Origin of the sequence: Cronobacter universalis NCTC 9529, from assembly GCF_001277175.1 — a bacterium.
Lineage (GTDB): Bacteria > Pseudomonadota > Gammaproteobacteria > Enterobacterales > Enterobacteriaceae > Cronobacter > Cronobacter universalis.
Window position 1 is genome coordinate 173,014 of record NZ_CP012257.1, and the last position, 57,671, is coordinate 230,684.

The 57,671-nt window shown below is 58.2% G+C and carries 48 protein-coding genes, 8 tRNA genes, 3 rRNA genes and 1 riboswitch (2 of these 60 only partly in view); of the genes, 40 read left to right on the forward strand and 19 right to left on the reverse strand.

From position 1 onward, the window contains the following. A protein-coding gene (gene sthA, locus AFK65_RS00765) for a Si-specific NAD(P)(+) transhydrogenase (protein ID WP_038858383.1) crosses the window boundary here: on the reverse strand, positions 1-595 show its beginning. 806 nt of this gene lie to the left of the window's left edge; the window shows 595 of its 1,401 coding nt (coding positions 1-595); its start codon is at positions 593-595; its stop codon lies beyond the left edge, outside the window. A gap of 193 nt (positions 596-788) precedes the next feature. On the opposite strand from sthA, the gene fabR reads away from it, so the two are divergent. After that, positions 789-1,427: an HTH-type transcriptional repressor FabR gene (gene fabR / locus AFK65_RS00770; RefSeq protein ID WP_007779290.1), complete on the forward strand. Its 639-nt coding sequence runs from the start codon at positions 789-791 to the stop codon at positions 1,425-1,427. A gap of 10 nt (positions 1,428-1,437) precedes the next feature. Next, entirely contained in the window at positions 1,438-1,797 is a 360-nt protein-coding gene (locus AFK65_RS00775; protein ID WP_007704281.1) for a YijD family membrane protein, read from the forward strand. A 29-nt stretch (positions 1,798-1,826) separates the two neighbouring features. On the opposite strand, the gene trmA is transcribed toward AFK65_RS00775, so the two are convergent. Beyond that, positions 1,827-2,927: a tRNA (uridine(54)-C5)-methyltransferase TrmA gene (gene trmA, locus AFK65_RS00780; RefSeq protein WP_007704282.1), complete on the reverse strand. Its 1,101-nt coding sequence runs from the start codon at positions 2,925-2,927 to the stop codon at positions 1,827-1,829. A 118-nt stretch (positions 2,928-3,045) separates the two neighbouring features. After that, a riboswitch (cobalamin riboswitch) is annotated at positions 3,046-3,230 on the forward strand. A 70-nt stretch (positions 3,231-3,300) separates the two neighbouring features. Between trmA and btuB the strand changes: the two genes are divergently transcribed. The 9 genes from btuB to AFK65_RS00825 all read left to right on the forward strand — a co-directional run bounded on the left by btuB (position 3,301) and on the right by AFK65_RS00825 (position 11,607). Next, positions 3,301-5,154: a TonB-dependent vitamin B12 receptor BtuB gene (btuB, locus tag AFK65_RS00785; protein WP_032805791.1), complete on the forward strand. Its 1,854-nt coding sequence runs from the start codon at positions 3,301-3,303 to the stop codon at positions 5,152-5,154. After that, positions 5,099-5,950 carry a glutamate racemase gene (gene murI, locus AFK65_RS00790; protein WP_032805105.1) on the forward strand — a complete coding sequence of 284 codons (852 nt, stop codon included), beginning with the start codon at positions 5,099-5,101 and terminating at the stop codon, positions 5,948-5,950. Before btuB ends, murI begins: the two co-directional genes overlap by 56 nt. Before the next feature lie 366 nt (positions 5,951-6,316). Continuing rightward, a 16S ribosomal RNA gene (locus AFK65_RS00795) occupies positions 6,317-7,859 on the forward strand. A gap of 69 nt (positions 7,860-7,928) precedes the next feature. After that, a tRNA-Ile gene (locus AFK65_RS00800) sits at positions 7,929-8,005 on the forward strand. Positions 8,006-8,038: 33 nt separating this feature from the next. Further along, positions 8,039-8,114, forward strand: a tRNA-Ala gene (locus AFK65_RS00805). A gap of 168 nt (positions 8,115-8,282) precedes the next feature. Next, positions 8,283-11,184 (forward strand): 23S ribosomal RNA (locus AFK65_RS00810). Positions 11,185-11,276: 92 nt separating this feature from the next. Continuing rightward, positions 11,277-11,392 (forward strand): 5S ribosomal RNA (gene rrf, locus AFK65_RS00815). The 16S, 23S and 5S rRNA genes sit together here with 4 tRNA genes alongside, the layout of an rRNA operon. A gap of 54 nt (positions 11,393-11,446) precedes the next feature. Then, a tRNA-Asp gene (locus AFK65_RS00820) sits at positions 11,447-11,523 on the forward strand. 8 nt (positions 11,524-11,531) lie between these two features. Beyond that, positions 11,532-11,607, forward strand: a tRNA-Trp gene (locus AFK65_RS00825). A 105-nt stretch (positions 11,608-11,712) separates the two neighbouring features. Here the strand turns inward: AFK65_RS00825 and hdfR are convergent. After that, a complete protein-coding gene (gene hdfR / locus AFK65_RS00830; RefSeq protein WP_201765216.1) occupies positions 11,713-12,546 on the reverse strand; it encodes an HTH-type transcriptional regulator HdfR in 834 nt (277 codons plus the stop codon). A 107-nt stretch (positions 12,547-12,653) separates the two neighbouring features. On the opposite strand from hdfR, the gene AFK65_RS00835 reads away from it, so the two are divergent. Continuing rightward, entirely contained in the window at positions 12,654-12,992 is a 339-nt protein-coding gene (locus AFK65_RS00835; RefSeq protein ID WP_007704291.1) for a DUF413 domain-containing protein, read from the forward strand. 78 nt (positions 12,993-13,070) lie between these two features. On the opposite strand, the gene AFK65_RS00840 is transcribed toward AFK65_RS00835, so the two are convergent. After that, a complete protein-coding gene (locus AFK65_RS00840; RefSeq protein ID WP_007704293.1) occupies positions 13,071-14,591 on the reverse strand; it encodes a YifB family Mg chelatase-like AAA ATPase in 1,521 nt (506 codons plus the stop codon). A 350-nt stretch (positions 14,592-14,941) separates the two neighbouring features. Here AFK65_RS00840 and ilvL point away from each other — a divergent pair, with 350 nt between their 5' ends. The 6 genes from ilvL to ilvA all read left to right on the forward strand — a co-directional run bounded on the left by ilvL (position 14,942) and on the right by ilvA (position 21,488). Beyond that, on the forward strand, positions 14,942-15,040 hold the full coding sequence (gene ilvL / locus AFK65_RS20510; protein WP_071601137.1) for an ilv operon leader peptide: 99 nt from the start codon (positions 14,942-14,944) through the stop codon (positions 15,038-15,040). Positions 15,041-15,178: 138 nt separating this feature from the next. Continuing rightward, complete coding sequence (ilvG, locus tag AFK65_RS00845) at positions 15,179-16,825, forward strand: acetolactate synthase 2 catalytic subunit (protein WP_038858371.1); 1,647 nt, start codon at positions 15,179-15,181, stop codon at positions 16,823-16,825. Further along, entirely contained in the window at positions 16,822-17,079 is a 258-nt protein-coding gene (ilvM, locus tag AFK65_RS00850) for an acetolactate synthase 2 small subunit (protein ID WP_007704300.1), read from the forward strand. The genes ilvG and ilvM overlap by 4 nt, the downstream gene beginning before the upstream one ends. Before the next feature lie 20 nt (positions 17,080-17,099). Further along, positions 17,100-18,029: a branched-chain amino acid transaminase gene (locus AFK65_RS00855; RefSeq protein WP_004387276.1), complete on the forward strand. Its 930-nt coding sequence runs from the start codon at positions 17,100-17,102 to the stop codon at positions 18,027-18,029. Positions 18,030-18,093: 64 nt separating this feature from the next. After that, positions 18,094-19,944, forward strand: a complete 1,851-nt coding sequence (gene ilvD / locus AFK65_RS00860) for a dihydroxy-acid dehydratase (protein WP_038858368.1) — start codon at positions 18,094-18,096, stop codon at positions 19,942-19,944. A 2-nt stretch (positions 19,945-19,946) separates the two neighbouring features. Continuing rightward, the gene (ilvA, locus tag AFK65_RS00865) at positions 19,947-21,488 is read left to right on the forward strand and encodes a threonine ammonia-lyase, biosynthetic (RefSeq protein ID WP_007704308.1); all 1,542 of its coding nucleotides are present in this window, start codon (positions 19,947-19,949) and stop codon (positions 21,486-21,488) included. On the opposite strand, the gene ilvY is transcribed toward ilvA, so the two are convergent. Continuing rightward, positions 21,485-22,357 (reverse strand): HTH-type transcriptional activator IlvY, encoded by an 873-nt coding sequence (gene ilvY / locus AFK65_RS00870; RefSeq protein WP_236612741.1) that lies wholly within the window; start codon positions 22,355-22,357, stop codon positions 21,485-21,487. The genes ilvA and ilvY overlap by 4 nt on opposite strands. A 283-nt stretch (positions 22,358-22,640) precedes the next feature. Here ilvY and ilvC point away from each other — a divergent pair, with 283 nt between their 5' ends. Beyond that, positions 22,641-24,116 carry a ketol-acid reductoisomerase gene (ilvC, locus tag AFK65_RS00875; RefSeq protein ID WP_007704312.1) on the forward strand — a complete coding sequence of 492 codons (1,476 nt, stop codon included), beginning with the start codon at positions 22,641-22,643 and terminating at the stop codon, positions 24,114-24,116. Positions 24,117-24,410: 294 nt separating this feature from the next. On the opposite strand, the gene ppiC is transcribed toward ilvC, so the two are convergent. Further along, complete coding sequence (gene ppiC, locus AFK65_RS00880; RefSeq protein ID WP_001140255.1) at positions 24,411-24,692, reverse strand: peptidylprolyl isomerase PpiC; 282 nt, start codon at positions 24,690-24,692, stop codon at positions 24,411-24,413. A gap of 117 nt (positions 24,693-24,809) precedes the next feature. Between ppiC and rep the strand changes: the two genes are divergently transcribed. Next, complete coding sequence (gene rep, locus AFK65_RS00885) at positions 24,810-26,831, forward strand: DNA helicase Rep (RefSeq protein WP_038858365.1); 2,022 nt, start codon at positions 24,810-24,812, stop codon at positions 26,829-26,831. Between the two features lie 63 nt (positions 26,832-26,894). Here rep and gppA read toward each other — a convergent pair whose 3' ends face one another. Then, entirely contained in the window at positions 26,895-28,379 is a 1,485-nt protein-coding gene (gene gppA / locus AFK65_RS00890; protein ID WP_038858363.1) for a guanosine-5'-triphosphate,3'-diphosphate diphosphatase, read from the reverse strand. A 5-nt stretch (positions 28,380-28,384) separates the two neighbouring features. Beyond that, the gene (gene rhlB / locus AFK65_RS00895; protein WP_032805111.1) at positions 28,385-29,650 is read right to left on the reverse strand and encodes an ATP-dependent RNA helicase RhlB; all 1,266 of its coding nucleotides are present in this window, start codon (positions 29,648-29,650) and stop codon (positions 28,385-28,387) included. 117 nt (positions 29,651-29,767) lie between these two features. On the opposite strand from rhlB, the gene trxA reads away from it, so the two are divergent. From trxA to AFK65_RS00995, 20 genes are all read left to right on the forward strand, one after another. Continuing rightward, a complete protein-coding gene (trxA, locus tag AFK65_RS00900; protein WP_004386384.1) occupies positions 29,768-30,097 on the forward strand; it encodes a thioredoxin TrxA in 330 nt (109 codons plus the stop codon). A gap of 355 nt (positions 30,098-30,452) precedes the next feature. Continuing rightward, on the forward strand, positions 30,453-31,712 hold the full coding sequence (gene rho, locus AFK65_RS00905) for a transcription termination factor Rho (protein WP_004386383.1): 1,260 nt from the start codon (positions 30,453-30,455) through the stop codon (positions 31,710-31,712). A 250-nt stretch (positions 31,713-31,962) separates the two neighbouring features. Continuing rightward, positions 31,963-33,063 (forward strand): UDP-N-acetylglucosamine--undecaprenyl-phosphate N-acetylglucosaminephosphotransferase, encoded by a 1,101-nt coding sequence (wecA, locus tag AFK65_RS00910; RefSeq protein WP_007704326.1) that lies wholly within the window; start codon positions 31,963-31,965, stop codon positions 33,061-33,063. Between the two features lie 17 nt (positions 33,064-33,080). Beyond that, positions 33,081-34,130: an ECA polysaccharide chain length modulation protein gene (gene wzzE / locus AFK65_RS00915; RefSeq protein ID WP_032805113.1), complete on the forward strand. Its 1,050-nt coding sequence runs from the start codon at positions 33,081-33,083 to the stop codon at positions 34,128-34,130. A gap of 57 nt (positions 34,131-34,187) precedes the next feature. Continuing rightward, the gene (wecB, locus tag AFK65_RS00920; RefSeq protein WP_032805114.1) at positions 34,188-35,318 is read left to right on the forward strand and encodes a non-hydrolyzing UDP-N-acetylglucosamine 2-epimerase; all 1,131 of its coding nucleotides are present in this window, start codon (positions 34,188-34,190) and stop codon (positions 35,316-35,318) included. Continuing rightward, positions 35,315-36,577, forward strand: coding sequence for a UDP-N-acetyl-D-mannosamine dehydrogenase (gene wecC, locus AFK65_RS00925; protein ID WP_038858357.1), 1,263 nt, complete (start codon positions 35,315-35,317; stop codon positions 36,575-36,577). Before wecB ends, wecC begins: the two co-directional genes overlap by 4 nt. Further along, entirely contained in the window at positions 36,574-37,641 is a 1,068-nt protein-coding gene (rffG, locus tag AFK65_RS00930) for a dTDP-glucose 4,6-dehydratase (RefSeq protein WP_038858356.1), read from the forward strand. Before wecC ends, rffG begins: the two co-directional genes overlap by 4 nt. 18 nt (positions 37,642-37,659) lie before the next feature. Further along, positions 37,660-38,541 carry a glucose-1-phosphate thymidylyltransferase RfbA gene (gene rfbA / locus AFK65_RS00935; protein ID WP_007704332.1) on the forward strand — a complete coding sequence of 294 codons (882 nt, stop codon included), beginning with the start codon at positions 37,660-37,662 and terminating at the stop codon, positions 38,539-38,541. Then, positions 38,519-39,202, forward strand: coding sequence for a dTDP-4-amino-4,6-dideoxy-D-galactose acyltransferase (rffC, locus tag AFK65_RS00940; protein ID WP_007704333.1), 684 nt, complete (start codon positions 38,519-38,521; stop codon positions 39,200-39,202). The genes rfbA and rffC overlap by 23 nt, the downstream gene beginning before the upstream one ends. A gap of 5 nt (positions 39,203-39,207) precedes the next feature. Further along, entirely contained in the window at positions 39,208-40,338 is a 1,131-nt protein-coding gene (gene rffA / locus AFK65_RS00945; protein WP_038858354.1) for a dTDP-4-amino-4,6-dideoxygalactose transaminase, read from the forward strand. Between the two features lies 1 nt (position 40,339). Next, the gene (gene wzxE / locus AFK65_RS00950) at positions 40,340-41,590 is read left to right on the forward strand and encodes a lipid III flippase WzxE (protein ID WP_007704335.1); all 1,251 of its coding nucleotides are present in this window, start codon (positions 40,340-40,342) and stop codon (positions 41,588-41,590) included. After that, positions 41,587-42,663 (forward strand): TDP-N-acetylfucosamine:lipid II N-acetylfucosaminyltransferase, encoded by a 1,077-nt coding sequence (locus tag AFK65_RS00955; protein ID WP_038858351.1) that lies wholly within the window; start codon positions 41,587-41,589, stop codon positions 42,661-42,663. Before wzxE ends, AFK65_RS00955 begins: the two co-directional genes overlap by 4 nt. Continuing rightward, positions 42,660-44,021: an ECA oligosaccharide polymerase gene (gene wzyE / locus AFK65_RS00960; protein ID WP_007704340.1), complete on the forward strand. Its 1,362-nt coding sequence runs from the start codon at positions 42,660-42,662 to the stop codon at positions 44,019-44,021. Before AFK65_RS00955 ends, wzyE begins: the two co-directional genes overlap by 4 nt. 15 nt (positions 44,022-44,036) lie before the next feature. After that, positions 44,037-44,777 carry a lipopolysaccharide N-acetylmannosaminouronosyltransferase gene (gene wecG, locus AFK65_RS00965; protein WP_007704342.1) on the forward strand — a complete coding sequence of 247 codons (741 nt, stop codon included), beginning with the start codon at positions 44,037-44,039 and terminating at the stop codon, positions 44,775-44,777. A gap of 227 nt (positions 44,778-45,004) precedes the next feature. Next, a complete protein-coding gene (thrP, locus tag AFK65_RS00970) occupies positions 45,005-46,390 on the forward strand; it encodes a bifunctional threonine/serine APC transporter ThrP (protein ID WP_007704344.1) in 1,386 nt (461 codons plus the stop codon). A 103-nt stretch (positions 46,391-46,493) separates the two neighbouring features. Beyond that, positions 46,494-46,570: transfer RNA gene (locus AFK65_RS00975), tRNA-Arg, on the forward strand. A gap of 54 nt (positions 46,571-46,624) precedes the next feature. Beyond that, positions 46,625-46,700, forward strand: a tRNA-His gene (locus AFK65_RS00980). Between the two features lie 22 nt (positions 46,701-46,722). Next, positions 46,723-46,808, forward strand: a tRNA-Leu gene (locus AFK65_RS00985). Positions 46,809-46,844: 36 nt separating this feature from the next. Further along, positions 46,845-46,921, forward strand: a tRNA-Pro gene (locus tag AFK65_RS00990). Positions 46,922-47,106: 185 nt separating this feature from the next. Next, positions 47,107-47,382 carry a hypothetical protein gene (locus AFK65_RS00995; protein WP_007704351.1) on the forward strand — a complete coding sequence of 92 codons (276 nt, stop codon included), beginning with the start codon at positions 47,107-47,109 and terminating at the stop codon, positions 47,380-47,382. A gap of 1,109 nt (positions 47,383-48,491) precedes the next feature. On the opposite strand, the gene AFK65_RS01000 is transcribed toward AFK65_RS00995, so the two are convergent. The 11 genes in view from AFK65_RS01000 to trbB are tightly spaced (at most 18 nt apart) and all read right to left on the reverse strand, a layout consistent with a single transcriptional unit that may run on beyond the window. Continuing rightward, on the reverse strand, positions 48,492-48,737 hold the full coding sequence (locus tag AFK65_RS01000) for a DUF2274 domain-containing protein (RefSeq protein ID WP_007704353.1): 246 nt from the start codon (positions 48,735-48,737) through the stop codon (positions 48,492-48,494). Continuing rightward, positions 48,734-50,017, reverse strand: coding sequence for a TrbI/VirB10 family protein (locus AFK65_RS01005; protein ID WP_038858348.1), 1,284 nt, complete (start codon positions 50,015-50,017; stop codon positions 48,734-48,736). The genes AFK65_RS01000 and AFK65_RS01005 overlap by 4 nt, the downstream gene beginning before the upstream one ends. A gap of 2 nt (positions 50,018-50,019) precedes the next feature. Beyond that, positions 50,020-51,012, reverse strand: a complete 993-nt coding sequence (trbG, locus tag AFK65_RS01010) for a P-type conjugative transfer protein TrbG (protein WP_038858346.1) — start codon at positions 51,010-51,012, stop codon at positions 50,020-50,022. Beyond that, on the reverse strand, positions 51,009-51,713 hold the full coding sequence (trbF, locus tag AFK65_RS01015) for a conjugal transfer protein TrbF (RefSeq protein WP_007704357.1): 705 nt from the start codon (positions 51,711-51,713) through the stop codon (positions 51,009-51,011). The genes trbG and trbF overlap by 4 nt, the downstream gene beginning before the upstream one ends. A gap of 18 nt (positions 51,714-51,731) precedes the next feature. Then, on the reverse strand, positions 51,732-53,099 hold the full coding sequence (trbL, locus tag AFK65_RS01020) for a P-type conjugative transfer protein TrbL (protein WP_038858344.1): 1,368 nt from the start codon (positions 53,097-53,099) through the stop codon (positions 51,732-51,734). Next, on the reverse strand, positions 53,096-53,422 hold the full coding sequence (locus AFK65_RS01025) for a hypothetical protein (protein ID WP_038858343.1): 327 nt from the start codon (positions 53,420-53,422) through the stop codon (positions 53,096-53,098). Before AFK65_RS01025 ends, trbL begins: the two co-directional genes overlap by 4 nt. Positions 53,423-53,434: 12 nt before the next feature. After that, positions 53,435-54,178, reverse strand: a complete 744-nt coding sequence (gene trbJ, locus AFK65_RS01030; RefSeq protein WP_007704359.1) for a P-type conjugative transfer protein TrbJ — start codon at positions 54,176-54,178, stop codon at positions 53,435-53,437. After that, positions 54,175-56,625: a conjugal transfer protein TrbE gene (gene trbE / locus AFK65_RS01035; protein WP_038858340.1), complete on the reverse strand. Its 2,451-nt coding sequence runs from the start codon at positions 56,623-56,625 to the stop codon at positions 54,175-54,177. Before trbE ends, trbJ begins: the two co-directional genes overlap by 4 nt. Positions 56,626-56,637: 12 nt before the next feature. Beyond that, positions 56,638-56,907, reverse strand: a complete 270-nt coding sequence (locus AFK65_RS01040; RefSeq protein ID WP_006378802.1) for a VirB3 family type IV secretion system protein — start codon at positions 56,905-56,907, stop codon at positions 56,638-56,640. Next, positions 56,904-57,290: a TrbC/VirB2 family protein gene (locus AFK65_RS01045; RefSeq protein WP_007704369.1), complete on the reverse strand. Its 387-nt coding sequence runs from the start codon at positions 57,288-57,290 to the stop codon at positions 56,904-56,906. The genes AFK65_RS01040 and AFK65_RS01045 overlap by 4 nt, the downstream gene beginning before the upstream one ends. Then, on the reverse strand, positions 57,277-57,671 hold the 3' end of the coding sequence (trbB, locus tag AFK65_RS01050; protein WP_032805118.1) for a P-type conjugative transfer ATPase TrbB. 685 nt of this gene lie beyond the right edge of the window; the window shows 395 of its 1,080 coding nt (coding positions 686-1,080); its start codon lies off the right edge, out of view; the stop codon is at positions 57,277-57,279. Before trbB ends, AFK65_RS01045 begins: the two co-directional genes overlap by 14 nt.

Consider the following 57,671-nt stretch of genomic DNA (forward strand, 5'->3'; position numbering starts at 1 on the left):
TCATCCCGCGGAAAATCGACGCGTATTCACAGCCGATGACGCCCGCGCCGTAGATAATCACATGGCGCGGCTCATGGTGCATGCTGAGGATGGAGTCGCTGTCGTAGATGCGCGAGTGGGTGAAATCCACATCGTCCGGGTGATAGGGGCGCGAGCCGCAGGCAATCACGAATTTCTCAGCGGTCAGGGTCTCTATCGAGCCGTCGTTGCAGGTAAGCTCAATCGTATGTTCATCAACAAAACGCGCGTCGCCCTGCAGGATCTGGCAGCGGTTGCGCTCGTAAAAGCCCTGGCGCATGTTGGTCTGCTGATTGATCACGTTGTCGGCGTGGTTGAGGATGTCGGCGAAAGAGGAACGGAGAGGACGGGAGTGGGCGCTGTATAACGGGTTCTGGTTAAATTCAATGATACGGCTGACGGCGTGGCGTAGCGCCTTCGACGGGATGGTGCCCCAGTGGGTGCAACCGCCGCCGACATTATGGTAGCGCTCTATCACGGCTACCGTGGCGCCCTGTTTCACCAGGCCCATTGCGGCGCCTTCGCCGCCGGGGCCAGAGCCAATCACTATTACATCATAATCGTAGGTTTGTGGCATGGTAAGGCTTACCTTGTTCTTATACATAAAAGCAACAGAATAGTAACATCACCCAAAGAATAACCCAATTCTCGCTGTGCGTTTTGCCATCTCTGGTAGCCTGCTCGTCGTAAACAATCATTCACAATCCGTTATAAACCCGGTAGTTTTAAAACTGGTATAGTGCCGTTTCAACAGGAAGGAAGCAGGCAACGTGATGGGCGTCAGAGCGCAACAGAAAGAACGAACCCGGCGGTCGCTGGTGGAAGCCGCGTTTAGTCAGCTAAGCGCGGAAAGAAGTTTTGCCAGCCTGAGCCTGCGCGAAGTGGCGCGCGAGGCCGGCATTGCGCCGACCTCGTTTTACCGGCACTTCCGTGATGTGGATGAGCTGGGCCTGACGATGGTGGACGAAAGCGGCCTGATGCTGCGCCAGCTGATGCGCCAGGCGCGCCAGCGCATCGCCAAAGGCGGCAGCGTGATCCGCACGTCGGTCTCCACCTTTATGGAGTTTATCGGCAATAACCCGAACGCGTTCCGGCTGCTGCTGCGCGAGCGCTCCGGGACGTCAGCGGCGTTTCGCGCCGCGGTGGCGCGTGAAATCCAGCATTTCATCGCGGAACTTGCCGATTATCTGGAACTCGAAAATCATATGCCGCGCGCGTTTACCGAGGCTCAGGCGGAGGCGATGGTGACCATTGTCTTTAGCGCCGGCGCTGAAGCGCTGGACGTGAGCCCGGAACAGCGCGGGCAATTAGAAGAGCGGCTGGTCTTGCAACTGCGCATGATTTCCAAAGGCGCTTACTACTGGTACCGTCGCGAACAAGAAAAGATGGCGCAAAATTCCGATAAGTGAAGGACGAGCAATGAGAACCACGACACAAGAAAAGGGTACGCTGCTGCTGGCGCTGTTAGCCGGCCTGTCGATTAACGGCACCTGCGCGGCGCTGTTTAGCTCCATCGTGCCTTTCTCGATTTTCCCGATTATCTCCCTGGCGCTGACGGTGTATTGTCTGCACCAGCGCTACCTTAACCGCACGATGCCGGTGGGCCTGCCGGGCATCGCCGCCGCCTGTTTTATTCTGGGCGTGCTGCTTTACAGCGCCGTGGTGCGCGCCGAATATCCGGCGATTGGCTCTAACTTCCTGCCGTCGGTGCTGTCGGTGGTGCTGTTGTTCTGGATTGGCTTTCGCCTGCGTCGGCGCAAAGCGCGCTACGAAGAGTGAAGAAAAGGACGCTGAGGCGCCCTTTTTTATTAGCGGCGCGTTAACAGTACGCCGCATTCCATATGGTGGGTGTAAGGGAACTGATCGAACAGCGCGAGGCGCTCGACGCGGTGCGTCTGGCTCAGCGTGTCGAGGTTCTCGCAAAGTGTTTGCGGGTTGCAGGAGATATAAAGGATACGCGGATACGCCTGCACCATTTTGACGGTCTCATGATCCAGCCCGCTGCGCGGCGGATCGACGAAGATCGTCTCGCACTGGTAGCTTTTCAGATCGATCCCCTGCAGGCGGTTAAATTCACGCACGCCGTTCATCGCCTGGGTAAATTCTTCCGCCGCCATGCGGATAATCTGCACGTTGTCGATGTGGTTGGCCGCAATGTTGTATTGCGCGGCGGCGACGGACGGCTTGGCGATTTCCGTCGCCAGCACGCGGTTAAAGTTGCGCGCCAGCGCCAGCGAGAAGTTGCCGTTACCGCAGTAAAGCTCCAGCAGATCGCCTTTTGAACCCCGGGTGACATCCAGCGCCCACTCCAGCATATGAATGTTCATCGCCGCGTTCGGCTGGGTAAAGCTGTTCTCCACCTGGCGATAAATCATCTCCGTGCCCGCTACCGGCAGGCGCTCGTCGATGTAATCCTGATCGAGCATGATTTTGGTTTTTGTCGCGCGGCCGATGAAGTGCACATCAAAACCGTCGGCGCGCAGCGCATCGCGAAGACGCGTCGCCTCTTCACGCCAGGCGTCATCCAGCGCGCGGTGATAGAGCAGCGAGACGACCGCCTGCTGGCTGCGGGTGGTCAGGTAGTCAATCTGGAACAGCTTGTGGCGCAGCGTGCGGTTGTCGCGAATGCCCGCGATCATGCGCGGCATCAGGGCGTTAATCAGCTCGCTCGCCGCCGGGAAACTGTCGACGCGAATACGGCTGCGCGTCTCCTGATCGAAAATGATGTGATAGAGGTCGTCGCCGTCATGCCAGAGGCGGAACTCGGCGCGCATGCGGTAGTGGCTTACCGGCGAGCGGAACACCTCCGGCGCTGGCGCGGCGAAAGGCGCCATCATGCTTTGCAGGCGCTCGGTTTTTTCGGCCAGCTGTGCGTCGTATTGATCGATAGGGAGATGTTCAGGGGTCATCATGCGTCCTGGGTGATAAAAATTTACGCCGGGATTGTAGGGAATGCGGGCGTGATGTCCAGCGTTGATTGTTTTTGCATCATCACAGATGGAAGTCTGGACTTCTGTCTGGCGCTCCATGTAGCATGCCGTTTCCGGTCTCCTGTGAGTGAAAAGGGAATCCAGTGCGAATCTGGAGCTGACGCGCAGCGGTAAAGACAGGTGGGATGAACGCGTTCGCAGACACTGCCGGCCCGCCGGTGGGAAGTCCTCATCCGTAACACACCTCCAAGCCCGAAGACCTGCCGGAGTCACGTCGCATCTCGCGCACTTATCGCGTTCTATCAAGTGCGCCTGCGGCATCCTACAAGTTAAGCGGATGCTTACATTAATGATGATAAAAAAAATCTCGCTGCTGACGGCGCTTTCCGTCACGGCGTTTTCTGGCTGGGCGCAGGATGGCGACTCAGATTCTCTGGTGGTGACCGCCAACCGTTTTCAGCAGCCGGTCAATACGGTGCTGGCGCCGACTGATGTCGTGACGCGTGAGCAAATCGATAAATGGCAGTCTAAAACGGTGCTGGATGTATTGCGTCGTTTGCCTGGCGTGGATATTTCACAAAACGGGGGAATGGGGCAACTCGCTTCCGTTTATGTCCGCGGCACGGATTCACGCCACGCGCTCATCCTGATGGATGGCGTACCAGTTTCTCGTCCAAACCTATCCAATGACTCTAATCTTTATCAAATCCCGGTGTCGCTAATTCAGCGTATTGAGTTTATTCGCGGGCCGCGTTCGGCGGTATATGGCTCCGGGGCTATTGGTGGCGTGATTAATATCATCACGCAGAGTGATGATGAAGTGTCACGCATTGATGCTGGTGTCGGTTCTAAGGGCTATCAGGAATATTCGGGCACGCTGCGTCAGCGTTTTGGCGACACGGTGGTGACGGCGATGGGGGCATACCAGACGACCCACGGATTTAACGTTCAGCCGGGATCGACATGGAGCCATGACAGCGACCGCGACGGTTATCGTAATAAAACGTTTTTTGGCAGCCTTCAGCATCATTTCTCTGACAACGTTGAGGGTTTCTTTCGCGGCTATGGCTATGCCAATAACGCCGATTACGATGTAGGCAGCCCGCCGTTTTCTCCGGCATTCAGCGCGGATGAAAACCAGTATGACAATCAGTCATGGGATACCGGATTACGCTATAACGCCGACATCTATTCTTCTCAGCTCATCGCCAGTTTCCAGAAGCTGAAAAGCTATAACTACAGTAGCCTTTATGGCCGTTACCAGGATGGCACGACGCTTGATCGCATGGAGCAGCGTTATATTCAGTGGGGTAACAACCTTGTTGTCGGTCACGGTTCCGTCAGTGCCGGAGTGGACTGGAAGCAGGAAAAACTCACCTCAACAACGCAGGCTGATACTGACCGCTATAAACGCGATACCACGGGGATTTACCTTACCGGCCAGCAGCAGGTGCTTGATGATGTCACGCTCGAAGCGTCAGGTCGTGAAGATCATGATGAGCAGTTTGGCTGGCATGGTACCTGGCAGACCGCTGCTGGGTGGGGGTTTGTGGATGGCTACCGTGCCACCCTTTCATATGGTACAGGGTTTCTGGCGCCGGGCCTGACCCAGCAGTTTGGGTCGCCGCAGTATGGTATTGCGTCCAACCCGGATCTTCAGCCGGAAAAATCCAGGCAGTGGGAAGCAGGCATTGAAGGGGTAACCGGTCCTCTGGACTGGCGCTTGTCGGCGTGGCGATACAAGATTGACAACCTGATAAGCTATAACAATGACGCTTATTACAACGTCAAATCCGCCACGATTAAAGGAGTGGAGTGGACTGGCAATCTGACTACCGGGCCTGTGAGTCATCAGCTTACGTTGCAGTATATCGATCCGCGTGATGATGAAACACATGAGCGCTTGCAGCGTCGCGCCAGACAACAAGTGAAATACGATCTCAGCGGTGAAGTCTCAGACTTTGGGTGGGATGTCACTTACCAGTATATCGGCGAGCGCGAAGATACTAACTTTAACGCTATCCCATCAGAAAAAGTGAAGCTCGGCGGCGTCAGTCTGTGGGATGTCGCGGTTTCGTATCCGGTCACCTCTCACCTTACAGTTCGTGGTAAAATAGCTAATCTGTTCGATAAAGATTACGAGACGGCTTATGGCTACCAAACTGCAGGACGGGAGTACAACTTGTCAGGCAGCTACACCTTCTGAGGCCCGCCCAACCATACTGGTTTTTGACTCGGGTGTGGGTGGGCTTTCTGTTTATGATGAGATCCGGCATCTCCTGCCGGATCTGCATTACATCTACGCTTTCGATAACGTTGCATTCCCATACGGTGAGAAGAGCGAAGCGTTTATCGTTGAGCGCGTGGTCGAGATTGTGACCGCCGTTCAGGCGCGCTACCCTCTGGCGCTTGCCGTTATCGCCTGCAACTCCGCCAGTACGGTTTCTCTCCCTGCTCTACGTGAAAAATTCGCGTTTCCTGTTGTGGGCGTCGTGCCTGCTATCAAACCAGCCGCGCGTCTGACGGCGAACGGCGTGGTGGGGCTGCTGGCGACTCGCGGAACGGTTAAGCGTCCTTATACGCATGAGCTGATTGCGCGCTTCGCCAATGAATGCCAGATAGAAATGCTGGGTTCAGCGGAGCTGGTGGAAATTGCCGAAGCGAAACTGCACGGCGAGCCGGTTTCTCTGGAAGCGCTGCGTCGCGTGCTGCGTCCGTGGCTGCGCATGCCTGAGCCGCCGGATACCGTGGTCCTCGGTTGTACGCACTTCCCGTTGCTGGCCGACGAGCTGTTGCAGGTGTTGCCGGAAGGCACCCGGCTGGTGGATTCTGGCGCGGCGATTGCCAGACGCACTGCCTGGCTGCTGGAGCATGAAGCGCCGGATGCGTGTTCTTCTGATGAGAATATTGCGTACTGCATGGCATTAACGCCGGAAGTTGCGCAGTTAATGTCCGTTTTGCAGCGTTATGGCTTTAATAAGCTCGAAAAATTGCCAGTTTAAAAGGCTTTTGCACAAAAAAGAGACGGTCAGAAAGTTTTTTGAAATTAGGGGTTGTCAGGCGCAAAGAACTCCCTATAATGCGCCTCCACTGACACGGCACAACGGCGAACGAGCCGGCCCGTCAGGCAGACGAAAGCGAAAATAAACGCTTGACTCTGAAAGAGGAAAGCGTAATATACGCCACCTCGCGACAGCAGGCTGAACGCCGCGTCGCACCGCTCTTTAACAATTTATCAGACAATCTGTGTGGGCACTCGGGGCACTGATATCTTAACGTCTACGGACGATAAACGAATATCAAGTCTCAAGTGAACAACAGTTAATTCATTACGAACTAACAGTTTAATTCTTTGAGCATCAGACTTTTAATTGAAGAGTTTGATCATGGCTCAGATTGAACGCTGGCGGCAGGCCTAACACATGCAAGTCGAACGGTAACAGGGAGCAGCTTGCTGCTCTGCTGACGAGTGGCGGACGGGTGAGTAATGTCTGGGAAACTGCCTGATGGAGGGGGATAACTACTGGAAACGGTAGCTAATACCGCATAACGTCTTCGGACCAAAGTGGGGGACCTTCGGGCCTCATGCCATCAGATGTGCCCAGATGGGATTAGCTAGTAGGTGGGGTAACGGCTCACCTAGGCGACGATCCCTAGCTGGTCTGAGAGGATGACCAGCCACACTGGAACTGAGACACGGTCCAGACTCCTACGGGAGGCAGCAGTGGGGAATATTGCACAATGGGCGCAAGCCTGATGCAGCCATGCCGCGTGTATGAAGAAGGCCTTCGGGTTGTAAAGTACTTTCAGCGAGGAGGAAGGGATTGTGGTTAATAACCGCAGTCATTGACGTTACTCGCAGAAGAAGCACCGGCTAACTCCGTGCCAGCAGCCGCGGTAATACGGAGGGTGCAAGCGTTAATCGGAATTACTGGGCGTAAAGCGCACGCAGGCGGTCTGTTAAGTCAGATGTGAAATCCCCGGGCTCAACCTGGGAACTGCATTTGAAACTGGCAGGCTTGAGTCTCGTAGAGGGGGGTAGAATTCCAGGTGTAGCGGTGAAATGCGTAGAGATCTGGAGGAATACCGGTGGCGAAGGCGGCCCCCTGGACGAAGACTGACGCTCAGGTGCGAAAGCGTGGGGAGCAAACAGGATTAGATACCCTGGTAGTCCACGCCGTAAACGATGTCGACTTGGAGGTTGTGCCCTTGAGGCGTGGCTTCCGGAGCTAACGCGTTAAGTCGACCGCCTGGGGAGTACGGCCGCAAGGTTAAAACTCAAATGAATTGACGGGGGCCCGCACAAGCGGTGGAGCATGTGGTTTAATTCGATGCAACGCGAAGAACCTTACCTGGTCTTGACATCCAGAGAATCCTGCAGAGATGCGGGAGTGCCTTCGGGAACTCTGAGACAGGTGCTGCATGGCTGTCGTCAGCTCGTGTTGTGAAATGTTGGGTTAAGTCCCGCAACGAGCGCAACCCTTATCCTTTGTTGCCAGCACGTGATGGTGGGAACTCAAAGGAGACTGCCGGTGATAAACCGGAGGAAGGTGGGGATGACGTCAAGTCATCATGGCCCTTACGACCAGGGCTACACACGTGCTACAATGGCGCATACAAAGAGAAGCGAACTCGCGAGAGCAAGCGGACCTCATAAAGTGCGTCGTAGTCCGGATTGGAGTCTGCAACTCGACTCCATGAAGTCGGAATCGCTAGTAATCGTGGATCAGAATGCCACGGTGAATACGTTCCCGGGCCTTGTACACACCGCCCGTCACACCATGGGAGTGGGTTGCAAAAGAAGTAGGTAGCTTAACCTTCGGGAGGGCGCTTACCACTTTGTGATTCATGACTGGGGTGAAGTCGTAACAAGGTAACCGTAGGGGAACCTGCGGTTGGATCACCTCCTTACCTGAAAGATACAACCTCGTAGTGCTCACACAGATTGTCTGATAGAAAGTAAAGAAGCAAAACCTCTACAGGCTTGTAGCTCAGGTGGTTAGAGCGCACCCCTGATAAGGGTGAGGTCGGTGGTTCAAGTCCACTCAGGCCTACCAACTCCGCAGGAGTTGAAGAGGTTTAACTACGATGGGGCTATAGCTCAGCTGGGAGAGCGCCTGCTTTGCACGCAGGAGGTCTGCGGTTCGATCCCGCATAGCTCCACCATCACTTCAGAGTGTACTCGATGAGTATACTGCGAAGTATTTGCTCTTTAACAATCCGGAACAAGCTGAAAATTGAAACAGACATGCTGTTGCATTTCTCCGTAATAAGGAATGCGCGGTGTGTCAGAGTCTCTCAAACTCGCAGCACGAAGACTTCTTCGGGTTGTGAGGTTAAGCGAACAAGCGTACACGGTGGATGCCCTGGCAGTCAGAGGCGATGAAGGACGTGCTAATCTGCGAAAAGCGCCGGTAAGGTGATATGAACCGTTATAACCGGCGATGTCCGAATGGGGAAACCCGGTGCACTTCGGTGCATCATCGTTTGATGAATACATAGTCAAACGAGGCGAACCGGGGGAACTGAAACATCTAAGTACCCCGAGGAAAAGAAATCAACCGAGATTCCCCCAGTAGCGGCGAGCGAACGGGGAACAGCCCAGAGCCTGAATCAGCGTGTGTGTCAGTGGAACGGTCTGGAAAGGCCGGCGATACAGGGTGACAGCCCCGTACACGAAGGCACACAGGTTGTGAGCTCGATGAGTAGGGCGGGACACGTGATATCCTGTCTGAAGATGGGGGGACCATCCTCCAAGGCTAAATACTCCTGACTGACCGATAGTGAACCAGTACCGTGAGGGAAAGGCGAAAAGAACCCCGGCGAGGGGAGTGAAACAGAACCTGAAACCGTGTACGTACAAGCAGTGGGAGCCTTCGTAAGAGGGTGACTGCGTACCTTTTGTATAATGGGTCAGCGACTTATATTCTGTAGCAAGGTTAACCGCATAGGGGAGCCGAAGGGAAACCGAGTCTTAATTGGGCGTTAAGTTGCAGGGTATAGACCCGAAACCCGGTGATCTAGCCATGGGCAGGTTGAAGGTTGGGTAACACTAACTGGAGGACCGAACCGACTAATGTTGAAAAATTAGCGGATGACCTGTGGCTGGGGGTGAAAGGCCAATCAAACCGGGAGATAGCTGGTTCTCCCCGAAAGCTATTTAGGTAGCGCCTCGTGAACTCATCTCCGGGGGTAGAGCACTGTTTCGGCTAGGGGGCCATCCCGGCTTACCAACCCGATGCAAACTGCGAATACCGGAGAATGTTATCACGGGAGACACACGGCGGGTGCTAACGTCCGTCGTGAAGAGGGAAACAACCCAGACCGCCAGCTAAGGTCCCAAAGTCATGGTTAAGTGGGAAACGATGTGGGAAGGCCCAGACAGCCAGGATGTTGGCTTAGAAGCAGCCATCATTTAAAGAAAGCGTAATAGCTCACTGGTCGAGTCGGCCTGCGCGGAAGATGTAACGGGGCTAAACCATGCACCGAAGCTGCGGCAGCGACACTATGTGTTGTTGGGTAGGGGAGCGTTCTGTAAGCCTGTGAAGGTGTGCTGTGAGGCATGCTGGAGGTATCAGAAGTGCGAATGCTGACATAAGTAACGATAAAGCGGGTGAAAAGCCCGCTCGCCGGAAGACCAAGGGTTCCTGTCCAACGTTAATCGGGGCAGGGTGAGTCGACCCCTAAGGCGAGGCCGAAAGGCGTAGTCGATGGGAAACAGGTTAATATTCCTGTACTTGGTGTTACTGCGAAGGGGGGACGGAGAAGGCTATGTCGGCCGGGCGACGGTTGTCCCGGTTTAAGCGTGTAGGCTGACTTTCCAGGCAAATCCGGAAAGTTAAGGCTGAGGCGTGATGACGAGGCACCACGGTGCTGAAGTGACAAATGCCCTGCTTCCAGGAAAAGCCTCTAAGCATCAGGTAACATCAAATCGTACCCCAAACCGACACAGGTGGTCAGGTAGAGAATACCAAGGCGCTTGAGAGAACTCGGGTGAAGGAACTAGGCAAAATGGTGCCGTAACTTCGGGAGAAGGCACGCTGACATGTAGGTGAAGCCCCTGCGGGTGGAGCTGAAGTCAGTCGAAGATACCAGCTGGCTGCAACTGTTTATTAAAAACACAGCACTGTGCAAACACGAAAGTGGACGTATACGGTGTGACGCCTGCCCGGTGCCGGAAGGTTAATTGATGGGGTTATCGCAAGAGAAGCTCCTGATCGAAGCCCCGGTAAACGGCGGCCGTAACTATAACGGTCCTAAGGTAGCGAAATTCCTTGTCGGGTAAGTTCCGACCTGCACGAATGGCGTAATGATGGCCAGGCTGTCTCCACCCGAGACTCAGTGAAATTGAACTCGCTGTGAAGATGCAGTGTACCCGCGGCAAGACGGAAAGACCCCGTGAACCTTTACTACAGCTTGACACTGAACATTGAGCCTTGATGTGTAGGATAGGTGGGAGGCTTTGAAGCGTGGACGCCAGTCTGCGTGGAGCCAACCTTGAAATACCACCCTTTAATGTTTGATGTTCTAACCTGGCGCCGTGATCCGGCGTGGGGACAGTGTCTGGTGGGTAGTTTGACTGGGGCGGTCTCCTCCCAAAGTGTAACGGAGGAGCACGAAGGTCAGCTAATCCTGGTCGGACATCAGGAGGTTAGTGCAATGGCATAAGCTGGCTTGACTGCGAGAGTGACGGCTCGAGCAGGTGCGAAAGCAGGTCATAGTGATCCGGTGGTTCTGTATGGAAGGGCCATCGCTCAACGGATAAAAGGTACTCCGGGGATAACAGGCTGATACCGCCCAAGAGTTCATATCGACGGCGGTGTTTGGCACCTCGATGTCGGCTCATCACATCCTGGGGCTGAAGTAGGTCCCAAGGGTATGGCTGTTCGCCATTTAAAGTGGTACGCGAGCTGGGTTTAGAACGTCGTGAGACAGTTCGGTCCCTATCTGCCGTGGGCGCTGGAGAATTGAGGGGGGCTGCTCCCAGTACGAGAGGACCGGAGTGGACGCATCACTGGTGTTCGGGTTGTCATGCCAATGGCACTGCCCGGTAGCTAAATGCGGAAGAGATAAGTGCTGAAAGCATCTAAGCACGAAACTTGCCCCGAGATGAGTTCTCCCTGACTCCTTGAGAGTCCTGAAGGAACGTTGAAGACGACGACGTTGATAGGCCGGGTGTGTAAGCGCAGCGATGCGTTGAGCTAACCGGTACTAATGAACCGTGAGGCTTAACCTTACAACGCCAAAGAAGTCTGGCGTGTTGAGAGAGATATTCAGCTTGTGACGGATAAACGTTCATGGCGTAAAGCGGTGGACGAACAGAATTTGCCTGGCGGCTGTAGCGCGGTGGTCCCACCTGACCCCATGCCGAACTCAGAAGTGAAACGCCGTAGCGCCGATGGTAGTGTGGGGCCTCCCCATGCGAGAGTAGGGAACTGCCAGGCATCAAATTAAGCAGTAAGCCGGAACAATAATCCGGTGGTGTGAAGAAATTCGGTGGAGCGGTAGTTCAGTCGGTTAGAATACCTGCCTGTCACGCAGGGGGTCGCGGGTTCGAGTCCCGTCCGTTCCGCCACCCTATTTAGGGGCGTAGTTCAATTGGTAGAGCACCGGTCTCCAAAACCGGGTGTTGGGGGTTCGAGTCCCTCCGCCCCTGCCAGAAATTATCCTTAGCTTCGGCTAAGGATTTTTTTTATCTGTTTTTTACCGAATAACCCCTCCTTTTATCGTCTCTTTCCCTTTGTAATATTCCACAAACCACAAATTAAGTGATTACCGGGATCTTCAGAAGATCTTTTATGCTGCTGTTTTTATCACTATTTTGCAGCCAGATAGCATAAAGCGGGCGAGAAAGCGTCGTGCTATCCAGCACCGGATGTAGATCATTTTTTTCTTTAGCCCAGTTAACCGGTAGCCAGGTACATCCCTGTAATTCCGGCAGCATTTTTCTGGCGATATCGGCCGAACTGGTTGTCAGCACAGGAATATCCTCTGGCGTCACCAGCCCTGCCTCGTTCTGCTGAAAATCAGGTCCCCACTCAAGTCGAAGATAATTAAGGCTGGTCTTGCTACGTTCCGGCGTGGCGCAATAAAGGCCGAGGGTAAAATGCCCCAGCAACTGGCTCGAAAACTCATCCATTTTGGGCGCTTCAGTGGTGATCAGCAGATCCAACTGCCGTTCATGCAACTGTTTAACCAAGGACTGTCGCTGAGCGATACGCGCCTCAAATTGCATACTCCCTTTCTCCCGGTACAGCCTTGTCAGCCATTCGGAGAGCATACACTCCCAAAGAGACGCGCTGGCCCCAATAGAAAAAAGGTTATGGCGAGACGTCTGTGCGACATCTTTACGGGCCGTCTGCCATATATTCATCAGATTTTCAGCATAAGGTAATAGTCTTTCACCCGCGGCCGTGAGGCGTATGTTATTGCGGTGACGAGTAAAAAGGTTAACACCCAGTTGATTTTCCAGCTGACGGATGCGAAAGCTCACCGCTGACTGTGTCAGGTAAAGCGCTTCAGCCGCCCTGCCAAAATGGCGCGTTCGGCTGACTTCAAGAAAGGTTTTCAGCAAGTCGGTATCCACATCCCACTCCACAAAAAAATTTGTCGTAATGATTTAAATGTTTTGTTTTACACTCTGTCAAGCGTAACTAATACTCCGCGCCATAAATAGCTCGGCCAAGAGAATTAGGAGCGTGTAGGATGGCGGAAAGCTTTACGACGACTAATCGATTTTTCGACAACAAATATTATCCGCGCGGGTTCTCTCGCCATGGTGATTTCACGATTAAAGAAGCACAGCTGCTTGAGCGTCATGGCTATGCCTTTAATGAACTTGATCTCGGCAAGCGTGAGCCTGTGACTGCTGAAGAAAAGCAATTTGTTGATGTCTGTCGAGGTATTCGCGAACCTGCTACTGAAGCAGAACGCGTGTGGTCCAAATACATGACACGAATCAAACGTCCCAAGCGTTTCCATACCCTGTCTGGCGGCAAGCCGCAAATGGAAGGGATGGACGATTTTGTGGAAACGGATGAGTAATCATAAATGGGGCGCAAGCCCCATTTGTCTTATGTATCGCCCGCTGGCGGCTTATATACCTGGATAATGTTATTCCCGTTATGCCATAAGTTTTTGCAAGTGCGCCAGCATCCTGTCTATTGCGCGATAACTCAGCGCTTCCTGCAAATGTTCACGACCAATCCTTTCCTTCTGTTCGCTATCTGCGATAGTGCGCGCTACTTTAAGTAAACGCTGCCAGGCGCGAATGGATAGTCCCAGTTTAATTAACGCCGCTTCAAGCCACTGCGCATCTGTCGGGCTAAGTACGCAGAACTGGCGTATCTCCCGATTATCCAGCATGGCGTTGAGCTTCCCTTGCCGTGCAAATTGACATTCACGGCTTTGAAGTACCCGTTCTCGTACTTGTGAGCTGCTTTCGCCTGCCTGTCCCGCCTGACTAAGCATACCTGGCGGAGGAAGAGGAATTTCGATTGAGATATCAAACCTGTCGAGAAAGGGGCCTGAAAGACGACCGAGATAACGTAGCGTTTGTTCTGGCGAGCAGCGGTTATGATTCCCTTTGTAGTGTCCTGTCGGGCTGGGGTTCATGGCGGCGATAAGCTGAAAGCGCGCCGGATAGGTTAATTTCGCCCGCGTCCGTGAAAGATGAATTTGCCCGGATTCGATGGGTTCGCGTAATGCATCCAGCACCCGCCGCTCAAACTCAGGTAATTCATCAAGGAAAAGCACGCCATTATGAGCCAGTGAAATCTCGCCCGGCGCAGGTATTGCTCCTCCACCCACCATGGCATTCAGCGATGCGCTATGGTGAGGGGCTCTGAATGGCCGCTGACGCCACTGATGATTCAATGCGACGGGATTGACCAGACTCAGTATTGCGGCGCTCTCCAGCGCCTCCTGGTCGCTCAGAGGCGGAAGTAACCCATTGAGTCTGCTGGCGAGCATCGTTTTTCCCGTGCCGGGCGGCCCTATAAACAGCAAGTTATGGCCGCCTGCTGCCGTTAACTCCAGTGCGCGCTTTCCCTGCGGTTGCCCGATAACGTCGTTCAGGTCTCCCGCTGGCGCTCTGAATTCAAAGCCGGATGGCTGAGCAGGTTCCAGCGTGGTTTTCCCTTCAAGAAAAGCACAGACCTCCTGTAAATGATGAGCGACAAGACAACCCTCTTTGTTAATGAGCCCAACTTCTTGCGCATTGTCATGCGCGACGATAATTTTCCTTTTACACCCAAGCGCCTCCATAGCGGCTGAAATAGCGCCGGGTACGCCTCTTAACGCGCCTGTAAGCGCAAGCTCTCCTACAAATTCATATTCACCAAGATGCGATGCGTGCAGCTGCTCAGAAGCAGCGAGAAGCGCTATCGCAATTGGCAAATCATAGCGTCCTCCTTCTTTTGGCAGATCGGCAGGGGCAAGATTAATAGTGATCTTTTTCGCCGGAAAATCATAACCACTATTGATGATCGCGCTACGTACCCGATCCCGGGATTCTTTAACGGTTGTTTCCGGCAGGCCGACAATCGTCAGGCCTGGCAGCCCTGCGCTGATATGAACCTCGACCGTCACGAGAGGTGCTTTAACCCCAAGCGCAGCGCGAGTATGGATAACTGATAGCGACATAACCCCTCCTCAGGCGTGAAGCATCGCCAGAATAAAGAGGTTTATCGAGGTGAAATACGCGCTTATTCGATACATATAGCGATCTTTTTCTGCAAGATATTGCATATTTAAAATTTGCCCGAGATGTCTCGCAAAAGCGTAATAAGTTTTCAGAAGAGCATTGCGCCGGCAGGCGCGATCGCTAAAAATCCTGAAAAAATTTCAGTTAACGCTACTGGTTGATTACGTTGGGTTTTAATAGATTTGCTGAATGTATTGCAGTGCTGCGTCATAAATATTTCTTGTCACAGCTTTGTTCTCTGTGATAACTCTTAGGTATTCCTTCGAATATGACGTAAGTACATACAGAAATGACAACCCTTCTACTAGTGATTAGCCTGGTCGTGATTAGCGTGGTGGTGATTATTAACCCACCGTGCGGGGCTGCACTCGGAAGAAGAAAGGCTTAGAAATCAAGCCTGAATCGTCGAAAACCCCCGCACCGAAAGGTCCGGGGGTTTTTTTATGACCTAAAACTTAAGCGAGGAACAGAGAATGAGTAGCAGCATAAAATTCTGTTGTCCGCATTGTAAGGCGGGGAACTAACTATGAATGGTGCACAGTGGGTGGTACATGCTTTGCGAGCTCAGGGAGTGGATACCGTATTTGGCTATCCGGGCGGGGCGATAATGCCGGTTTATGATGCGTTATACGACGGCGGCGTGGAACACCTACTGTGTCGGCATGAGCAGGGCGCAGCAATGGCGGCCATCGGCTATGCACGCGCTACCGGTAAAACCGGCGTATGTATCGCTACCTCCGGGCCAGGCGCTACCAATCTGATCACGGGCCTTGCGGATGCGCTGCTGGATTCGGTTCCCGTTGTGGCAATCACCGGGCAGGTCGCGGCGCCGCTTATCGGTACCGATGCCTTTCAGGAAGTCGACGTACTCGGTCTGTCGCTTGCCTGTACCAAACACAGCTTTCTCGTAGAGTCGCTGGACGAGCTGCCGGAAATCATGGCGCATGCTTTTCATCTGGCGAGCTCGGGTCGTCCTGGGCCGGTACTGATCGATATTCCTAAAGACATTCAACTGGCCAGTGGGGAGCTTGAGCCATGGCTTTCCAGTGTCGAGGATACGTTTGTTATCCCTCAGGCGGAGCTGGAACAGGCGCGTACCTTACTGAGCCAGGCTGAAAAACCTATGCTCTATGTCGGCGGTGGCGTCGGCATGGCGCAGGCGGTGCCGGCGCTGCGCGAATTTATGGCGCAAACGCAGATCCCTTGCGCGGTCACGCTGAAAGGGCTTGGCGCTGTGGAAGCGAGCTATCCGTGGTATGTCGGCATGCTGGGTATGCACGGCACTAAAGCCGCGAACCTGGCGGTGCAGGAGTGCGATTTGCTGATAGCGGTTGGCGCGCGCTTTGACGATCGCGTCACCGGTAAGCTCAATACTTTTGCTCCCCACGCCAAAGTTATCCATATGGATATCGATCCGGCTGAACTGAACAAGCTGCGTCAGGCGCATGTAGGGCTGCAGGGCGATCTCAATGCTTTATTACCCGCGCTGCAACGTCCGATGACGATCGACGCCTGGCGTGAGCGCGTCGCGGCGCTGCGAAGTGAACATGACTGGCGTTACGATCATCCCGGCGAAGGCATTTTTGCACCGTTGTTATTAAAGCAGCTCTCTGACCGCAAACCGGCAAACAGCGTTGTGACCACCGATGTAGGCCAGCATCAGATGTGGGCGGCGCAGCACATGCGCTTTAGCCGCCCGGAAAATTTCATCACCTCAAGTGGTCTCGGCACGATGGGGTTTGGACTGCCCGCGGCGGTAGGTGCACAAGTGGCGCGCCCTGACGATACCGTTATCTGCGTGACGGGCGACGGCTCCTTCATGATGAACATTCAGGAGCTGGGTACCGTGAAGCGTAAGCAATTGCCCCTGAAGATTGTTCTGCTGGATAACCAGCGCCTTGGAATGGTGCGCCAGTGGCAGCAGCTTTTCTTCTCAGAGCGTTATAGCGAGACGAATCTGTCTGATAACCCTGATTTTCTGACGCTGGCCAGCGCCTTTGGCATTGCCGGTCAGCGCATCACCCGTAAAGACCAGGTGGAAGCCGCGCTGGAGGCTATGTTCAACAGCGAAGGTCCTTATCTGCTGCACGTTTCAATCGATGAAGCTGAAAACGTCTGGCCTCTGGTGCCTCCTGGCGCCAGCAACTCACAAATGCTGGAGAAAATATCATGATGCAACATCAACTCGCCGTACAGGCTCGCTTTCGACCGGAAACCCTGGAACGTGTGCTGCGCGTGGTGCGTCACCGTGGCTTTCAAATTTGCGCCATGAATATGGCGGCTGGCGCTAATGCGGAAAATATAAATATTGAGCTGACCGTTGCCAGCCCTCGTCCAGTCGAATTACTGTTTAGTCAGCTAAGCAAACTGGTCGATGTCGCGTGCGTCGAAATCCAGCAACCCACATCACAACAAATCCGCGCCTGAGCGCAAAAGGAAGAAGAAAAATGACGACGAAAAAAGCTGATTACATTTGGTTCAACGGCGAAATGGTTCCCTGGGGCGAGGCGAAAGTTCACGTCATGTCCCATGCGTTGCACTATGGTACATCAGTCTTTGAAGGGATCCGCTGTTACGATTCGCATAAAGGGCCGGTCGTGTTCCGCCATCGTGAACATATGCAGCGCCTGCGTGATTCCGCCAAAATTTATCGCTTCCCGGTTAGCCAGTCTGTTGATGAGTTAATGGAAGCCTGTCGCCAGGTCATTCGTGAAAACAAACTCACCAGCGCGTACATCCGTCCGCTGGTGTTCGTGGGCGATGTCGGTATGGGTGTTAACCCGCCTGAGGGCTACAAGACGGACGTCATTATCGCCGCGTTCCCGTGGGGCGCGTATCTGGGTGCGGAAGCGCTGGATCAGGGGATCGACGCGATGGTCTCTTCATGGAATCGCGCGGCGCCAAACACCATTCCTACCGCCGCCAAAGCAGGCGGTAACTACCTTTCCTCTCTTTTGGTCGGCAGTGAAGCGCGTCGTCACGGTTACCAGGAAGGCATCGCGCTGGATGTTCACGGTTATATCTCTGAAGGCGCGGGCGAAAACCTGTTTGAAGTTAAAGATGGCGTCATCTATACCCCGCCGTTTACCTCTTCCGCGCTGCCTGGCATCACCCGTGACGCCATCATCAAGCTTGCCAAAGATATGGGCATTGAAGTCCGTGAGCAGGTGCTCTCCCGTGAATCCCTGTACCTGGCCGATGAAGTGTTTATGTCCGGCACTGCGGCGGAAATCACGCCGGTGCGTAGCGTAGATGGCATTCAGGTAGGCGAAGGCCGCTGTGGCCCGGTCACCAAACGCGTTCAGCAGGCATTCTTTGGCCTGTTCACCGGTGAGACCGAAGATAAATGGGGCTGGCTGGACCAGGTTAACCCGTAAGCACAATAACACCTGCACGGGCGGCATCAGCCGCCCGGCTTTTGTAGAGACTGGAGTGAAAAGCATGCCTAAGTACCGTTCTGCCACCACCACGCACGGCCGCAATATGGCGGGTGCCCGCGCCTTATGGCGCGCCACGGGAATGACCGATGCCGATTTCGGCAAGCCAATTATCGCGGTTGTGAACTCCTTTACTCAGTTTGTGCCGGGCCATGTGCATCTGCGCGATCTGGGAAAACTGGTTGCGGAGCAAATCGAGGCGGCTGGCGGCGTGGCGAAAGAGTTCAACACCATCGCGGTGGATGACGGCATCGCTATGGGACACGGCGGCATGCTCTATTCACTGCCGTCCCGCGAGCTTATTGCCGACTCTGTCGAGTATATGGTGAACGCCCACTGTGCGGACGCTATGGTTTGTATCTCCAACTGCGACAAAATCACCCCCGGGATGCTGATGGCCTCCCTGCGTCTGAACATTCCGGTGATTTTCGTCTCCGGCGGTCCGATGGAAGCCGGTAAAACCAAACTTTCCGACCAGATAATCAAACTTGATCTGGTCGATGCGATGATTCAGGGGGCGAACCCGCATGTCAGCGACGAGCAGAGCGACCAGGTAGAACGTTCCGCCTGCCCGACCTGCGGCTCCTGCTCCGGCATGTTCACCGCCAACTCCATGAACTGTCTGACCGAGGCGCTGGGCCTGTCGCAGCCGGGCAACGGCTCGCTGCTGGCGACCCATGCCGATCGTAAAGATCTCTTCATCAATGCGGGCAAACGCATCGTTTCGCTCACCAAACGTTATTACGAGCAGGACGACGCCAGCGTATTGCCGCGCAATATCGCGAGCAAAGCGGCGTTTGAAAACGCCATGACGCTCGACATCGCGATGGGCGGCTCCACCAACACTGTCCTGCATCTGCTGGCCGCGGCCCAGGAAGCGGAAATCGACTTTACGATGAGCGATATCGACCGTCTCTCCCGCAAAGTACCGCAGCTGTGCAAAGTGGCGCCCAGCACCCAGAAATACCATATGGAAGATGTTCACCGCGCGGGCGGGGTCATCGGCATTCTCGGGGAACTGGATCGCGCCGGTCTTCTGAACCGCGAGGTGAATAACGTGCTGGGGCTGACGCTGCCGCAGACGCTTGAACAGTACGACGTCATGCTCACCCAGGATAGCGCGGTGAAAGAGATGTACCGCGCAGGTCCGGCGGGCATTCGCACCACGCAGGCGTTTTCGCAATCCTGCCGCTGGGATTCGCTGGATGACGATCGTCAGGAGGGCTGCATCCGCTCGCTGGAACATGCCTACAGCCAGGATGGCGGCCTTGCGGTGCTGTATGGCAACTTCGCAGAAAACGGCTGCATAGTGAAAACGGCGGGCGTTGATGAAGATAGTCTGGTGTTCCGCGGCCCGGCGAAAGTCTATGAAAGCCAGGACGACGCGGTTGAAGCGATCCTTGGCGGTAAGGTCGTCGCGGGCGATGTGGTGGTGATCCGCTACGAAGGGCCGAAAGGCGGTCCGGGTATGCAGGAGATGCTCTATCCGACCAGCTTCCTGAAATCAATGGGCCTCGGTAAAGCCTGCGCGCTTATTACTGATGGTCGTTTCTCGGGCGGCACGTCCGGGCTTTCCATCGGCCACGTCTCTCCGGAAGCCGCCAGCGGGGGCAACATCGCGCTTATCGAAGATGGCGATATGATAGCGATTGATATCCCCAACCGCGGTATCCAGCTTGAAGTCAGCGACCAGCAGCTTGCGGCGCGCCGTGAAGCGCAGGAAGCGCGCGGTGCTGACGCCTGGACGCCGCGTAACCGCGAGCGTCAGGTTTCCTTCGCGTTGCGCGCTTACGCAAGCCTCGCCACCAGCGCCGATAAAGGCGCCGTGCGCGATAAATCGAAGCTGGGAGGCTGATCATGGCCGAATCGCAACCGCTTTCCGCCGCCCCCTGCGGGGCGGAATATCTGCGCGCCGTGCTGCGCTCTCCGGTCTATGAAGTGGCGCAGGTTACGCCGCTGCAAAAGATGGAGAAGCTGTCGGCACGGCTTAATAACGTGGTGCTGGTGAAGCGCGAAGACCGCCAGCCGGTACACAGCTTTAAGCTGCGCGGCGCTTACGCCATGATGGCGAATCTCAATGACGAGCAGAAAGCGCGTGGCGTGATTACCGCTTCTGCGGGCAATCATGCGCAGGGCGTGGCGCTTTCGGCATCCCGTCTGGGCATTAAATCGCTTATCGTTATGCCGGTCACCACGGCGGATATCAAAGTGGATGCGGTACGCGGTTTCGGCGGCGAAGTGCTGCTGCATGGCGCGAATTTCGACGAGGCGAAAGCCCATGCGATTTCGCTCTCTCAGCAGGGTTTTACTTACGTGCCGCCGTTCGATCATCCCGCCGTTATCGCCGGGCAGGGAACGCTGGCGCTGGAGCTGCTTCAGCAGGACGCGCATATCGATCGCGTATTTGTACCGGTCGGCGGCGGCGGTCTGGCTGCAGGCGTCGCGGTGTTGATCAAACAGCTGATGCCGCAGATCAAAGTGATCGCTGTCGAAGCTGCCGATTCCGCCTGCCTGAAAGCGGCGCTTGAGGCCGGGCACCCGGTCGATTTACCGCGCGTCGGTCTGTTTGCGGAAGGCGTGGCGGTAAAACGTATCGGTGATGAGACGTTCCGTGTTTGTCAGGAGTATCTCGACGACATCATCACTGTAGACAGCGATGCAATCTGCGCGGCAATGAAAGATCTGTTTGAAGATGTCCGCGCGGTGGCGGAGCCTTCCGGCGCGCTGGCGCTGGCGGGCATGAAAAAGTACGTCGCGCAGCATGATATTCGCGGCGAGCGTCTGGCCCATGTGCTCTCTGGCGCCAACGTGAACTTCCACGGGCTGCGCTATGTCTCTGAACGCTGCGAACTCGGCGAACAGCGCGAGGCGCTGCTGGCGGTGACGATCCCGGAAGAGAAAGGCAGCTTCCTGAAATTCTGCCAGTTGCTGGGCGGACGCGCGGTCACGGAGTTTAACTACCGCTTCGCCGATGCCAAAGACGCCTGCATTTTCGTCGGCGTGCGGATCAGCCGCGGGCTTGAAGAGCGGCATGAGATCATCGCGCAGTTAACGGGCGACGGCTATGGCGTGGTGGATCTCTCCGACGACGAGATGGCGAAGCTGCATGTGCGCTACATGGTCGGCGGGCGCCCTTCGCGGCCGCTGCGCGAGCGGCTGTACAGCTTTGAATTCCCGGAGGCGCCGGGCGCGCTGCTGCGTTTTCTGCACACGCTCGGCACGCACTGGAACATTTCGCTGTTCCATTACCGCAGCCATGGCACCGACTACGGGCGCGTGCTGGCGGCCTTTGAACTCAGCGAACATGAGCCGGATTTCGAAACCCGGCTTAATGAGCTTGGTTACGAGTGCCATGATGAAACCGGCAACCCGGCGTTTCGATTCTTTCTCGCGGGTTAACGGTAGCCCGGCAGGAGTTTCCAGAAGGCTTCAACAAGCGGCTCATGCAGCCGCTTTTTTTGTGCGCACACGCCAAGCTCGAACGGCGTCTTTTCATCGCTGCGCTCAAGGATCAGCACGCGGTTGCGCACCGGCTCAGGGCTATTTTCCAGCACGACTTCCGGTATCAGCGCCACGCCGCAGCCCAGCGCCACCATTGACACCATCGCTTCATGTCCGGCGACGGTCGCGTAAATAAACGGATTACTGATTTTATGACGGCGAAACCACAGCTCAATGCGCCGCCGTACCGGGCCCTGATCCGGCATGATAAACGGCACTTTCGTCCAGTCCGGCTCTGGTATGGAAACCTGCGCGCGCACCGGGCAAGGGAGCGCTGGGGCTATCAGCACCACGCTCAGGTTTTCCAGCATCGAGAATGCGACCGCGGCGGGCAGGGCTTCCGGCTTACCAGCGATAGCGATATCGGCCTCGCCGGAATTGACCTTTTCCACGGCGTCAGCCGCATCGCCGGTAGTCAGCTTAATCTCTACCGAAGGGTGTTCGGCGCGAAAGCGATCGAGGATCGGCGGCAGATGGCTGTACGCGGCCGTCACCGAGCAAAACAGATGCAGCTCGCCTGAGAGCGTCGGCCCCTGCTGGTCGATCGTGTGGCGCAACTGCTGGTATTGCAGCAGCGTCTGTTGCGCGAACTGGCGCAGCGCTTCGCCCGCTTCGGTCAGCGTGACGGCGCGGTTATCGCGAATAAACAGCGGCTGGGCCAGATCCTCCTCCAGCCGCTGGATCTGGCGTGACAGCGTCGAAGGACTGACGTGCATGGCCCGCGCGCTGCGGCCAAAATGGCGGCTTTCCGCCAGATGCAGGAACATTTTCAGATCGCGTAGATCCACAGAGGCGACTCCCTGAGATGGCGTTGCGGAAAACGCAACGTGATGTTGTCAATATATCAATTTCCGCAACGAATTTCCTGTCATATAGTGGTCTTAACCGGTTTCAGGTTACCGGTGTGGCGGCTTTCTCTGACCGGGCTCGCAACCCTGGGGCGCAGGACTCGCGAAAACGCCGTCTTCCTGTAACCTGAAATCTGTACCGTCGCTTTTGACGACGCATTAAACCGAACAATAAGACAATACAACATCACGAGGTATCACCATGGCTAACTACTTCAATACTTTGAATTTGCGTCAGCAGCTGGCGCAACTGGGTAAATGCCGCTTCATGGCGCGCGACGAATTCGCCGATGGCGCAGGCTACCTCAAAGGTAAAAAAGTAGTCATCGTGGGTTGCGGCGCACAGGGTCTCAACCAGGGCCTGAACATGCGTGATTCCGGGCTGGATGTTTCCTATGCCCTGCGTAAAGAAGCTATCGCCGAGAAGCGCGCCTCCTGGCGCAAGGCGACGGAAAACGGTTTTCAGGTAGGCACTTATGAAGAGCTGATCCCGCAGGCGGATCTGGTCGTTAACCTGACGCCGGACAAACAGCACTCTGATGTTGTACGCGCTGTGCAGCCGCTGATGAAAGACGGCGCCGCGCTGGGCTACTCCCACGGTTTTAACATCGTTGAAGTGGGTGAGCAGATCCGTAAAGACATCACCGTGGTGATGGTGGCGCCTAAGTGCCCGGGTACGGAAGTCCGTGAAGAGTACAAACGTGGTTTCGGCGTGCCGACGCTTATCGCCGTGCATCCGGAAAACGATCCGAAGGGCGAAGGCATGGCTATCGCGAAAGCGTGGGCGGCGGCAACCGGCGGTCACCGCGCAGGCGTGCTGGAATCGTCTTTCGTTGCGGAAGTGAAATCTGACCTGATGGGCGAGCAGACCATTCTGTGCGGCATGTTACAGGCTGGCTCTCTGCTGTGCTTCGACAAGCTGGTGGAAGAGGGTACCGACCCGGCTTATGCAGAAAAACTGATCCAGTTCGGCTGGGAAACTATCACCGAAGCGCTGAAGCAGGGCGGCATTACGCTGATGATGGATCGCCTTTCCAACCCGGCGAAACTGCGCGCTTACGCGCTCTCCGAACAGCTGAAAACGATCATGGCGCCGCTGTTCCAGAAACACATGGACGACATCATCTCCGGCGAATTCTCTTCCGGCATGATGGCGGACTGGGCGAACGACGATAAGAAACTGCTGACCTGGCGCGAAGAGACCGGCAAAACCGCGTTTGAAAATGCGCCGCAGTATGAAGGCAAAATCAGCGAGCAGGAGTATTTCGACAAAGGCGTGCTGATGATCGCGATGGTGAAAGCGGGCGTTGAACTGGCGTTTGAAACCATGGTGGCTGCCGGCATCATCGAAGAGTCTGCGTACTATGAGTCTCTGCATGAGCTGCCGCTTATCGCGAACACTATCGCCCGTAAGCGCCTGTATGAAATGAACGTGGTTATCTCGGATACGGCGGAATATGGCAACTACCTGTTTGCCAACGCTGCCGTGCCGCTGCTGAAAGAGTTTATGACCACACTGCAGCCGGGCGATCTGGGTAAAGCCGTAGAGGGCACCGCAGTGGATAACGCGCAGTTGCGTGACGTCAACGATGCGATTCGCAGCCACGAGATCGAAAAAGTGGGGCACAAACTGCGCGGTTATATGACCGACATGAAACGTATCGCGGTCGCGGGCTAACCGGCATTGTTAAAAGGTGGGTGCGTTCCACTTACCCACCCTACGTACGGGTAACCGTCGTTTCGTGGGGCGGGTAAGCACCGCGTACCCGCCGCCAGCGTTTTGATGTAGCGGCATTAACGTAGTTATTCGTAGGGCGGGTAAGCCCCGCGCACCCGCCGCCAGCATTTTGATGTCGCGGCGTTAACGTAGTTTTTGTAGGGCGGGTAAGCACCGCGCACCCGCCGTGAAGCAACGAAAGGTTTTCGCAATCAATGCCAGAAAAAAGGCCTTCTCACAGAGAAGGCCTTTTTATCAGTTACGGTACAGCACTTTAATGATGTGGTAGCCAAATTGCGTATGCAGCGGGCCGGTCGGCTCCAGCACCGGGCAGGAGAACACCACTTTATCGAAAGCCGGCACCATCTGGCCCTGCCGGAACTCACCTAAATGGCCGCCTTTTTTGCCCGACGGGCAAATAGAGTGTTTCTTGGCCAGCTTTTCAAAATCGCCGCCATTTTTAATTTGCTCCAGCAGATCCAGTGCCAGTTTTTCTTCTTTAACAAGGATATGCAGTGCTGCTGCTGTTTTTGCCATGATCGTGCCTTGAGTGGGGTTGATAACGCTGGCTATACTACCACGCGTTTTTCTCCCTTCGTACTGTCGTACCTGCTGTGGGGAGCCGCCTTCTCCTCTGACTTCACTGAGTAATTTATGCGTCTGAACCCCGCCCAACAACAAGCCGTCGAATTCGTCACTGGTCCCTGCCTGGTGCTGGCGGGTGCTGGCTCCGGTAAAACCCGCGTCATCACTAACAAAATTGCGCACCTGATCCACGGCTGCGGCTACCAGGCGCGCCATATCGCGGCGGTCACTTTTACCAACAAAGCCGCGCGTGAAATGAAAGAGCGTGTGGCCCAGACGATGGGGCGCAAGGAGGCGCGCGGCCTGATGATTTCAACATTCCACACGCTGGGTCTGGAAATCATCAAGCGTGAATACGCGGCGCTGGGCATGAAGTCCAATTTCTCGCTGTTTGACGATACCGATCAGATGGCGCTTATCAAAGAGCTGACCGAAGGGCTGGTCGAAAACGATAAGGTACTGTTGCAGCAATTGATTTCCACGATTTCGAACTGGAAAAACGATCTGCTGAGCCCGCCGCAGGCCGCCGCGCGCGCCATCGGCGAGCGCGAGCGCATTTTTGCGCACTGCTATAGCCTTTACGACGCGCATCTGAAAGCCTGCAACGTGCTCGATTTTGACGATCTGATCCTGCTGCCGACGCTGCTGTTGCAGCGTAATGAAGAAGTACGCGAGCGCTGGCAGAACCGCATTCGCTACCTGCTGGTGGATGAATATCAGGACACCAACACCAGCCAGTATGAGCTGGTGAAACTGCTGGTAGGCAGCCGCGCGCGCTTTACGGTGGTAGGCGACGACGACCAGTCAATCTACTCCTGGCGTGGCGCGCGTCCGCAGAACCTGGTGCTGTTAAGCCAGGATTTCCCGGCGCTCCAGGTGATTAAGCTTGAGCAGAACTATCGCTCTTCCGGGCGCATTCTCAAAGCCGCCAACATTCTCATCGCCAACAACCCGCACGTTTTCAAGAAAAAACTCTTTTCCGAGCTGGGTTACGGCACTGAACTGAAAGTCCTTACTGCGAACCATGAAGAGCACGAGGCGGAGCGCGTCACGGGTGAGCTTATTGCGCACCACTTTATCAATAAGACGCAGTACAAAGATTACGCCATCCTGTATCGCGGCAACCACCAGTCGCGCGTGTTTGAAAAAATGCTGATGCAAAACCGCATCCCGTATCGTATTTCCGGCGGTACATCGTTTTTCTCGCGCCCGGAAATCAAAGATTTGCTGGCCTATCTGCGCGTGCTGACCAACCCGGACGACGACAGCGCGTTTCTGCGCATCGTGAACACGCCGAAGCGCGAAATCGGCCCGGCGACGCTGCAAAAGCTCGGCGAGTGGGCGAATCAGCGTAATAAAAGTCTATTCACCGCCAGTTTTGACATGGGCCTTGCCCAGACGCTGACCGGGCGCGGTTACGAATCGCTGACGCGCTTTACGAGCTGGCTGCAGGAAGTGGCCGTGTTGTCTGAGCGTGAACCGGTGGCGGCGGTACGCGATCTTATTCGCGGCATCGATTATGAAGCCTGGCTTTTTGAAACCTCGCCCAGCCCGAAAGCGGCGGAAATGCGCATGAAGAACGTCAACCAGCTCTTTAGTTGGATGACGGAGATGCTGGAAGGCACCGATCTCGACGAGCCGATGACGCTGACGCAGGTCGTCACGCGCTTTACGCTGCGCGACATGATGGAGCGCGGCGAAAGCGATGAAGAGCTCGATCAGGTACAGCTCATGACCCTGCACGCCTCGAAAGGGCTGGAGTTCCCGTATGTGTTCCTGGTCGGTATGGAAGAGGGGCTGCTGCCGCATCAGAGCAGTATCGATGAGGACAATATCGATGAAGAGCGACGTCTTGCCTACGTAGGTATCACGCGCGCGCAGAAAGAGCTGACCTTCACGCTGTGTAAAGAGCGCCGCCAGTATGGCGAGCTGGTACGTCCTGAGCCGAGCCGCTTTCTGCTGGAACTGCCGCAGGACGATTTGCACTGGGAAACCGAGCGCAAAGTCGTGACGCCGCAGGAGCGGATGCAAAAAGGCCAGGCGAATGTCGCCAATATCAAAGCGATGCTGGCGAAGGCGCGCGGCGGGTAAAACGGCGGGCGTCGTGCCGATAATAAAAAACCGCCTCAGGGGCGGTTTTTTATGCGCTGGACGTTACTGCACGTCGAGCTGCCAGTGCACGTAGCTTTGCCAGAGCTGCTCCTGCCCTAACATTTCGGCTCCCAGCGGGTGAATGGAAAACCAGTCCTGCGGGAGCGTCGCGGTGAGCGTTTCGTCGCGCGCGGTGAGCGTGACGTCAGGCAGCATATCGTCGCGACGACGGCTGGCGAAGATAATCGCCAGACGCAGCAGTCGGCAAAGACGTTCGGCCACGCGCAGCGGGACGGCGTTTTGCTGCTGCAGCGCGGAGAGATCGACCGTGCCGGTCTGGTTCAGCAACAGCGTCGCCAGCAGCTTTTTCTGCGCGGGCGTAAAGCCCGGCAAATCCAGGTTATTCACCAGATAAGCGGCGTGCTGGGGCGCGCGTTTGAAATCGACTGCCAGGCCAACTTCATGCAGCAGGCTGGCGCTGTGCAGCAGCGCACGGCTGAGATCGTCAAGGGCCCATTCGTGCTCCACGCTGACGGCAAACCGTTCCGCCAGCTGCGCCACGCGTCCGGCCTGGGCGATATCCACCATAAAACGCCGCTGAATGTTTTTCAGCGTACGGTTGCGAATATCCTGATCCACCGCCAGATGCAGCATGCCGTACACCAGCCCTTCGCGCAGCGCGCCGCCGGCAAGCGTCATGCATTCGATTTCCAGTTCGCTGAAAATCGCGATAAGAATGGCGAGCCCGCTCGGGAAGACCAGCGCGCGCTCCAGCGTCAGGCCCTCGATCTCAAGCTCCTCCAGGCGGCCGCAGTGAATGGCGCGCGCCTTGAGCTGCTGGAGTTTCGCAAGGGTAATACGCTCGTCCATTCCCTGCGCCATCATGATTTCCTGCAGCGCCTGTACGGTGCCTGAGGCTCCGACGCAGATTTTCCAGCCCTGACCGCGCAGTTGCGCGATAACCGGTTGCAGGATCTCGCGGGCGGCCTGTTCGGCGCTGGCGAAATGTTCCTGCGTCAGGCTGCGGTCGGTAAAGAAGCGCTCAAGGAAGGTCACGCAGCCCATCGGCAGGCTGAAAAGCGAGGTTGCCCGCGCGCCGGTGCCGGTCACAAGCTCTGTGCTGGCGCCGCCGATATCGACAACGAGGCGCCTGTCAGCGCCGCCGGTGGTGTGCGCCACGCCCTGATAGATCAGCCGCGCTTCTTCTTCGCCAGCAATAACCTGAACCGGGCAGCCGAGGATCTCCTGAGCGCGGGCGACAAACACATCGGCATTAGTGGCAAGGCGCAGCGTCGCGGTGGCGACTACGCGGATTTGCGACGGGGGGATATCCTGGAGCCGTTCAGCGAACAGACGCAGACATTGCCAGCCGCGCTCCATGGCGTCCGCCGAGAGCGCATTGTCGGCGCCGAGGCCCGCCGCGAGGCGGACCTTGCGTTTCACACGCGTGAGCGTCTGAATGCTTCCGGCCACCTCACGTACCACCAGCATATGAAAGCTGTTCGAACCGAGGTCGATTGCCGCATACAGTGAGGAGGTGCCGGGCATAGCGTTTATCCTGTACGACGACGGTTACGCGGCGCGCCGGAACGACGCGGGCCATTACCGGTACGCGGACGCGACAGGCGCTTCGGCGGCGGCAGTTCGCTTAACAGCGCATCCGGGTTGTATTTACTCACCGGAATGGAGTGGCCGATATAGGTTTCAATCGCCGGCAGGTTCAGCGCGTACTCTTCACAGGCGAGGCTGATGGAGTGGCCGCTGGCGCCCGCACGACCGGTACGGCCGATGCGATGCACATAGTCTTCGCAGTCGTCCGGCAGATCGTAGTTGAAGACGTGCGTGACGGCAGGAATATGCAGGCCGCGCGCCGCGACGTCCGTTGCGACCAGAATATCGAGATCGCCGCGGGTGAATTCATCCAGAATACGCAGGCGTTTTTTCTGCGCCACGTCACCGGTCAACAGGCCGACGCGATGACCGTCTGCCGCCAGATGGCCCCAGATGTCTTCGCAACGGTGTTTGGTATTGGCGAAAATGATGGCGCGATCCGGCCACTCTTCTTCAATCAGCGTCTGGAGCAGGCGCATTTTCTCTTCGTTAGACGGATAGAAAAGCTCTTCTTTAATACGGTGGCCCGTTTTCTGCTCCGGCTCGACTTCGACATATTCCGCGTTGTTCATCTGCTCAAACGCCAGTTCGCGCACGCGGTAAGAGAGCGTAGCGGAGAACAGCATATTGAGACGCTCTGCGGCGGCCGGCATACGGCGGAACAGCCAGCGAATATCTTTGATAAAGCCCAGATCGTACATGCGATCGGCTTCGTCGAGCACCACGACCTGAATCGCGCCCAGGTTGACGTGGTTTTGTTTGGTGTAATCGATAAGACGGCCGGTGGTGCCGATCAGAATATCGACGCCGCTTTCCAGCACTTTGAGTTGTTTGTCATAGCCGTCGCCGCCGTAGGCGAGACCCAGCTTAAGGCCGGTGGCTTCAGCCAGCGGCTCTGCGTCGGAGTGAATCTGCACCGCCAGTTCGCGGGTCGGCGCCATAATCAGGGCGCGCGGTTGATTCACCTGACGGTTTTCCACCGCAGGGTGTGAGAGTAAATAGTGAAACGTTGACGTTAAAAACGCCATCGTTTTGCCGGTACCGGTTTGCGCCTGCCCTGCAACGTCACGGCCCGCGAGCGTTAACGGGAGTGCCAGAGCCTGGATAGGGGTGCAGTTATAAAACCCTTTTTTCTCAAGGGCTTGAACTACAACAGGGTGCAGGGCGAAGTCGGAAAACTTCTGTTCAGTCAAGTGTGTTTTGCTCATAGTGTGGTAGAATATCAGCTAACTATTGCTTTACGAAAGCGTATCCGGTGAAATAAAGTCAACCTTATGTTGGTTAATGCTACACCAACATGACAGGCCTAATCTTTGGAGTAAAACATGAGCGATAAAATTATTCACCTGACTGACGACAGTTTCGACACGGATGTACTTAAAGCGGACGGGTTGACGCTGGTTGATTTCTGGGCAGAATGGTGTGGTCCGTGCAAGATGATCGCCCCTATCCTTGATGAAATCGCTGATGAATATCAGGGCAAACTGACGGTTGCCAAGCTGAACATCGACCAGAACCCGGGCACCGCGCCGAAATACGGCATCCGCGGCATTCCGACTCTGCTGCTGTTCAAGAACGGTGAAGTAGCGGCGACCAAAGTCGGTGCGCTGTCTAAAGGCCAACTGAAAGAGTTCCTCGACGCCAACCTGGCGTAATGGTTCCCCGCCGGGGCGATCACGGTTCCTAAATACTCAGGACCGCTGGACGCCCGGCTTCAGTCATGCTAACTTAATTTTTGACTTCAATTTAAACTTACCTTTTAGTTTGAATCTTGTAATACCCGACGCTTCCCGCCCGTGACAATGTCAATACCGAGACCGGTAGGCGAGAAGAGCATTAACTCCGGGACTTATCACTCATTCCGTCTTGTCGTTTCAGTTCTGCGTTCCTTACCTGCAACCAGGCAACGAACAGACATGAGATGAAGCCCGTTAACAGGCATGGATGACCCTGCCATACCATTCACAACATTACGTTCGAGATTTACCCCGAGTTTAAGAACCCACCACTATGAATCTTACCGAATTAAAGAATACGCCGGTTTCTGAGCTGATTACTCTCGGCGAAAATATGGGACTGGAAAACCTGGCCCGCATGCGCAAACAGGATATTATTTTCGCCATCCTGAAACAGCATGCGAAGAGTGGCGAAGATATCTTTGGCGACGGTGTGCTGGAGATATTGCAGGATGGCTTCGGCTTCCTCCGTTCTGCAGACAGCTCCTACCTTGCCGGTCCCGACGACATCTACGTTTCTCCCAGCCAAATCCGCCGTTTCAACCTCCGCACAGGGGATACCATCTCCGGTAAGATTCGTCCGCCGAAAGAAGGCGAGCGCTACTTCGCGCTGTTGAAAGTGAACGAAGTCAACTTCGATAAACCGGAAAACGCACGTAATAAGATCCTGTTCGAAAACTTAACGCCGCTGCACGCCAACTCTCGTCTGCGCATGGAGCGCGGCAACGGGTCGACCGAAGATTTGACGGCGCGTGTTCTGGATCTGGCATCGCCGATCGGCCGCGGTCAGCGTGGTCTTATCGTGGCGCCGCCGAAAGCCGGTAAAACCATGCTGCTGCAGAACATCGCGCAGAGCATCGCGTATAACCATCCGGATTGCGTCCTGATGGTACTGCTCATCGACGAACGTCCGGAAGAAGTGACCGAGATGCAGCGTCTGGTGAAAGGCGAAGTGGTTGCGTCCACGTTCGACGAACCGGCTTCCCGCCACGTTCAGGTCGCCGAGATGGTTATCGAGAAGGCCAAGCGCCTGGTTGAGCATAAAAAAGACGTTATCATTCTGCTCGACTCCATCACCCGTCTGGCGCGCGCTTACAACACCGTCGTGCCGGCCTCCGGCAAAGTACTGACCGGTGGTGTGGACGCGAACGCCCTGCATCGTCCGAAGCGTTTCTTCGGTGCGGCGCGTAACGTGGAAGAGGGCGGCAGCCTGACCATCATTGCGACTGCTCTGATTGATACCGGCTCTAAAATGGATGAAGTTATCTACGAAGAGTTCAAAGGCACCGGTAACATGGAACTGCACCTCTCTCGTAAGATTGCGGAAAAACGCGTCTTCCCGGCTATCGATTACAACCGTTCCGGTACCCGTAAAGAAGAGCTGCTGACGACTCAGGAAGAACTGCAGAAAATGTGGATCCTGCGTAAAATCATTCACCCGATGGGTGAGATCGACGCGATGGAATTCCTCATTAATAAACTGGCGATGACCAAAACTAACGACGAATTCTTCGATATGATGAAACGTTCGTAGTCAGCGGAAACTCGGGGAACGCCACGTCACGACGTGGCGTTTTTCTTTGTTGCTCTATACGATAGGCAACAAGCGCGATCTTTACAGGATTTACTGTAAAGGTGCGCCAGTTTTTATCTGGTCTGAGCTATGTTTATCTTACTGAATAATAATTAGTCTGTTCAGGGATGAGGGGCGGAGGAGTGCTTAGAAAGCCTGACTGCCGCAGTTATACTTCCTCCGGACTTAACGTTTGCAGAGAGCGCACACTGTGAATTTAGTTACCGTTGGTACTGAGCTACTCAGTATTTTTTTATTCACATTTGTTTTTCTTTTTTTTGCACGAAAGCTGGGCAAAAGGGTTGGTCTGGTCGATAAACCCAACTTCCGTAAGCGCCATCAGGGGCTTATCCCGCTCGTGGGCGGCATCTCCGTCTACGCAGGCATCTGCTTTACCTTCTTCATTGCGGACTACTACATTCCTCATGCGGCGTTATACCTGGCGAGCGCCGGCGTGCTGGTGTTTGTCGGCGCGCTGGATGACCGATATGACATTAGCGTAAAAATCCGCGCCGTTATCCAGGCCGTTATCGGCGTGGTGATGATGACGGTGGGCGGGCTCTATCTGCGAAGCCTTGGCTATATTTTCGGGTCGTGGGAGATGGTGCTGGGGCCGTTTGGGTATTTCCTGACGCTGTTCGCCGTCTGGGCGGCGATTAACGCTTTCAACATGGTTGACGGCATCGACGGCCTGCTGGGCGGGCTTTCGTGCGTCTCTTTCGCGGCCATCGGGATGATCCTGTGGTTCGACGGGCAGACCAGCCTGTCGATGTGGTGCTTCGCCATGATCGCCGCCATCCTTCCTTACATTCTGCTGAACCTCGGCGCGTTCGGGCGACGCTATAAAGTCTTTATGGGCGATGCGGGCAGTACGCTTATCGGTTTTACCGTTATCTGGATCCTGCTGGAGACCACGCAGGGGAAAACGCATCCGATTAGTCCGGTGACCGCGCTCTGGATCATCGCGATTCCGCTGATGGACATGATAGCCATCATGTACCGCCGCCTGCGTAAAGGCATGAGCCCGTTCTCGCCGGACCGTCAGCACATTCATCATCTGATCATGCGCGCCGGTTTTACTTCTCGTCAGGCGTTTGTCCTGATCACGCTCGCCGCCGCGCTGCTGGCCGGTATTGGCGTGGCATCGGAATATGCGGCCCATATTATCCCCGAGTGGGTAATGTTGGCATTATTCTTGCTAGCATTTTTCTTCTACGGCTACTGTATCAAACGGGCATGGAAAGTGGCGCGCTTCATCAAACGCGTTAAGCGTCGCATTAAGCGCGGAAGCAACAAGCCCACCGCTAATTAAAGAAAAACGGGGACGTGATGAATCAAAAAGTGCCGGGCACTCCGCCAGGAGTGGCAGATAATGAACTGGATATTCGTGGTCTGTTCCGAACGCTGTGGGCAGGGAAATTCTGGATAGTCGGCATGGCCGTGTTGTTTGCGCTGGTCGCGCTCACTTACACGTTCTTCGCGCGCCAGGAGTGGAGCGCGATGGCGATCACCGACCGACCGACCGTCAACATGCTGGGCGGCTACTATTCGCAGCAGCAGTTCCTGCGCAATCTGGATGCGAAAGCCAACCTGGCGCCGGTGGATCAGCCCTCGGTGATGGACGACGCTTATAAAGAATTCATCATGCAGCTCTCCGCCTGGGATACCCGCCGCGATTTCTGGTTGCAGACGGACTATTACAAACAGCGTCAGGTCGGCAACAGCAAAGCCGACGCCGCGCTGCTGGATGAGTTTATCGACAATATCCAGTTCACCGCGGGCGACGTCACCCACAATCAAAACGACAACATCCGCTTGATTGCGGAAACCGCGCCCGACGCCAACAACCTGTTGCGTCAGTACATCGCGTTCGCCAGCCAGCGGGCCGCCAGCCATCTTAACGATGAGCTGAAAGGCGCCTGGGCCGCGCGCACCGTGCAGATGAAAGCGCAGGTGAAGCGTCAGGAGGCCGTCGCGAAATCGATTTTCGATCGCCGCGTGCACAACGTTCAGCAGGCGTTGCAGGTGGCGGAACAACACAACATTTCTCGCAGCGAAACGGACGTTCCCGCAGATGAGCTGCCGGATTCTGAACTGTTCATGCTGGGTCGCCCGTTGTTGCAGGCGCGTCTGGAAAATCTCCAGGCGGTAGGGCCGACCTATGACATCGACTACGACCAGAACCGGGCGATGCTGGCGACGCTGAACGTGGGGCCGACGCTGGACCCGCGCTTTCAGACCTATCGCTATCTGCGCACGCCGGAAGAGCCGGTTAAACGCGACAGCCCACGTCGCGCGTTCCTGATGATCATGTGGGGAGCTGTTGGGGCGTTGACTGGCGCTGGCGTGGCTCTGGTCCGCCGCCGTCGCACCGCATAAGCACGCGTCCTGGATGAAGGCGCGCGTCGCCTTCATCGTCAACTGAAGAGAATCGTTGTGAGAGTACTAACCGTTTTTGGCACGCGACCAGAAGCCATCAAAATGGCGCCGCTGGTTCATGCGCTGGCACAGGATCCCGCGTTCGACACCCGGGTTTGCGTCACGGCTCAGCATCGCGAGATGCTGGATCAGGTGCTGCATCTTTTTTCCATTGTGCCGGACTACGACCTGAACATCATGAAGCCCGGACAGGGGCTCACCGAGATCACCTGTCGCATTCTGGAAGGGCTGAAACCGATTCTGACTGAATTCCGCCCGGATGTGGTGCTGGTGCATGGTGATACCACCACCACCATCGCCACCAGCCTGGCCGCGTTTTATCAGCGTATTCCCGTCGGTCACGTCGAGGCGGGACTGCGCACCGGCGATCTCTACTCGCCGTGGCCGGAAGAGGCCAACCGCACGCTTACCGGCCATCTGGCCATGTATCACTTCGCCCCGACCGAACTGTCGCGCCAGAATCTGCTGCGCGAAAACATCCCTGAAGCGCGGATCTTCGTTACCGGCAATACGGTTATCGATGCGCTGATCGCCGTGCGCGACCGCGTTATGGCGGATGAACCGTTGCGCCTGCGCCTTGAAACGCAATACCCGTTCCTGGACGGCGACAAGAAAATGATTCTGGTCACGGGCCATCGTCGCGAAAGTTTCGGCGAAGGATTCGAGCAGATTTGTCGCGCGCTGGCGGATATCGCCGCGCAAAACCGCGACGTACAGATTGTCTATCCGGTGCACCTCAACCCCAACGTTACCGAACCGGTAAACCGTATTCTGGGCCACGTCGAAAACGTGGTGCTGATCGAGCCGCAGGAGTATCTGCCGTTTGTCTGGCTGATGAATCACGCATGGCTGATCCTGACCGACTCCGGCGGCATCCAGGAAGAGGCGCCGTCGCTGGGTAAACCGGTACTGGTGATGCGAGAAACCACCGAGCGGCCGGAAGCGGTCGAAGCGGGCACCGTGCGTCTGGTGGGCACGGACACGCAGCGTATCGTCGCTGAAGTGACGCGGCTGCTGAACGACGAGGCGGCGTACCAGGCCATGAGCCACGCCCATAACCCTTATGGCGACGGCCAGGCATGCGAACGGATATTACATGCACTTAAAAATAATCGGGTATCACTATGAGTTTTAAAACCATTTCGGTGATTGGTCTGGGTTATATCGGTTTACCCACCGCGGCGGCCTTTGCCTCGCGAGAAAAACAGGTCATCGGCATCGACATCAATCAGCATGCGGTCGATACCATCAACCGGGGTGAAATTCATATTGTCGAGCCGGAGCTCGACAACGTTGTGAAAACCGCCGTGGAAGGCGGTTTCCTGCGCGCCAGCACACAGCCTGTCGAAGCGGACGCCTATCTCATTGCCGTTCCCACGCCGTTTAAAGGCGATCACGAGCCGGATATGACCTACGTACAGGCGGCGGCGGAGTCTGTCGCGCCGGTGCTGCGTAAAGGCGCGCTGGTGATTCTGGAATCCACATCGCCGGTCGGCGCGACCGAACAAATGGCGCAGTGGCTCGCGGCGCTGCGCCCGGATCTCAGCTTCCCGCAGCAGGCTGGCGAGGCGGCGGATATTAATATCGCCTACTGCCCGGAGCGCGTGCTGCCAGGCCAGGTAATGGTCGAACTGATTAAAAACGATCGCGTGATTGGCGGGATGACGCCGGTCTGCTCGGCGCGCGCCAGCGAACTTTACAAAATCTTCCTGGAAGGCGAGTGTGTGGTCACTAACTCCCGCACCGCCGAGATGTGTAAACTCACCGAAAACAGCTTCCGCGATGTGAATATTGCGTTCGCCAACGAACTGTCGCTGATTTGCGCCGATCAGGGCATTAACGTCTGGGAATTGATTCGTCTCGCGAACCGCCACCCGCGCGTGAACATTCTGCAACCGGGCCCTGGCGTCGGCGGCCACTGCATCGCGGTCGATCCGTGGTTTATTGTGGCGCAGAACCCGCAGCAGGCGCGTCTCATCCGTACCGCGCGTGAAGTGAACGACCACAAACCTCACTGGGTCATCCAGCAGGTGAAAAGCACGCTGGCCGACTGTCTCGCCGCGACCAACCGCCGCGCCAGCGAGGTGAAAATCGCCTGCTTTGGCCTGGCGTTTAAACCGAATATCGACGATTTACGCGAAAGCCCGGCGATGGAAATCGCTGAGCTTATCGCTGACTGGCACAGCGGCGAAACGCTGGTCGTCGAGCCGAATATTCATACGCTGCCGGCACGCCTTGAAGGTAAGTGCCGCCTGAGCGCGCTCGACGACGCGCTGGCCGAGGCCGACGTGCTGGTGATGCTGGTCGACCATCAGCAGTTCAAAGCCATCGACGGCTCGACGCTCAACCACGCCTGGGTCGTCGACACCAAAGGAGTCTGGCGATGAAACGCTTTCTGGTTACGGGCGGCGCCGGCTTTATCGGCTCCGCCGTCGTCAGACACCTTATCCAGAACACCGACCACGCCGTGCTGGTGGTGGATAAACTGACCTACGCCGGGAATCTGGCGTCGCTGGCGCCGGTCGCGCAGGACGCGCGTTTCGCGTTTGAACAGGTCGATATCTGCGACGCGCAGAGCCTGGATCGTCTGTTCACGCAGTTTAAGCCGGACGTCGTCATGCATCTGGCGGCGGAAAGCCATGTCGACCGCTCTATCGACGGCCCGGCGGCGTTTATCGAAACCAACATCGTCGGCACCTATACGCTTCTGGAGGCGGCGCGCCGCTACTGGAGCGTGCTGAGTGACGCCGAAAAAGCGGCGTTTCGTTTTCACCATATCTCGACCGACGAAGTGTATGGCGATCTGCACGGCCTCGATGATTTCTTTACGGAAACCACGCCGTATGCGCCAAGCAGCCCGTACTCCGCGTCCAAAGCGGGCAGCGACCATCTGGTTCGCGCCTGGCGGCGCACCTATGGTCTGCCGACCATCGTGACCAACTGCTCCAATAACTACGGGCCGTACCACTTCCCGGAGAAACTGATCCCGCTGACCATCCTTAACGCGCTGGCGGGTAAACCGCTGCCGGTATATGGCAACGGTCAGCAGATCCGCGACTGGCTCTATGTGGAAGACCACGCGCGCGCGCTCTGCCTGGTGGCGACGGAAGGCGTCGTGGGTGAAACCTACAACATCGGCGGCCATAACGAGCAGAAAAACCTCGATGTTGTGAAAACCATCTGCGCGCTGCTGGAAGAGCTGGCGCCGCAAAAACCGGCGGGCGTGGATCAGTACAGTTCGCTTATCACGTTCGTCCAGGACCGTCCCGGCCACGATCTGCGTTACGCCATCGACGCCAGCAAAATCGAGCGCGAGCTCGGCTGGCGTCCGCAGGAAACCTTTGAAAGCGGAATGCGTAAAACGGTGCAGTGGTATCTCGACAACGAGACCTGGTGGAAGCAGGTTCAGGACGGCAGCTATCAGGGCCAGCGTCTGGGGCTTGCGCGCTAAACACGACTGGAGACCGGCATGAAAGGCATTATTCTGGCGGGCGGCTCTGGCAGCCGCCTTCATCCTATTACTCGCGGCGTTTCCAAACAGCTTCTGCCCATCTACGACAAGCCGATGATCTACTATCCGCTGTCGGTATTGATGCTGGCGGGGATCCGCGAAGTGCTCATTATCACCACGCCTGAAGACCAGATCTATTTCCAGCGCCTGCTGGGTGACGGCTCCGCGTTTGGGATTTCGCTGGAGTACGCCGTGCAGCCGAGCCCGGATGGCCTCGCGCAGGCGTTTATTATCGGCGAGCAGTTTCTCGCGGGCGGTCCTTCCTGCCTGGTGCTGGGCGATAATATCTTTTTTGGTCAGGGCTTTAGCCCGAAACTGCGCCACGTCGCGGCACGAACCGAAGGCGCGACAGTGTTCGGCTATCAGGTTATGGACCCTGAGCGTTTCGGCGTGGTGGAGTTTGACGACAATTTCCGCGCCATTTCCATCGAAGAAAAACCGACGCATCCGAAATCCCGCTGGGCCGTGACCGGGCTCTATTTCTACGACAGCAACGTGGTGGAATACGCGAAACAGGTTAAACCCTCCAGCCGCGGCGAGCTTGAAATCACCTCCATTAATCAGATGTACATGGAGGCAGGCAAGCTGAACGTTGAGTTGCTGGGCCGTGGTTTCGCCTGGCTTGATACCGGCACGCATGACAGCCTGATCGAGGCCAGCACCTTCGTGCAAACCGTCGAAAAACGCCAGGGCTTTAAAATCGCGTGTCTGGAAGAGATTGCCTGGCGCAATGGCTGGCTCAATGACGACGACGTTCGACGCGTCGCGCAGCAGCTCGCCAAAACCGGCTACGGCCAGTATCTGCTGGAGCTGCTCCGTGCACGTCCGCGCCAGTATTGAACCCCTGGAGTGGGAGAGCCGGTTTTTCGGCATCGACAGCGCGATTGTCCGTTTCTCCGATACCGCGCCGGCGTTAGACGTGGCGCAATTAGACGGCTGGTCGCGCGTGCAGGCGAAAGTGCACGCCGCCCGCTGCGATCTGCTGGATGGCCTGGCGCAGCTCGGCTTTCAGCTGGTGGAGGGCGAAGTGGATTTCGCGCTCACGCTCACGCCTGATGCGCCCGCGCGCGACGCGCAGATAACGACCGCCACGCCCGACGATATCCCGCTGCTGCGCGACGCGGCGGCGGAGGCGTTCGCCATGAGCCGGTTTCGCGCGCCCTGGTATGCGCCTGACGCCAGCGGACGGTTTTACGCGCAGTGGGTCGAAAACGCGGTAAAAGGCGCGTTCGACCACGAATGTCTCATCCTGCGCGCGCCGCAGGGGGCGCTGCGCGGTTTCGTCACGCTGCGCGCGCTTAACGAACAAGAAGCCCGCATCGGCCTGCTGGCCGGTCGCGGCGCCGGAGAAGCCCTGATGCAGGCGGCGCGCCAGTGGTGCGTCACGCGCGGGCTTTACACCTTGCGGGTCGCGACGCAGGCGGGCAACCGCGCCGCGCTGCGCCGCTATATTGCCAGCGGCGGCAACATCGAAAGCACCGCTTATTGGTTATACAGGTAACTATCATGATCCCATTTAACGCACCGCCCGTGGTTGGCACGGAAATCGACTATATGCAGTCTGCGATGAGCAGCGGCAAGCTGTGCGGCGACGGCGGTTTTACCCGCCGCTGCCAGCAGTGGATGGAACAGCGTTTCGGCAGCCCGAAGGTGTTGCTGACGCCGTCCTGCACCGCGTCGCTGGAGATGGCGGCGCTGCTGCTGAATATCCAGCCGGGCGATGAAGTGATCATGCCGAGCTTTACGTTCGTCTCCACCGCTAACGCCTTTGTGCTGCGCGGCGCGAAAATTGTCTTTGTGGATGTGCGCCCGGACACCATGAATATCGATGAAACGCGGATTGAAGCGGCCATCACCGACAAGACCCGCGCCATCGTGCCGGTGCATTACGCGGGCGTGGCCTGCGAGATGGACGCCATTATGGCGATTGCCGAGAAGCATCAGCTCTATGTGGTGGAAGACGCCGCGCAGGGCGTGATGTCGACCTATAAAGGCCGCGCGCTCGGCACTATCGGCCACATCGGCTGCTTTAGCTTCCATGAAACCAAAAACTACACCGCCGGCGGCGAAGGCGGCGCGACGCTGATTAACGATCCGGCGCTGATTGAGCGCGCGGAGATCATTCGCGAAAAAGGCACCAACCGCAGCCAGTTCTTCCGCGGTCAGGTGGACAAATATACCTGGCGCGATATCGGCTCCAGCTACCTGATGTCCGATTTGCAGGCCGCCTATCTCTGGGCGCAGCTGGAAGCGGCAGACCGCATTAACCAGCAGCGCCTGACGCTGTGGCAGACTTATTACGACGCGCTCGCGCCGCTGGCGCGCGCCGGACGCATCACGCTGCCGTCGATCCCCGATACCTGCCGCCATAACGCGCATATGTTTTACATTAAGCTTCGCGATATCGACGATCGCAGCAAGCTTATCGCGTACCTCAAAGAGGCCGAGATCCTGGCGGTGTTCCACTACATTCCGCTGCACGGCTGTCCGGCGGGCGAAAAATTTGGCGAGTTCCACGGTGAAGACCGCTTCACCACCGCCGAGAGCGAACGCCTGCTCCGCCTGCCGCTGTTCTTTAACCTCGCGCCGGTCAATCAGCGCACGGTGATCAATACGCTGCTGAGCTATTTCGGCTGATATGTCGCTCGCTAAAGCTTCCGTGTGGACCGCCGGGTCCACGCTTATCAAAATCGGCGCCGGGCTTGTGGTCGTCAAACTGCTGGCGGTCGCGTTTGGCCCGGCGGGCGTCGGCCAGGCGGGGAATTTCCGCCAGCTGATTACGGTGCTCGGCGTGCTGGCCGGGGCGGGTATTTTCAACGGCGTGACGAAACTGGTCGCGCAGCATCAGCATGACGCCGCCGGGCTGCAGCGCGTCACGGGTACGGCATCGGCGATGGTGCTGGGCTTCTCGACGTTACTGGCGGTGATTTTTCTGCTGGCGGCGGGGCCGATTAGCGTGGGGCTGTTTGGCCATGCTCGCTATGAAAACGTGGTGCGCATGGTGGCCTTCATCCAGATGGGGATCGCCTGGGCCAACCTGACGCTCGCGATTATCAAAGGCTTTCGCGACGCGGCGGGCAACGCGCTGGCGCTGATTATCGGCAGCCTTATCGGCGTGGCGGCGTATTACGCCTGTTTTCGTCTTGGCGGGTATGAAGGCGCGCTGCTGGGTCTGGCGCTGGTGCCTGCGCTGGTGGCCATTCCGGCGGTCTGGATGCTGATGCGGCGCGAGCATGTGCCGCTGCGCTACCTGAAACCTTCCTGGGACGGCCCGCTGGCGCGCCATCTCGGTAAATTCACGCTGATGGCCCTGATGACGGCGGTAACGCTGCCGGTCGCGTATGTGATGATGCGAAACCTGCTGGCCGCCCGTTACGGGTGGGAGGCCGTCGGCATCTGGCAGGGGGTGAGCAGCATCTCCGACGCCTATTTACAGTTTATTACCGCGTCGTTCAGCGTCTGGCTGCTGCCGACGCTCTCCCGTCTTGAGGCGAAGCGCGACATCACCCGCGAAATCGGGCGCGCGCTGAAGTTCGTGCTGCCCGCGGTGGCGACGGCGAGCCTCGCGGTGTATCTGCTGCGGGATTTCGCCATCTGGCTGCTGTTCTCGCCGCAGTTTACTGCCATGCGTGACCTCTTCGCCTGGCAACTGGTGGGCGACGTGCTGAAAGTGGGCGCTTACGTCTTCGGCTATTTGATTATCGCGAAAGCCTCGCTGCGCTTTTATATTTTGACGGAAGTCAGCCAGTTTGCTTTATTAACCGGCTTTTCATACTGGCTGATCCCGGCGCACGGCGCGGCAGGGGCGGCCCAGGCCTATATGGCGACCTATATTGTCTATTTCGCCCTCTGTTGTGGCGTATTTTTACTCTGGCGCAGACAGACATGACAGCATTGATTCACGTTCTGGGGTCCGATATTCCCCATCATAACCAGACGGTACTGCGTTTCTTTAACAATGAACTGGCCGATACGAACGACCAGGCGCGCCGCTTTATGGTGGTGAGCGCCGATGAACAACTCGGCCAGCAGTACCCGGCGCTTTCGCTGAGCATTTATCCCGATAAAAAATCGCTCGCCCGCGCCGTTGTGGCGCTGGCGCGTGAAAACCGCCAGCAGCGCTTTTTCCTGCACGGCCAGTTTAATGCGCCGCTGTGGCTGGCGCTGCTCGGCGGCGGGCTGAAGCCCGCGCAGGTGAGCTGGCATATCTGGGGCGCGGATCTCTACGAAGCCTCGCGCAGCCTGAAATTCCAGCTCTTTTACCGGCTGCGCCGGCTGGCGCAGGGGCGCGTAGGCCATGTGTTCGCCACGCGCGGCGATCTCAGCCACTTTGCGAAGCGCCATCCTGGCGTGCCGGGGGAACTGCTTTACTTCCCGACGCGCATGGATGAAGGGTTAAACCAACTGCCGCCGCCAGAGCGCGACGGAAAACTGACGATTCTGGTGGGCAACTCCGGCGATCGGAGCAACGACCATATCGCGGCGTTGCAGGCGGTGCATCAGCAGTTCGGCGATAACGTCAGTGTGATTGTGCCGATGGGATACCCGTCGAATAACGACGCGTGGATCGATGAAGTGACGCGGGCCGGGCAGGCGCTGTTCAGCCCGGAAAACCTCAACGTGCTGCGTGAAAAGCTCGATTTCGACGCGTATCTGACGCTGCTGCGCCAGTGCGATCTCGGCTATTTCATTTTTGCGCGCCAGCAGGGGATCGGCACGCTGTGCCTGCTGATTCAGGCGGGCGTCCCGTGCGTGCTGAGCCGCGAGAACCCGTTCTGGCAGGATATGGTGGAACAAAATCTGCCAGTGCTGTTTACCGGCGATAAGCTTAATGAGGTGACGGTGCGCGAGGCGCAGCGTCAGTTGCAGATGGTCGATAAATCGCAAATCGCGTTCTTTAAACCTAACTACCTGACCGGCTGGCACCGCGCGCTGCGTATCGCTTCAGGAGAAGTGGCATGAGCTTACTGCAATTCAGCGGCCTGTTTATCGTCTGGCTGCTGGCGACGCTGTTTATCGGCACGCTGACCTGGTTTGAGTTCCGCCGGGTGCGGTTTAACTTTAACGTCTTTTTCTCGCTGCTGTTCCTGCTGACGTTTTTCTTCGGCTTTCCGCTGACCAGCATCCTGGTGTTTCGCTTTAACGTGGCGGTAGTGCCCGCAGAAGTATTGTTGCAGGCGCTGCTTTCGGCGGGCTGTTTCTACGCGGTCTATTACGTCACCTATAAAACACGGTTGCGGGCGAGGACGCAGACCTCATCCGCCGGCGGCGGGCTGTTCACCATGAACCGCGTCGAAACCCATCTGGCGTGGATAGTGATGATGGCGGTCGCCCTGGTGAGCGTCGGCATTTTCTTTATGCATAACGGCTTTCTGCTCTTCCGGCTGCACTCCTATAGCCAGATTTTCTCCAGCGAAGTCTCCGGCGTGGCGCTGAAGCGCTTTTTCTACTTCTTTATTCCGGCGATGCTGGTGGTCTATTTCCTGCGCCAGGACAGTCGCGCATGGATCTTTTTCCTCGTCAGCACCGTCGGGTTTGGCCTGCTGACCTATATGATTGTCGGCGGCACGCGCGCCAATATCATTATCACCTTCGCCATTTTCCTGTTTATCGGCATTATCCGCGGCTGGATCTCGCCGGGGATGCTGGCCGCGGCGGGCGTAATGGGGATTGTGGGGATGTTCTGGCTGGCGCTGAAGCGCTACGGGCTGAATGTCAGCGGCGACGAAGCGTTTTACACCTTTCTTTATCTTACGCGCGACACCTTTTCGCCGTGGGAAAATCTGGCGCTGCTGCTGCAACACTACGGCGATATTGAGTTTCAGGGGCTGGCGCCGATTGCGCGCGATTTCTACGTCTTTATTCCGTCGTGGGTCTGGCCGGACCGGCCGCATATTGTGCTCAACACCGCCAACTATTTTACCTGGGAAGTGCTGAATAATCATTCGGGGCTGGCTATCTCCCCGACGCTGCTCGGCTCGCTGGTGGTGATGGGCGGCGTGTGGTTTATCCCGCCTGGCGCGGTGGCGGTCGGGCTTATCATCAAATGGTTCGACTGGCTGTATGAGCGCGGCAACCGCGAGCCGAACCGCTATAAAGCCGCTATTCTGCACAGCTTCTGCTTCGGCGCTATCTTCAACATGATTGTGCTGGCCCGCGAAGGGCTGGATGCGTTCGTGTCGCGCGTGGTCTTTTTTATGGTGGTCTTCGGCGCCTGTCTGGTGGTGGCGAAACTGATTTACTGGCTGCTGGATAACGCGGGGCTTATCCATCCGCGCCGCCGCCGCGCGCCGCCGCTGTCGCCAACGGAAATGCTTTAAGGTTAAAGGAATATGATGTCTGAACAGGTTACCGCCCCGGTCTATACGCTTCGCGGGCTGCCGCTGCTGGGGTGGCGCGATATGCAACACGCGCTCGATTATCTCTATGCCGACGGTACGCTGCGTCACGGCACGCTGGTGGCGATTAACGCCGAAAAGATGCTGGCGCTGGAGGCCGACGCTGAAGTCCGCAGCCTGATTGAAGCGGCGGAATTTAAATATGCCGACGGCATCAGCGTGGTGCGCTCAGTACGTAAAAAGTACCCGCAGGCGCAGGTGTCGCGCGTGGCGGGCGCCGATCTCTGGGAGGCGCTGATGGCGCGCGCCGGCCGCGAGGGCACGCCGGTCTTTCTGGTGGGCGGCAAGCCTGAGGTGCTCGCGCAAACCATCGAAAAGCTCAAACGGCAGTGGAAGGTGAATATCGTCGACGCGCAGGACGGCTATTTTAAGCCGGAAGAGCGGGCGGCGCTGTTTGCGCGTATCCGCGACAGCGGCGCGCAGATTGTCACGGTGGCGATGGGCTCGCCGCGCCAGGAGATCTTTATGCGCGATTGTCGTCTCGTCCACCCGCACGCCCTTTATATGGGCGTGGGCGGCACCTACGATGTCTTCACCGGCCATGTGAAACGCGCGCCGAAAGGGTGGCAAAACCTCGGGCTGGAATGGCTTTATCGTCTGCTCTCCCAGCCGAGCCGCCTCAAACGCCAGCTGCGCCTGCTGCGCTACCTGGGCTGGCACTACACCGGCAAGCTGTGATCCGCAGGCGGCGTCCGTCGACGCCGCCGTTTTTCTCCTGATGGTTTATTGCGCAGTAAGCGCATTTTTACCACGCATTATTTGCCATTTCTCTCAAATTGCGGAACCATTCGCCCGCCCCTTTACAGGACGCGGCAGGGTTTTACGCTGCCCGCAGGGGCTCAGGCATTCACCATCACAATAACCAGGTTCACCTGGACGCACGTGAAACACAACACAGAGGATCTATGGCAGAGAATAAACCGGAACTACAGCGAGGGCTGGAGGCCCGACATATCGAACTAATTGCGCTCGGCGGCACTATCGGGGTGGGGCTGTTTATGGGCGCCGCCAGTACGCTGAAATGGGCAGGGCCGTCGGTGCTGCTGGCCTATATCATCGCCGGGCTGTTTGTCTTTTTCATTATGCGCTCAATGGGCGAAATGCTCTTCCTTGAGCCCGTAACCGGTTCGTTCGCCGTTTACGCGCATCGCTACATGAGCCCGTTCTTCGGCTATCTCACCGCGTGGTCCTACTGGTTTATGTGGATGGCGGTGGGCATTTCGGAAATCACCGCCATTGGGGTTTACGTCCAGTTCTGGTTCCCGGAGATGGCGCAGTGGATACCCGCGTTGATTGCCGTGGGCCTGGTCGCGCTGGCGAATCTCGCGGCGGTGCGGCTGTATGGCGAAATCGAATTCTGGTTCGCGATGATTAAAGTCACCACTATTATCGTCATGATCGTAGTCGGGCTTGGCGTGATTTTCTTTGGTTTCGGCAACGGCGGCCATGCCATTGGCTTTGGCAATCTTACCTCGCACGGCGGTTTCTTTGCGGGCGGCTGGAAGGGCTTCCTGACGGCGCTCTGTATCGTTGTGGCGTCCTATCAGGGCGTTGAGCTGATTGGCATTACCGCGGGCGAAGCGAAAAACCCGCAGGTGACGCTGCGCAGCGCGGTCGGTAAAGTGCTGTGGCGCATCCTGATTTTCTACGTGGGCGCGATCTTCGTTATCGTGACTATCTTCCCGTGGGATGAAATCGGCAGCAACGGCAGCCCGTTTGTGCTGACTTTCGCGAAAATCGGGATCACCGCAGCGGCAGGCATTATCAACTTCGTGGTGCTGACCGCGGCGCTCTCCGGGTGCAACAGCGGCATGTACAGCTGCGGGCGTATGCTCTATGCGCTGGCGAATAACCGTCAGTTACCGGCGGCGATGGGGAAAGTCTCACGCAACGGCGTACCGGTGGCGGGTGTGGCGGTCTCGATTGTGATTCTGCTGGTGGGCTCGTGCCTCAATTACATTATCCCGAATCCGCAGCGCGTATTCGTTTATGTCTACAGCGCCAGCGTGCTGCCGGGCATGGTGCCGTGGTTTGTTATCCTGATTAGCCAGTTGCGCTTCCGTCAGACGCACCAGGCGGCGATTGCCGCGCATCCGTTCCGCTCCGTGCTGTTCCCGTGGGCGAATTACCTGACGATGGCGTTTCTGGTCTGCGTGCTGGTGGGCATGGGATTCAATGACGATACGCGTATGTCACTCATTGTCGGCGCGATTTTCCTGGCGCTGGTGAGCGTTATTTATAAGCTTTTCGGGTTCGATCGGTACGGTTCGACCCCTAAAGTGGATGGATAACCACCAGAATGCGCAAAGCATAACCAAACGCGCATTTTCTTCAAAAAAAGCACTAGACAGCAGGGCGCGAAGTCCGTAGTATCCCCACCCGCAACGGCGCTACGCGCCCGTAGCTCAGCTGGATAGAGCGCTGCCCTCCGGAGGCAGAGGTCTCAGGTTCGAATCCTGTCGGGCGCGCCATTTAACCGGCGCTTGAGCTGCGGTGGTTTGAATACCGCGTGAAAGAATACAGTGGTGGCTATAGCTCAGTTGGTAGAGCCCTGGATTGTGATTCCAGTTGTCGTGGGTTCGAGTCCCATTAGCCACCCCATTATTTAAGAGTTTGTGGCGATGCGAAGGTGGCGGAATTGGTAGACGCGCTAGCTTCAGGTGTTAGTGTCCTTCGGACGTGGGGGTTCAAGTCCCCCCCCTCGCACCACTACTTGATTGAACAAAAAAGTCAAAAAGCAGTATACGGCGAGTAGCGCAGCTTGGTAGCGCAACTGGTTTGGGACCAGTGGGTCGGAGGTTCGAATCCTCTCTCGCCGACCACTTTTGAACCTCGCTTCGGCGAGGTTTTTTGTTTTCTGCCGTCTGACGTTTCACCTCTGCGTTTTATTTCTCCTTCTGTTTTTATTTTTCTTCAACCTTTCTCATTGTCTGTTTCATATCTCTCACCGTAATCCCGATCACAAAGTTCGTTTATCCTGGTTAATCTGTTTCTTTACTAATCATCAATGCCACCTCCCGGTACGAGCGGAAAAGGGAGCCTGACGCTAAACCTCGATAACGCGCTGAACCTGAAAGACGAGCCGCACGAACCGCTACGCATTACGGGCGATAACGGCAGCGAGGTGAAGCTGCTCAATACGCCGGAAGGCATCTGGTCGGTAAGCGGTTTCGAGACGCCCGGCGGCCAGGTGTTTGACGTTTATCACAACAGCGCGCTCGGGGCCGCTAACACGCTTGGCGACCTGCTGATTCAGGAAAATATTCAGGTGAAACTGATGTAGCGGGCGGGTGACGGGGTTTAGCGACACCTGGCGTTATACCTGTCGCTCACAGGAGACATATAAGTTTTTAATATGTTTAGAAAAAATGCCAGGTCTGCAAACCCTGTCGCCATTTGATGACACCTGATGGCGGCGCCTGCTTGGGAGACCAACATACAGCCTCGGTCACAGTGGCGATGAAACAAGGGGTTAGCTATTGCAGACAAACGCTGCATACCTGGCACGATAAATGCTACAATAACCGTGTAGATGCTCATTCCATCTCTTATGTTCGCTTCGGCTTCATAAACCTAGGAATGACGCAGAGCCGTTTACGGTGCTTATCGTCCACAGACAGATGTCGCTTCGGCCTCATCAAACACCATGGACATAACGTTGAGTGAAGCACCACATTTGTTGTCAAACAGACCTGTTTTGATACCTGCCCTCGGGCAGGTATTTTTTTGCCTGTAGATCATCTTTCGCGGCGTGGCGGTGTTGGCTGCGCGCGCTTACCCCGGTCACTTACTGATGTAAGCTCCCGGGGATTCGCTTACTTGCCGCCTTGCCACACCACGAAATCTGACCCACAGGCCGAAGGGGCTTTCGCGCCGTGGTTGCCCTGGCTGCGCGCGCTCACCCCGGTCACTTACTGAGGTAAGCTCCCGGAGATTTGCTTACTTGCCGCCTTGCCACACCACGAAATCTGATCCACAGGCCGAAGGGGCTTTCGCGCCGTGGCTGCCCTGGCTGCGCGCGCTCACCCCGGTCACTTACTGATGTAAGCTCCCGGGGATTTGCTTGCTGCACAACAACATCTCTCAAACCGCAGAGACAAAAAAGTGCCGGTGTCAAGTCTTCGGCTCAAATCAAGAAGGGCTTGAAACCGTATATGGGATAGTAGGTTAGCTACTTTCGGGGCCGCTTTGAAGAAGAGCGGCGTCGTCGGCTAGGAGCGACATAGGAGCTTTGGGAGAGAAAGCCGCATCGCACTGTGTAGTGCTCGATTGCCGAGGAACGGCGGGCCTGTCGCATCATCATAGCCCAACAGGCTCGGCGGCATCCAGAATGAAGAACGCGCAGCCTGGGCTGCGCGTTCGATGGATGCCGTTGAATAGTATGCGGTGCAATCATGGCGGCTTCGGTGGTGCGCTGCGGGTCGCCGTGCCCTTCCTGAATCCTCGATCGCCCGCCATGAACGCTTCCAGCATATGCGGGATCAGCGTCGCCGCATCGACTGCCTCGCCATACGCCTGCGCGTGTAGCGCGGCGTAGCGGTCGAGGTCGGCTTTTAAACTGGTCGGGCAAACGAAAGTCAGCTTGGTGCTCTCGGTCTTCGGCAGCGGGCCAAGCCGCAGCTTCTTGGTCGTGCTCATCGTGAAGTCCCCCGGTTGAAGAACAGCGGTTGGTACGGCCGCAGCACCAGATCCCGGTTGACGATGATGCGAACCGGCAGGCCCGGTCGTTGCGTCAAGGTCGGCTGAATGTTGAGGTTGCGCCGGGTCATCTCCTGGCCGACCTGATTGATGCTGTCTTGCGCGCTGTCGCGCCCAGCGATGATGACGCGATCACCATCCTGCCGGTTCTCCGGCGCGGCCAGCTCGGCACCGACGCCCAGCAGCGTGGTGAGTGCCGCACCGGCAAAGATGCGGCCCCAGTGGTAGTCCACATCGTCCTCCAGCCCGGCATAGCCGGCTGGGTCGGTGCCGGCCAGGTTGTCGAGCGTGAGCGAAGACGTGTCCGGCAGGATGATCCGGTTCCAGACGACTTGAACGCGGCTCTGCCCGTAGCTGACCTGGCTGTTGTATTTGCCCAGGATGCGCGAACCCTGCGGAATCAGCAGGAAGCGCCCGGTGGCTGTGTCATAGACCGGCTCCGTCACCGTGGCGATCACGTCGCCGGGCAAGTCCGACTTGATGCCCGTCACCAAGGCACCTGCGACCACCGTTCCGGCCATGACCTGATACGGCGAAGTTGGCAGGGTCAGATTGCCGGAATTACGGGTTTCAGTGGAGCCACCTTTCAGGAAAGCCTCTTTCTGGTCTTGCCGGTTTTGCACCGCTGTCGGGTCAGCAGGCTGGGCCGCCGTGGAGGCCGGCCCGGCCGCCAGCGGGTCAAACGCCGCATTGGCGGCGAAGCCCGGCGCAGCGGCCACCTGTGTCTGCGCCACCGGCGCCGCATTCTGCCCTCCCGAGCGGAAGAACACGGACGAGGCCGCGGCCGCTTCGGCTTCTTTGCGCAGAGCATCGTTCGGGTCGTGGCCGGGGGCCGCGTAGGCGGCCGTCGCCGGCTGCTGCGACTTCACGATGGCAGGGCCAAGATCGCCCGGCAGCGGCGGCCCCAGTTCGGGAACGGCAGGCGGCAACGCCGGCGGCAGCTTGGAGTAGTCCGTCGGCAGCGCATCCAGTCCTTCCGACTTCGAGACACGATCGACGTTGTAAAGCTCGGTCTGCTCGCCCGCACCGCGCCGCTGAGGTTGCAGCGACCACATCAGCGCGCCGAGCACGGCCACCGCCAGGACGCCGGCGAGGATGGCCAGCGTGCGCCGATTCAGGCGCGTGACCGGGCGCGGCTGGGCGCGCAGCGCCACCGCCTCGGGAGCGATCTTGCCCGCCGCCTGCGGCGCGGCAAGGTCGGGAGTGTCATCCTGGCTCATGGTCAGTTCCTCCGCGCAACGCCATCGGTGCGCTCGATCCGCACCAAGTCGCCGCCGTCGCCGCCCAGCCGCAGTTCGGCCGCGCCGAACAGGCGATCCACGACGTAGTACGGCGCGCGGAAACGGTAGTTCACCAATTGCCCGTCGCCCTGCGCGCCGATGACAAACAGCGGCGGCAACTCGCCCTGAGCAATGCCGGCCGGAAACTGGATATAGACCTTCTCTCCATCATCGAAGGCGCGTAGCGGCTTCCACGGCGGGTTGCTGCCCGATACCGCGTAGCGGAAGCGGATCTTGTCCAGCGACAGGCCCGTATCGACAGGCGTTGTCGCCTGCGCAGCCTGCGCCTGGCGCTGCAACGCGAGCATCCGGTCTTTCGGGTAGTCCCAGGATACCGACGCCATCCATGCCTTCTCGGTCGAGGTCAGCTCCAGCAGGTAGGTGCGCCGACTGGTGGTGATGACGAGATTGGTTTTCAGACCGGAACGGATGGGCTTGACCAGCACATTGACGCGCAGATCGGCCCCGCCGCCGCTGGACGTGTCGCCCACGATCCAGCGCACGGTATCGCCGGCGGCGACCGTCACCAGTTCCTCGCCCGGTTGAAGCGAAACCACCGTCACGCGCCCCGGCGACGCATAGACCTGATAAAGCGCGCCATCGGTGAACGGCCACACCTGAATCGCGTTGACGTAGCCCTCACGGGTAGGCGCGATACGCGCTTCTGCATTGGCACGGGAAACGCGCACCTTTTCGTCGGCCGGCTCCGGCGCAGCGGGGGCTTCATCGACTTCCGGCAGCGGCTTCAACTGCGCTGGCAGCGCCAGCGGTTCAGGGACGGCGACGACTTCGACGGGCTTGGGCGGTTCGGGCAACGGCTGGGCCAGCACCGGCTCGTCGAGCGAGATGGACGGCGGCGGCTTGCCCTGCGAGGCGCAGCCCGCGAGGGCCAGCAGCGTCAAAGGAAAAACGTAAAGGCGGAAACGAAGTTTCATGGTTTGGCTCCTTCGGAAGAATCCAGTTCGCGGCTCCATGACAGTCCGTTGACGTAGATACCCAATGGGTTCTTGCGCAGGCGCTGTTCGGTACGCGGGGTTTGCAGGACGGTCGAAAGCACGGCGTTCCAGCGTTCGGTGCCGGCGGGCGCACCGTTGACGTAGCGCTGCTCTGTCCAGCGCACGTTGAAAGACGTGTCGCTGGCGCGAACCACGCTGGTGATCTGCACCGTCACCGATTCCTTGCCGATGCGGGCGAATGGGTCATTGGTGCGGGCGTAGTCGTTGAGCACCGCCGCGCCCTTGTCGGTGGTGTAGTCGTAGGCATCGAGCCAGTTCTGCCGCACCACGATGGGATCGATGGACAGCGAGCGAACCAGCGTCACGAAGCGCGCCAGGTGGTGCGCGATCTGCGCGTCGCCGGGCCGGTACGGCGTGGCGGCCTCACCTACGGCGCGCACCTGCCCGGCCTGATCGACCTCGATGACATAGGGCGTCACGATGGACTGCGCCGAGCGCCACACCAGGCCGCCGGCCATCAGCAGCGCGAGCACTAGGCAGCCGAAGGCCATCAGTCGCCAGTTCTTGGCCTGCATGCGAGCCGAGCCGATACGGTCGTCCCATACCTGGGCGGCGGCTTGATACGGGGTGGCAGGCTGCGGCGTATCGGCGTAGCGCACCTGCGGGCGTTTGAATCGCATGGGTGTTCTCCTTGAAGGTTAGGTATCGGAATCCCGCAGGCTCGGGCCTTGCCCGGAGCCGCCGCCGTCGCCGCCGCGCAGCGTGTGGGCAGCAGTGGTCGCGGCATGGGTGGCCTGCTGGCGCCGGTGCATCCGCTTGGCCCAGGCCGGTTGCTCTTGCTTCTGCGAGCCTGCGGCGCCGTCTGCGGTCTGGCCGGGGCCAGCACCGTCGCTGCCGGCTTCTGTGCCGTTCCAGCCAGCGCGGAAGAAATCGGCCATCTTCTGCCCCGCAGCGGAAGCTCCAGAGGCGACGCGGCGGCCTGCGGCTTGTGCGCCGGTCTTGGCGACATTGCCGAGGCCAGCCGCCGCGCCCTTGGCACCGCCGCCGGCCGCAGTGGAACCGGCCTGGAACGCCGATCGGGCACTGCCGGCCGCCGAAGTCGCGGCACGCGCCCCGGCACCGGCCAGCTTTGCGGCCGCCGGGGCCATTCGTGCACCGGCCATGACGGCGCCGCCCACGCCCGTTGCGGCGGCGCCGATGGCAACGCCGGTGCCGACAGCGCCGACCGCAGCACCAGCCATCGCGCCCGCACCAAGCTGCGGCGCACCGGACACCAGGCCGGTGGCGATACCGGGTCCGAAAATGCCCAGCGCAAGCAGCGCGAGCGAGGCCAGCATCACGACCAGCGCGTGGTCGATGGATGGCTCGTCGGGATGCACCTGGAACTCGGCGAACAGGCCGGAACCGATGCCGACGATGACGGCCAGCACCAAGACCTTGATGCCTGACGACACCACGTTGCCCAGCACCTTTTCCGCGAGGAACGAGGTCTTGTTCCAGAGTGCAAACGGGATCAAGACGAAGCCGGCGAGCGTGGTCAGCTTGAACTCGATCAGCGTGATGAAAAGCTGTACCGCCAGCACGAAGAAGCAGAGGATCACCACCAGCCAGGCGATGAACAGCACCACGATGGGGTCGATGTTCACGAACACCTCGGGGAACCCAGCCATGTCCCCGATCTGTTCCAGAATCGGCGCGGCAGCGTCGATGCCGGTCTTCGCCAGCCGGCCAGGCTGAAGGAAGTTCTCCATCGTGATGGCCGAGCCGGTCGCGGTGATCCCCAAGCCGGCGAACGAGCGGAACACGATGCTCGCCAGCCAGTTGAAGTTGCCGATGATGTAGGCGAACGCGCCGACATAGAGCACCTTGCGCAGCAGCTTGACGATCACGTCATCGCCCTGGCCGGTGGCGTGGCTCATGGCCCAATAAAGACCAGCGATCGTCATGTCGATGACGATGAGTGTGGCGGTGAGAAACGCCACTTCGCCCTGCAACAAACCGAAGCCCGAGTCGATGTAGCGCGAGAACGTATCGAGGAAACGGTCGATGATGGTCACGTCGTTCATGGCGAATCCTCGGACGGAGTGAGCAGAACGGCGCCCTCTGGCAATTCATCTGCGGGCGTATCGAAGCTCGGCGGAATCGGCGGAAGTTCAGCCAGCGAGTTGTATTCGTCCGGCCCGGTATGGCCGGCGAAAAAGCGCCGCCGGAAGGCTTCGGCGGCGGCGCGGCAGGCATCCTCGCCCACGGCCTGCCGGTCGGCCGCGCATTGCCCGCGCAATGCCTTGAGCCGCACCGGATCTGCGGCCAGGGCGTCGGCCAGGTTCTCGGCCGGCTGCTGGCCGCACGCGGTCAGCAGCACGGCCAGCAGGACGGAAGCGCTTCGCATGGCCGCCTCCGGTCAGTTGTTGTAGAAGTTGACGGACTGCGGCGTGTACGGCGTGCCGGTGCCGAGGAAGCGCCGCCGCACTTCGCGGGCGCGCTCCATAGCCGCCGCTTGCCGCGCCAGTTCCAGCGAAGCGGCCCGGTCTTGCGTGATCTGGAGCTGCTGCCCCTGGATCGACTGCTTGGCCTGCAAAGCCAGGAGCTGGTTCGTCGCCTGCATCGCTTGCAGCGCGCCGGTCGCCGATTGGCTCTGGTTCACGAGGTCGGCCAGCGCGCTTTCGTCTTGGGCGAGGTTCTGCGACACCTGCGCCTGCATCCGCATCGCGGTGTGCAGGCCGTTCAAGGTGTTCTGCCAGCGTTCGCGGGCGTCCTGCGCCATGCGGTCGCCGCTGATGGTGGCGGCGTACTGTTCCGGGTACAGGCGGGCGAACGTGGCATCCATGCTCTGCACGTCGTAGGCCAAGCCGCGCGCCTCGGCGATCAGGCGCTCGGTGGTGGCGAGCGTCGAGCGCAGGCGGTTGACGATGTTGAAGTCGAGGTTTGCCAGATTCCTGGCCTGGTTCATCAACATCTGCGCCTCGTTCTGGAGCTGGTTGATCTGGTTGTTGATCTGTTCCAGCGTGCGCACGGCGGTCAGCGTGTTCTGCACGAAGTTGGACGGGTCGAACACCGTCAGCGCGGATGCGGGCTGCATGGCCAGCAGAAATACCGACAACACAGCAGCGAGTGAGACAGAGAGCAAACGGGGCTTGGTCTTCATAGTGAAACCTCCAGCGGTTGAGAAGCGAGAAAGGAAGCTGCCGCCGGAGCGGACGGCAGCAGGTCGGCGGCCCAGCCGAGGCCGCGATGGCGCAGCCACGCGCCGGCGAAGCCGGGAGCGCCGGCCTGCGTCAGCACGCGGTCAATATCGCGTTGGTCTTGAGGGGTGGATGCGCCCGCGAATGCGAGCGCGACAGGCCCCAGGTCGAGGTCGAATAGGCGGTTGCCGAGGCGCGACTGGTAGTAGTAGTCGCGCTTGGGCTGCGCGGTGGCGACGATCTCGATCTGCCGGCTGTTGAGCCCGAAGCCCTCGTAGATCGTGCGAATCTGCGGCTCGGTCGCCTGCGGATTAGGTAAGAAAATCCGACTGGCGCAACTCTCGATGATCGCGGGCGCGATGGTCGAATCCTTGATGTCGGCCAGCGACTGCGTGGCGAAGATGACGCTGACGTTTTTTTTCCTGAGCGTCTTGAGCCATTGCCGGATGCGGGCCGCGAAAGATGGCTCATCAAGGAATAGCCACGCTTCATCGAGGATCAGCAGCGTCGGCGCACCGTCGAAACGCTCGTCGAAGCGGGCGAACAGGTAGCGCAGCACCGCTTGCACGGCGGCGGGGCTGTGCATCAGTTCTTCCATCTCGAAGCCCTGCACGTCGGCCATGCCCAGCCGGTCGTGGTCAGCGTCCAGCAGCTTGCCGTGTGCGCCGCCCAGCACATAGGGCGCGAGCGCTTGGCGCAGCGCGTTGGACTGCAATAACACCGACAAGCCGGTCATGGTGCGCTGCTCCACCGGCGCACCGGCAAGGCTTCTCAGCGCCGACCAGATGGCAGCCTTCTCGTCCGGGCCGACCGTCACGCCTTCGTGCAGCAGCCGGCCCTCCACCCATTCCGCGGCCCAGGTGCGGTAGCCCTCGTGGGCAATTCGCGCGAGTGGCTGGAAGGCGATGCCGCCATCGGCACCGAGGTCGTAGTGCTCACCGCCAAGGCCGAGGATGGTGGCGCGCATCGAGCGCCCCATGTCGAAGGCGAAGATCCGCGAGCCGAAGTAGCGCCGGAACTGCATGGCCAGGATGGCGAGCAGCACCGACTTGCCCATGCCAGTCGGCCCGGCGACAAGGGTGTGGCCCACGTCGCCGATGTGCGTTACCAGCCGGAACGGCGTCGCACCATCGGTGCGTGTCACGATCAGCGGCGGGCCGTCGAGGTGGTCGTTCTTCTTCGGCCCGGCCCATACCGCTGACATCGGCATCATGTGCGCCAGGTTCAGCGTCGAAACGATGGGATGACGCACGTTCGCGTATGCGTTGCCGGGGACGGACGACAGCCAGGCATCGACCGCGTTGAGGGTTTCGGGGATCGTCACGAAGCCCCGGCCTTGGATAACGCGCTCCACCATGCGCAGCTTCTCGTCGGCCACGGCCGGGTCGGCGTCGAGCACCGTCACCGTGGCGGTGAGGTAGCCGAAGGCGACTTGATCGCTGCCCAGCTCCTGCAAGGCGGCATCGGCGTCGGCGGCCTTGTTGCTGGCATCGGTATCGACCAGCGGGCTTTCCTGCTGAAAGATCGTTTCGCGCAGCAGCGCGATGACGTTCTTGCGCTTGGCGAACCATTGGCGCCGCAAGCGCCCCAACTCCCGTTCCGCCTCGGCTTTGTCGAGACACAGGAAGCGCGTATTCCAGCGATACGCAAAGCCCAGGCGGTTGAGGTCGTCCAAAATCCCCGGCCAGGTCGAGGTCGGGAAGCCTCGTACCGACACCACGCGCAGGTGCTGATCGCCCAGCATGGGCGCCAGGCCGCCGACCAGCGCGGCATCGGCCAGCAGCGCGTCGATATGGAACGGCACGTCGGGCACGCCGACGCGATAGCGGCGCGTGGAGACTGTGGCATGCAGGTAGGTCAGCGTCTGGCTGTCGTCCAGCCAGGCAATCTCCGGCATCACACCATCGAGCAGGTCGAACACGCGATCGGTCTCTGCCACGAAGGAATCGAGCCGACCGCGCCAGTCCACGCCCTCGGTGGGCCGGTTCTCGTACAGCATCCCAGCCGCACGGGCGCGAGACTCTTGCGGCGGTAGGTGTTGCAACGTGAAGTGATAGACGCTCTCGAAATGGCCATCCGACTCCTCGAACGCCGCGCGTCGCTCCTCATCCACCAGCCAGGACAGTGGTTCGGGAAAGGAGGACTGCGGATAGCTCGATGCCCGCATTCGCTCGGCCTCGATATAGAAGGCCCAGCCAGACCCGGTACGGCGAAGCGCGTTGTTCTGCCGCGCCGACGTGGCAATCAGTTCGCCCTGTGTCGCACTGTCCAGGTCGGGACCGCGAAACTGGAACGTGCGTTGAAACGAACCATCTTTGTTCAGTACAACGCCCGGCGCGACCAGCCCGGCCCAGGGCAGCCAGTCGGCAAGCAAGGCCGGGCGCTGACGATATTCGGCAAGGTTCAGCATGGCGTCCTCCCCTCACACGTCCAGAAGCGGGCGGTGTTTGATATGCCGCGCGAAGACCTGCATGAACTGCGGATCGACGCGAGCACCCCATACGGCCAGCGAGTGGCCGACGATCCAGAGCACCACGCCGGGAATCCACAGTTGCAGGCCCAGTCCGACGGCGGCGGCCAGCGTGCCGTTGGCAATTGCCACGGTGCGCGGCGCGCCGCCCAGCAGGATTGGCTCGGTCAGCGAGCGATGCAGCGGCACCTCGAAGCCCGGAAGGTCGCTGGCCGTACTCATACGACGGCCCCGCCGGAGAACGAGAAGAACGACAGGAAGAACGAGGAAGCGGCGAACGCGATGCTCAACCCGAACACGATCTGGATCAGCTTGCGAAAGCCGCCGCTGGTGTCGCCGAAGGCCAGCGCCAGGCCCGTGGCGATGATGATGATGACCGCGACGATGCGTGCCACCGGCCCCTGGATCGAATCCAGAATCGACTGCAAGGGCCCCTCCCACGGCATCGAGGAACCGGCGGCTTGCGCCGTGCCCGCCAGCAACAGCAGCAGCGCGGCCAGCAGCAGCCCTTGCCCCGCAGGGCGGGCGAGGCTGCGCAGTCGCGCTAGGCCGGACAGGTGAGGAAGCGGATTTACGGAAAAGCGGAAAGAATCAACGTGCGTCATGGCAGTTCTCCAAGTTGGTTGGGGGACGGGGATGTGCAGCGGCGTCGGCTGCGAGAGGAGCCGGCGTCAGCTTGGGAAACGGCGTTTCCAGCGCGTCCGCCAGGCGATAGCCGGTGCCGTCGAAGCCGACGACACGGGCGATGGTTTCGACGTGGCGCTTGCGGCCGCGTCCGGCGATGTGAATGACGACGTTGACCGCCTCGGCGATCAGCGCCCGCGGCGGATTCACAGCGACTTCGAGAATCAACTGTTCGAGGCGCAGCAAGGCGCCCAGCGCGGAGCCGGCGTGGATGGTTGCAATGCCGCCGGGGTGGCCGGTGCCCCACACTTTGATGAGGTCGAGGGCCTCGCCGCCGCGCACCTCGCCGACGATCACGCGGT

Bases quoted from the DNA above. Each gene is read 5' to 3' on its own strand.
- AFK65_RS01005 (WP_038858348.1), bottom strand. From the start codon at position 50,017: ATGAGCCAGGATGACACTCCCGACCTTGCCGCGCCGCAGGCGGCGGGC.
- AFK65_RS01025 (WP_038858343.1), bottom strand. From the start codon at position 53,422: ATGCGAAGCGCTTCCGTCCTGCTGGCCGTGCTGCTGACCGCGTGCGGC.
- AFK65_RS00995 (WP_007704351.1), top strand. From the start codon at position 47,107: ATGCCACCTCCCGGTACGAGCGGAAAAGGGAGCCTGACGCTAAACCTC.
- AFK65_RS00775 (WP_007704281.1), top strand. From the start codon at position 1,438: ATGAGAACCACGACACAAGAAAAGGGTACGCTGCTGCTGGCGCTGTTA.
- rep (WP_038858365.1), top strand. From the start codon at position 24,810: ATGCGTCTGAACCCCGCCCAACAACAAGCCGTCGAATTCGTCACTGGT.
- wecG (WP_007704342.1), top strand. From the start codon at position 44,037: ATGTCTGAACAGGTTACCGCCCCGGTCTATACGCTTCGCGGGCTGCCG.
- AFK65_RS01040 (WP_006378802.1), bottom strand. From the start codon at position 56,907: ATGAGTACGGCCAGCGACCTTCCGGGCTTCGAGGTGCCGCTGCATCGC.
- wzyE (WP_007704340.1), top strand. From the start codon at position 42,660: ATGAGCTTACTGCAATTCAGCGGCCTGTTTATCGTCTGGCTGCTGGCG.
- trbJ (WP_007704359.1), bottom strand. From the start codon at position 54,178: ATGAAGACCAAGCCCCGTTTGCTCTCTGTCTCACTCGCTGCTGTGTTG.
- rffA (WP_038858354.1), top strand. From the start codon at position 39,208: ATGATCCCATTTAACGCACCGCCCGTGGTTGGCACGGAAATCGACTAT.
- trbG (WP_038858346.1), bottom strand. From the start codon at position 51,012: ATGAAACTTCGTTTCCGCCTTTACGTTTTTCCTTTGACGCTGCTGGCC.
- ilvD (WP_038858368.1), top strand. From the start codon at position 18,094: ATGCCTAAGTACCGTTCTGCCACCACCACGCACGGCCGCAATATGGCG.
- ilvC (WP_007704312.1), top strand. From the start codon at position 22,641: ATGGCTAACTACTTCAATACTTTGAATTTGCGTCAGCAGCTGGCGCAA.
- trbF (WP_007704357.1), bottom strand. From the start codon at position 51,713: ATGCGATTCAAACGCCCGCAGGTGCGCTACGCCGATACGCCGCAGCCT.
- AFK65_RS00835 (WP_007704291.1), top strand. From the start codon at position 12,654: ATGGCGGAAAGCTTTACGACGACTAATCGATTTTTCGACAACAAATAT.
- rfbA (WP_007704332.1), top strand. From the start codon at position 37,660: ATGAAAGGCATTATTCTGGCGGGCGGCTCTGGCAGCCGCCTTCATCCT.
- AFK65_RS00840 (WP_007704293.1), bottom strand. From the start codon at position 14,591: ATGTCGCTATCAGTTATCCATACTCGCGCTGCGCTTGGGGTTAAAGCA.
- AFK65_RS01045 (WP_007704369.1), bottom strand. From the start codon at position 57,290: ATGACGCACGTTGATTCTTTCCGCTTTTCCGTAAATCCGCTTCCTCAC.
- wzzE (WP_032805113.1), top strand. From the start codon at position 33,081: ATGAATCAAAAAGTGCCGGGCACTCCGCCAGGAGTGGCAGATAATGAA.
- trxA (WP_004386384.1), top strand. From the start codon at position 29,768: ATGAGCGATAAAATTATTCACCTGACTGACGACAGTTTCGACACGGAT.
- trbE (WP_038858340.1), bottom strand. From the start codon at position 56,625: ATGCTGAACCTTGCCGAATATCGTCAGCGCCCGGCCTTGCTTGCCGAC.
- trmA (WP_007704282.1), bottom strand. From the start codon at position 2,927: ATGACCCCTGAACATCTCCCTATCGATCAATACGACGCACAGCTGGCC.
- ilvL (WP_071601137.1), top strand. From the start codon at position 14,942: ATGACAACCCTTCTACTAGTGATTAGCCTGGTCGTGATTAGCGTGGTG.
- trbL (WP_038858344.1), bottom strand. From the start codon at position 53,099: ATGAACGACGTGACCATCATCGACCGTTTCCTCGATACGTTCTCGCGC.
- gppA (WP_038858363.1), bottom strand. From the start codon at position 28,379: ATGCCCGGCACCTCCTCACTGTATGCGGCAATCGACCTCGGTTCGAAC.
- rho (WP_004386383.1), top strand. From the start codon at position 30,453: ATGAATCTTACCGAATTAAAGAATACGCCGGTTTCTGAGCTGATTACT.
- rffG (WP_038858356.1), top strand. From the start codon at position 36,574: ATGAAACGCTTTCTGGTTACGGGCGGCGCCGGCTTTATCGGCTCCGCC.
- ppiC (WP_001140255.1), bottom strand. From the start codon at position 24,692: ATGGCAAAAACAGCAGCAGCACTGCATATCCTTGTTAAAGAAGAAAAA.
- thrP (WP_007704344.1), top strand. From the start codon at position 45,005: ATGGCAGAGAATAAACCGGAACTACAGCGAGGGCTGGAGGCCCGACAT.
- rhlB (WP_032805111.1), bottom strand. From the start codon at position 29,650: ATGAGCAAAACACACTTGACTGAACAGAAGTTTTCCGACTTCGCCCTG.
- ilvG (WP_038858371.1), top strand. From the start codon at position 15,179: ATGAATGGTGCACAGTGGGTGGTACATGCTTTGCGAGCTCAGGGAGTG.
- ilvM (WP_007704300.1), top strand. From the start codon at position 16,822: ATGATGCAACATCAACTCGCCGTACAGGCTCGCTTTCGACCGGAAACC.
- AFK65_RS00855 (WP_004387276.1), top strand. From the start codon at position 17,100: ATGACGACGAAAAAAGCTGATTACATTTGGTTCAACGGCGAAATGGTT.
- ilvY (WP_236612741.1), bottom strand. From the start codon at position 22,357: ATGTTCCTGCATCTGGCGGAAAGCCGCCATTTTGGCCGCAGCGCGCGG.
- AFK65_RS00955 (WP_038858351.1), top strand. From the start codon at position 41,587: ATGACAGCATTGATTCACGTTCTGGGGTCCGATATTCCCCATCATAAC.
- ilvA (WP_007704308.1), top strand. From the start codon at position 19,947: ATGGCCGAATCGCAACCGCTTTCCGCCGCCCCCTGCGGGGCGGAATAT.
- AFK65_RS01000 (WP_007704353.1), bottom strand. From the start codon at position 48,737: ATGAGCACGACCAAGAAGCTGCGGCTTGGCCCGCTGCCGAAGACCGAG.
- murI (WP_032805105.1), top strand. From the start codon at position 5,099: ATGGCTACCAAACTGCAGGACGGGAGTACAACTTGTCAGGCAGCTACA.
- btuB (WP_032805791.1), top strand. From the start codon at position 3,301: ATGATAAAAAAAATCTCGCTGCTGACGGCGCTTTCCGTCACGGCGTTT.
- wecC (WP_038858357.1), top strand. From the start codon at position 35,315: ATGAGTTTTAAAACCATTTCGGTGATTGGTCTGGGTTATATCGGTTTA.
- wzxE (WP_007704335.1), top strand. From the start codon at position 40,340: ATGTCGCTCGCTAAAGCTTCCGTGTGGACCGCCGGGTCCACGCTTATC.